This is a genomic window from uncultured Microbulbifer sp., assembly GCF_947498635.1.
GTDB classification, from domain to species: Bacteria; Pseudomonadota; Gammaproteobacteria; order Pseudomonadales; family Cellvibrionaceae; genus Microbulbifer; species Microbulbifer echini.
Window position 1 is genome coordinate 1 of sequence record NZ_CANMKV010000014.1, and the last position, 57,671, is coordinate 57,671.

Genomic DNA, 57,671 nt, shown 5'->3' on the forward strand with positions numbered 1-57,671 from the left:
TGTGGAAGCTTACTAGCCTACAGCCAGCTGACCTCTCTCGCTATTGCCAAGTGTGTCGGTTGTTATGGGAATCTAGGATGAAACACAACCTTAGAACCAAATAGAACAATACTGATCACTAAAACCATCACGCACTCTCGTCAAATTACTAACTTATTGATTTTTTAATATCTTTATCCCGTTACTCTCGCCTCTTTCATAAATATTGGCCACCATGATCGAAACCTCCAGTGGGCATTAGTCACCAATAAGGAGCATCTATAAAGGAAAGCCCAAACCAAGAACTGCTCAGAAACGAAAAAAATATTTTTTTACCAGCGCCAAGTCACTGCTAAATAGGGCCCATGCTCAGTAATATCATAAGCAAAGCGCCCATCAGAGAGACGGCCGGAATAATCGATGCTGTAATACTGGTAGCCCAAGCGCAGTGAGGTGGTTTTCCAGGCGCGCCAGTCTAACCCTGCTAATACATTCCACTGCAAATCATCACCACCAGCTCCGAAACCGCCGATTTCGGTACGCGCTCCCAGTGTCAGGCAGTCATTCAAGGCAAAACCCACACGGGTGCCAATAGTGGGTTCCCACCAGCTTTTGCGGCCGCCCAGGCGATTTTGTACTTCCGGCATTCTGCCAATATCAATACCCACGCGGGCTTTCACTTCCTGCCTGAGGCGATTCCAGCGTACTCCCGCACCTATATCCCAAAAATAGCGACGGTCGCTTTCATTAAAATGCCCTTGCAGTACTCGGTAAACACCAAAGGCAGCAATCCACCCCTGGTGAACATCCACATTAACATCGATATCAATATTTATATCCAACTGGGGATTTCTGGGGGGGGCAACAGTCGTCCCCTCATTTAAATTCAAGTGTACATAGTAGAGGTCGGAAACCAAGCCAAAACGCCCTTTCCAGGCCTCCAGGCGAACAGAAAAAGCCGTATTAAGAAGCTCCAAGGTTTTCTTTAAATTCAGATCCACATCCACAGTGGTATCCGCCACTGTGGCCTGCCCTTCGGTACGCAAGGGCAGGAAAATATAGGGGGTGGCCACAAAGCGCCAAACATCTGGCTGTGAAACAACCGCTGTATTTGCGAAGTTGTGTTCCGGTGTCGTTTGAGCCTCGGCCACACAGCCAATTAGTAGCGCTGCGAGTCCATTAAAGATTACTGCCGCTTTATTTGCCGCCAAGACCATCTCCATGTAATGGTTTTACCGAGGTTCAATCTCGATAAGCATCCATTAAGGATAGATAGCGCTCGCCTGAGGGAATTTACCGAAGGGAAACCGCCGCGCCGGATGTGGCGCGGTGGCAGTGCGCACTGGGGACAGTGCGCAGGGCTTACTTTGTCGCCCTATTTATCGTTCGCCTAGTCATTTGCTTCCGGGCGCATATGCGGGAACAGCAACACGTCGCGAATCGATGGGGAGTTGGTAAACAACATTACCAGACGGTCGATACCGATACCTTCACCGGCGGTGGGCGGTAGGCCGTACTCCAGCGCACGGATGTAGTCGGCATCAAAGTGCATGGCTTCATCATCACCCGCGTCTTTCTCGGCTACCTGAGCCTGGAAGCGCTCGGCCTGGTCTTCGGCGTCGTTCAGCTCGGAGAAGCCATTGGCAATCTCGCGGCCACCAACGAAGAACTCGAAGCGGTCGGTGACAAACGGATTGTTATCGTTGCGACGCGCCAGCGGAGACACCTCGGTGGGGTATTCCGTGATAAAGGTCGGCTGGTCGAGGCGGTGCTCTACGGTCTTCTCGAAAATCTCGATCTGAACCTTGCCCAGGCCCCAGCTTTCCTTCAGCGGGATATCCAGTTTTTCTGCCACGGCGCGAGCAGATTCGATCGTGTCAATATCGGCCGCAGTCAATTCCGGGTTGTAGTGCAGGATGGAGTCGAACACGGATAGGCGCGCGAACGGCTTGGAGAAGTCGTAACTGCTGTCCTGGTATTCCACAGTGGTGGAGCCTAGTACATCCTCACAGATACCGCGCAGCATCTTCTCGGTGAGATCCATCAGGTCGTTGTAGTCCGCGTACGCCTGGTAGAACTCGAGCATGGTGAACTCGGGGTTGTGGCGTGTGGACAAACCTTCGTTGCGGAAGTTGCGGTTGATCTCGTAAACCCGCTCAAAACCGCCGACCACCAGGCGCTTCAGGTACAGCTCGGGGGCGATGCGCAGATACATATCAATATCCAGCGCATTGTGGTGTGTCACAAAGGGACGTGCGCTGGCGCCGCCGGGAATCACCTGCAACATAGGCGTTTCCACTTCCATAAACTGCTGGCCATTCAGGAACTGACGGATGTACTCGACAATTTTGGAGCGCACGCGAAACACTTCACGCGCTTCCGGCGTTGCGATCAGATCTACGTAGCGTTGGCGGTAGCGCAGTTCCTGGTCGGCGATGCCATGGAATTTCTCTGGCAGCGGGCGCAGCGCTTTGGTCAGCAGGCTGTACTCTTCACAGTTGACGTAGAGATCACCCTTGCCAGACTTGTGCAGGGTGCCTTTTACGCCGACGATATCGCCAATATCCCAGGTGCCGAAGCGCTCTTTAATATCTTTTTGCGCAGCTTTGTCGGCGTAGAGCTGAATGCGATCCGAGACATCCTGAATCACCATGAAGGGGCCGCGTTTCGCCAGGATACGTCCCGCTACGCACGCCCGTTTACCCAGTTCTTCCAGCTCCTCTTTCTGTTTATCGCCGAACTCCGCTTGCAGGTCGGCAGCGAGGTTCTCGCGGCGAAAACTGTTGGGGAAAGCATTGCCCTTCTCGCGCAGAGCGGAAAGCTTGGTGCGGCGCTCGGCGATCAGTTTGTTTTCGTCTTGCTGGATATCAGTCATGGTGATCTATCAGTTTTGTGAGTGATATTGCCCCCCTCCCGTTGGTGAGAGGCGAGGGACGCGGTGAGGGTGGAGCCCCCGAATCAGAGACCGGCTTTCAGGCTGGCTTCGATAAACTGGTCCAGGTCTCCATCCAGTACTGCCTGGCAGTTGCTGGTCTGGACATTGGTGCGCAGGTCCTTAATACGCTGGTCGTCCAACACGTAGGAGCGGATCTGGCTGCCCCAACCGATGTCAGCCTTGCTGTCTTCCATGGCCTGCTTTTCTGCATTGCGCTTGAGCATTTCCTGCTCGTACATTTTTGCACGCAGCATTTTCCAAGCTTTATCGCGGTTTTGGTGCTGGGAGCGCTCACTCTGGCACTGCACCACAATATTGGTTTCCAAGTGGGTCAAGCGCACCGCAGAGTCGGTTTTGTTTACGTGCTGACCACCGGCGCCAGAAGCGCGGTAGGTATCTTCACGCACCTGGGATTTGTCGATATCAATTTCAATATTGTCATCGATTTCCGGCGAAACAAATATCGAGCTGAAAGAGGTATGACGGCGGTTGCCGGAATCAAAGGGCGATTTGCGCACTAGGCGATGTACACCGGTCTCGGTGCGCAACCAGCCAAAAGCGTGGTCTCCAGCAAAATGTACGGTGGCACTCTTGATACCCGCGACTTCCCCGGCGGAAACCTCTTCCAGGGTTGTCTTAAAACCGTGGGCCTCACCCCAGCGCAGATACATGCGCAATATCATTTCCGCCCAGTCCTGAGCCTCGGTGCCACCAGAGCCCGCCTGGATATCCAGGTAGGCGTTATTCTCGTCATTTTCACCAGAGAACATACGACGGAATTCCAGCACGCCCAGCTGCTGTTGCAGGTTTTCGATCTCGGCGGAAACCTCTTCCACAGAGTCCTCGTCGTTCTCCTCTACCGCCATCTCCAGCAGCTCGCGGCAATCGGCAATACCCGAGTCGAGGTTTTCGATGGTGGTGACAACAGTTTCCAGGGAGGCGCGCTCGCGCCCTAATTCCTGCGCGCGATTGGGATCGTCCCAAACGCTCGGCTCAGCCAGTTCCAGTTCGACCTCTGTTAGGCGTTCTTTCTTGTTGGCATAGTCAAAGATACCCCCTAAGAACGTCGGTGCGCTCTGCGAGGTCTTTTAATTGATTGAGGAGGGGATTGATTTCCATGAATTCTCAGTCTTCCGACAAAAATAAAGCGGCGCGTATTCTACCGCAGCGCGCAGGGGTACTGCCAGTCGGCCAACCAGCAGAAACCGGCGAAATTCTTATTCGCAAGGCTGGCCGGAAAGCTGCTCTAAAATCGCGCAGCGCGGGGAATCATCACCGGCACAGCTGTCTACAAAGGACGCCAGGGAAGCACGCATTTCCAGCATATCGCGCAACTGGGCTTCCAGCCTTGAGAGTTTTTCACGCACCAGCTGTTGGGTTACTCTACTGCGCCGACCGGGGTTGTCGCGCAGCTCTAACAGGCTGCGCACCTCATCGACAGAGAAACCACTGGCACGGGCGCGCTGGATAAAGCGCAGAGCCTCTAGGTTCGCCTCGCTGTAATCGCGATAACCATTCGCCCGCCGCGCAGGAACCAGAAGCCCTGTCGATTCATAGTGGCGCAGCGCTTTGCTACTGAGGCCCGACTGCTGCGCCGCCTGGGAAATATTCATTGCCAATACTCACCCCATTTACTGCTTTTAGTGCCCGGCGGCCTCTCTTTAGGCGCTATTGTCCCGGCACTCGGAAAACTGATACTGCATCTGCTCCGCAGGGTCGTAACCCAGTTCCAATGCCGCATCCAGTGCATCCATGCTGACCAGGTGCAGCAGTATATCTCCAGTGGGAGCGCCGCATACCGCTGGATACATTCGGTCTGTGCGCACCCCGCAGCGAGATTCCTGCACCATTACGCCGTTCTCACGTAATTTAGCCAAGCTCTGTTGCAGGGTCACACCACCACCCTCGCACTGCTTGCGGCCGCTCTTGCGGTAAACCCAAACCAGCTCGCCCGGCCTGGGTGCTGGAGGACTCGATGCCACTTCAGGCTGGTTGGCACCCCGAGTATTTTCGGCCTGATTTTCCACTGCCTTTTCCTCCCTGGCTCCACCACAAGCCGCCATGGCCACTGCCAGAGTCAGCGTAAGCAGAGTGGACAACATCGTTTTCACCATCAAACGTCCTCCATAAAGCGATGGCCACCCAGCTCAGGACAAAGCCAACCAGGCTCCCACCAATAGCATCAATGTACCGGAAATACGGTTTATCAGACGCACATTCTCCGCGCGCTCCAACAGGCGGCTGAGAGCCTGACCACCCCCAGCGTAAATCAGCAAACACAGGGTTTCCAGCAACAGTATGGTGACAATCAGCACCGAAAGTTGCGGTGCCAGTGGCTTGCCCTGGTTGATAAAGGGCGGTAATAGCGCAATGAAAAACGCCCACCCCTTGGGATTGGCCACAGCGGTAATAAATCCCTGCGCCACAAGCGCCTTTGCCGAGGGCCGGCCACGCCCTTTAGCCTCATCGAGTACTGCCAACTGACCCTGCGCGCGCCACATCTGTAAGCCAATCCAGATAAGGTAGGCCCCGCCGCAGTATTTGAACACCTGAAACACAGAGGGGTACTGCGACATCAGTACGGCGGCTCCAAGCACTGAAGCCAGTGCCACCAGGGCAACACCAGCCAGCTCACCGATCATCATCCACAATGTGTGGCGCACCCCCACAGTGATCCCCAAGCTAAGTGCCAACATCATGCACAGCCCCGGCGTGACCGAGGCAAAGAAACTGGCCGGGACAAAAAGCGCGAGTACCGATAAATCCATAAGCTTTCCTAGTGGTGTGTACCGCTGTGATTTCCAAAGTGGCTGACCAGCATTCCAGCCAGCATCAGCCCACAGCCGACCAACTCGCGGGTATTCAATATTTCATTGAGAAACAACCAGCCCGCCGCCAGCGCAAACACCGCCTCCAGGCTCATAATTACAGTGGCATGGGAGGGTGCCGCATAGCGCTGAGCCAGTAACTGGAACGTAAACGCCAGCGCCGTAGAAAAAATCATCATGTAGGCAATGGGCCAAGCCGCATCTACAGCCGACTGAATTGTGGCCTGCTCAGTAAAGAGTGAGGCGAGGGCCGATAGCAGGCCGCACATCAGAAACTGTATACAGGCGAGGCGCAGCGCATCGTAACGCTTGACTAGGCGATCGGCGGAGAGCACCTGAATGGCGAACACAAAGGCACTGGCAAACACCATCAGATCGCCTATTAGCTGTGACTCCTCACTAAAATCTGCGAGCGAATAGAGGCCAAATAAAGCCAGGCCAATACCCGCCCATGTCCAGCGGTTGGTTTTATGACCGAGGGACAACCCGATGACCGGTACCAATAACAGGTAAAAACCGGTAATAAATCCGGCGCGACCGGCAGTGGTATAAAGCAGACTCACCTGCTGCAGTGCCGCGCCGAGAAACAACCAAAAACCGAGCAGGGCTCCGCCAGGCAAACAGGCTTTCCAACGGTGATTGACGTGCCCGCCATCCACCTCAACGGGCTGAGCATCCCGCCGCGATGAGAGCCAGTAAACAATCGGCACCAAAATCAGACCACCGAGAATAAAGCGCCAGGCATTGAACGCCAGCGGCTCTATATCCGCCATGGCAATCTTTTGCGGTACGAAGGCGACACCCCAAAACAGCGCCGCCAATAACAGTAGGGTTTCCGCCTGTACTTGTTTGCGTTTCACGTCTTCAACTTCCAACCACTTTTTAAAAACCGGTGTACACAGGCTCCATGCGCTGCACAGCGGCCAACAAAGGTGTCCTTATACGGCTTCCAACAGGCTCACCATTAACTGCAGGGACTCGCGCCCACGAAACTCATTCACGTCCAGTTTAAAAGCCAGCCGCACTTTCTCGGCGGCCTGCGGCCACTGATCGGTGTCCACATTAAAGGCGATGGCATCGAGTGCCAGCTGGGGCGCCTGTGGTGGGGCCACTACCATTTTCAAATGGCGCTCGCCGACAATGCGCTGCTGCAGTAGCAGGAACTCCCCGTCGAAAATAGGCTCAGGAAACGCCTGCCCCCAGGGGGCGCAGGTGCGCAGCAGGGTAGCGGTGTGCAGGGTGTAATCCTGTACCTCCAGCTCGCCATCGGAATCGATCACCGCCTGCAGCTGGTTTTCATCGAGACGGCTGCGCACTACCCGCTCAAACTCGGCGCGGAAGGCATCGAGGTGTTGTGCGGGCAGGCTCAAGCCCGCCGCCATGGCGTGACCACCATACTTACTGATCAATTCGGGATTGGCCGCGGCCACATCGCTCAGTGCGTCGCGGATATGCAGGCCGGGTATGGAACGCGCGGAACCCTTTACCAGCCCGTTATCTCCCTCGGCAAAAGCAATCACCGGGCGGTGGAATTTTTCCTTGATGCGGCTGGCCAAGATACCCACCACGCCCTGGTGCCAATTGGCATCGTAGAGACACAGGCCCCAGGGAATCTCCCCTTCGAGACTCAGGGTTTCCAGCGCCGCCAGTGCCTCCCGCTGCATGCCCTGCTCAATCGCCTTGCGATCCCGGTTGAGCATATCCAGCTCCCCCGCCAGTTCGCGAGCCTCGCCCGGGTCACGTGTCAGAAGGCAGCGAATACCGGTGCCAATATCGTCCAGGCGCCCGGCCGCATTGATACGCGGTCCCAGGATAAAGCCGATGTCGGTGGTGGACAGTCGGCGCTGGTCGCGCCCGGCCACTTCAAGCAGCGCGGAGATGCCGGGGCGGCAGCGGCCGGAGCGAATGCGGGCGATCCCCTGATGCACCAGAATACGATTGTTGTGATCCAGGGGAACCAGGTCCGCCACAGTGCCGAGGGCGACCAAATCGAGGTACTCGGCCATATTCGGTGGGGATATCCCACTTTGCTCAAACCAGCCACACTCCAGCAAGGCGCTGCGCAAGCGGCTGAGCAGATAGAAGATCACCCCGACACCGGCGAGATTCTTACTGGGAAAATCGCAGTTCGGCTGATTCGGATTGACGATCGCATCGGCATCCGGCAGCTCACTACCCGGTAGGTGGTGATCCGTCACTACCACGGTCATACCCGCCGTCTTGGCCGCGGTCACCCCGTCGATACTACTGATGCCGTTATCCACGGTGATCAGCACATCCGGGCCACAGCCTTTGGCTACCTCGACAATTTCCGGTGTCAGGCCGTAGCCAAAATCAAAGCGATTGGGCACCAGGAAATCCACTCCCGGCGCCCCCATGGCCCCCAGCGCCAGCACGGCGAGGGTGCTGCTGGTGGCGCCGTCGGCATCGAAGTCGCCGACAATCAAAATTTTCTGCTGCGCCCGGATGGCCTCCACCAGCAGAGCCACGGCCGTTTCCAAACCGCGCATAAGCTGGGGTTTCTGCAACTTGACGAGGCTGTGGTCCAGGGCCTCCTCGCTGACGATGCCACGCCCGAGTAACACTCTCTGCAAAATCTGTGGGGTTTCAGAAGTAAAACGGCCAGTGGAAAAATCCACTGGCCGTCGCTGAATTCTTGTAGTCATGCTCTCTCAGCTATTTTTTATCCGGTGATCCAAGCCCCATCGGCGACTAGCAGCCACCGGACAACATGGTCACCATATAGTCATGCACCTGGGACAGGTCGTTGGGCAGCACCTTGAGCCGCTCTTCGCGCTCCCAGAGGTTCTGCATATGGGCCGGCAGGGGAATTTTAGTTTGTGGCAGCGCCCGCGCCACAGCGTCGGGGAATTTTGCCGGGTGCGCGGTAGATAAGCAAACCATGGGCTGCTCGGCGGAGCGGCGCACTCGTCGCGCGGCCTCGACGCCGATGGCGGTGTGAGGGTCGAGCAGATAGCCAGTTGCCGCAAACTGCTCGCGAACCACCTCCACAGTGCGCGCATCATCGACCCGATAACTGGAAAACACGTCCTGCGCACGCTCCAGGGCCCGCTCGCTCAGATGCATAGGCGCACCCCGGTCCGCCAGTAACTCCGCCACTGCAGCACCGTCGCGCCCGTACAAATCGAACAGCAGGCGCTCGAAATTACTCGACACCATAATGTCCATGCTCGGCGAAAGGCTGTGAACTAACGGTTGGGGCCTATGGTCGTTGGCGCTGATACAGCGGTGCAAAATATCGTTGGCGTTGGTGGCGATCACCAACTGGTCAATCGGCAGACCCATTTGCCGCGCCAGGTAGCCGGCAAAAATATCACCAAAATTGCCGGTAGGTACCGAGAAATTTACCGTTTTGTCGGGCGCACCCAAGCGCACTGCGGCGTAGAAGTAGTAAACAATCTGCGCCATGATACGCGCCCAGTTGATGGAGTTGACCGCAACCAGGCGGCGCCCATCGGGCAGAAAGGATTGGTTGGCGAAACTGGCCTTCACCATATTCTGGCAATCATCGAAATTGCCATCCATAGCGATATTAAACACATTGTCCGATAGCACCGTGGTCATCTGCCGGCGCTGCACCTCTGAGACTCGGTTGTGGGGGTGCAGGATAAAAATATCGATATTGTCACAGTGGCGGCAGCCTTCAATCGCCGCCGAGCCGGTATCCCCGGAAGTAGCCCCCATCACCACTACGCGTTCCCCGCGCTTTTTTAGCAGATGATCGAACAGCTGACCGAGGAACTGCAGGGCAAAGTCCTTAAAAGCCAAGGTTGGGCCATGAAATAGCTCCAGTATCCACTCGTTGGTATCCGTCTGCACCAGTGGTGCCACCGCTCTGTGACGAAATTGGCTCTGATTCCGGTTATAGGCGCGCCCAATAATATCCCGCAGCTCACGCTCACTGAGGTCCTCACCTACAAAAGGCTGGATAATCGTGAAAGCCAGTTGTTCGTAATCCATGCCCGCCATCGCGGCGATATCGCCGCGGGAAAACTGCGGTAGTGATTCGGGTACATAGAGGCCGCCATCGTTGGCGAGGCCGGTGAGTACGGTATCGGCAAAAGAGAGTGACGGCGCGCGGCCGCGAGTGCTGATAAATTTCACGGTATTATTTCGCTCTTGAATCTAGCGGGGCTTAAAGAATATTGGCGCCCCAACATGAGAGCGCCATACAGCAATAGCGGCGGTGATTAGCCGAGGCTTTCCACACGGATTCGCACCACATTCCCCTCGACAGTATCCAGGGCTTCAATCTGGGCAACCGCCTCGCGCAAGCATGCTTCCCTGGCACGGCTGGTAAGAATGACTACTGGCACCAGCTCCTCACCTTCCATCGGCTCGTGCTGAATCAGGGCCTCAATACTAATACCCCGATCGCTGCAAATGGTGGCCACCCTGGACATAACACCGGGCTTGTCGTGAGCAGAGATTCGCAGGTAGTAGCTGGTGACCACGTCTTCTTCAGGCAGAACCTGTGTATCACCCTGCTCCGCCAGCGCCACGCCTGCGGCGGGCACGCGCTGGTCCGGTTTGGCATTGAGGGTGCGCGCCACATCCACAATATCGGCAATCACTGCGGAAGCGGTGGCCTCGGCACCGGCACCGGCACCGTAGTAAAGCGTCGGCCCCACCGCATCGCCATTCACCAATACCGCATTCATTACGCCATTCACATTGGCAATTAAGCGGCGCTGTGGAATCAGGGTTGGGTGTACACGCAGTTCCACCCCCTGATCCGTGCGGCGGGCGATGCCCAGGTGCTTGATGCGGTAACCGAGTTCATCTGCATAGCGAATATCCTCCGGGCAAACCCGGCTGATACCCTCGGTATACACCTTGTCAAAGGCGAGCGGTATAGTGAACGCTAGCGAGGCCATAATGACCAATTTATGGGCGGCATCGATCCCCTCTACATCGAAAGTGGGGTCTGCCTCGGCATACCCCAGGGCCTGGGCCTGGGACAGGGCGTCATCAAAGCTCCGGCCCTTCTCTCGCATTTGTGTGAGGATATAGTTGCCAGTGCCGTTGATAATACCGGCGAGCCACTCGATGCGGTTGCCCACCAACCCCTCTCGCAGGGATTTGATGATAGGAATTCCTCCAGCGACAGCGGCCTCATAGGCAATACTCACTCCCTTATTCGCTGCCTGCTCAAACAGCTCATTGCCGTGCTCGGCGATCAGCGCTTTGTTGGCAGTGACCACGTGTTTGCCATTTTCAATCGCCGCCAATACCAGCTCGCGAGCCACGGTGGTTCCGCCGATCAGCTCAACCAAGATATCGACATTGGGATTATTAGCGACTTCAAAAATGTCGCGGGTCACACTCAATGCACTGGTATCGCAATCGGGATTGTCACGGCGGGCTCCAACCTGTTCTATCACCACCGCTCGACCACAGCGCGCAGCCACCTCTTCCCCATTGCGCGCCAGGACATTGATCGTACCGCTGCCCACAGTCCCCAAACCGCAAACGCCGATACGCACGGCGCGCTGCGACTTTTCGGCAACCGTTTGGTCCGCCGCCTCTGCAACTTCATCAATTGTTGCGCTCACAAATTCCCTCCGCGCGCTGGCTCCCGGCAATGCACCGCCAATTTTCAAGGTGCCGCGCCAGAAGAAGGCGCAATAAAAGCAAACAAAAACTATAAAAGATCGACAACCTTACCGAGCAGAAAGTAAAAAAGTCAATAAAATTGCGCAACCCCGCCATACCCCTCGACACAAGCGCAGCTGAAACTTCTGTCACCAAAAAGCACCCTTGGAAATAGGATCCATCCTCAGTAGATGCTATAAAAGCATCTACTAGCATCAGGTACCGACAACCTGCGAAATTGCATCCACCGCGCCTTTTCCAAAAAATGGGCGCACTGAAAAACGAACTCAGATAGCGGTCGAGTGATGAAAAAAACCCTAATCCTTTATACCGGCGGAACCTTGGGAATGCGCCGCAGCGAATCCGGCTATGTGCCGGATGCCGATCTCGAAGGTGCACTAGGGCGCCTCCTACAAGATGTGATTGGCCAGCTGCCGAGCTATGACTTCCAGGCCCTCGACCCACTTCTCGACAGTGCCAACATGCAACCGCAGGACTGGTACCGCATCGCTTCCCTGATACGCGACAACTATAGCCACTACTCGGGCTTTGTTGTGCTGCACGGCACCGATACCATGGCCTATACGGCCTCCGCCCTGTCTTTTGCCCTGCAGGGGTTGGCCAAACCGATAGTAGTCACTGGCTCACAAATCCCACTGCGGGAAATGCGTAGCGATGCCTACAATAATCTGATTGCCGCCTTACTGCTCAGTGGTTCCGACAGTATTGGCGAGGTCTGCCTCTACTTTAACGGCAAACTGCTGCGCGGCAACCGAGCCGTAAAAGTCAGCTCCGGCTCTCTGAATGCCTTTACCAGCCCCAACTATCCAAGCCTCGGCGAGGTGGGTATCCAGGTCAACATCGATTCCAACGCCTTATTAATGCACGGCGACACCCCGCAGTTCGAGATTCCCGAGCGCGCCGATGGCAATGTTGTACTGGTAAAATTATTCCCCGGAATCACCTCGCTATTTCTCAGTAAAATTATCGAATCCCGCCCGCGCGGCATAGTGATTGAAACCTACGGTACCGGCAACGCGCCGACCGACAATGCAGCATTTACCGCCCAACTGAAAAGGGCTGCGGAACTGGAGATCATTTGTGTGGCGGTTTCCCAGTGCCTGGAAAACCATGTGGATCTCGGAAAATATGCTGCGGGCTCAGCGCTATTGCACGCCGGTGTAATTGGTGGTTTGGATATGACCAGCGAAGCGTGCTATGCGAAATTAAATCATTTACTGGCCATGAATTATTCAACCAGTAAAGTTAAAACGCTGATGGAAATCCCCCTTTGTGGAGAGTGTACGCCCTCATAGCACCAGCCGGAATGGATTGAGAAACGCAGAGGGAACCTGCTCGAAAATTCCGCTGTAAATATTCATTTCGCCCGCTCCATATGGGGTGAAATAAACCGGGTCCACGACTAGTTTCAAGGGGACTCTCAGGGCACTGGTAACAGACATTCCTCAATGAGCAATAATTTTTCGCAAAACTTGCGCCTACTGTGCAGCTTTTATCGCTCGATCGCTGAGGTGTGCCGGCGCATGGGTGTCAACCGGGCACAATTTAATAAATACCTGAACGGCAACACCCAACCTTCACAATATACACTCAATAAGATCTGCCACTTCTTCGGTGTCGAACCCCATGAAATCCTGATGCCACAGGAACGCTTCGAACAGATTATTCGTGTTCGCAGCGCCTCTAGCACAATAGAGCCCGCACGCCCCTACACTCCAGGTATCGATCTGCTGATCCGGGAGTCTCAGGGGCGCGCGGACAAGTACTTGGGTTTTTACTTCGAGTATCACTATTCAATGACATTTCCAGACCACATTATTCGCAGTTTGCTGCATATCGAGTCAGATGGTGAAGGGTATTATTTTCAGCGTTTTGAGCGAATGCGTTATCCAGACCGTGAGGAATGGTATAAGTCCCGCTACAAGGGCATGCTGCTCTTTCTCTCCGAGCGAATTTTTCTAATTGGCTACGAGGCTCTGACACACAACGAAATCGCCCAGACGATTCTCTACCCTACCTACAAAAGCCGGGTAAGTTATTTATCTGGGCTCAAGCTGGGCGCCTCCGCCAGTGACCGGCGCGAGCCCGTGTGCACAAAAGTGTTATTGGAATCCCTCGGGCGAAAAATCAGCATTAAAAATGCGTTAAAACTATGCGGGGTCTTCGGCCCAGATTCCGATGAAATTAACCGCAGTATCCGCGAAAACATCCGGGCTACAAATACCGAAGGTCCCCAGAGTTTTTTTGCCACGCCACTTTAACAATTAATTCCTATAACGGGCCCAAATAATGGGCCCGAGCAATAACAACAATGGGCAACCCCGAACCCAGGCTAATCTCTGTTCCCGGTGTATTTGCCCCGCAAAGATGAAGAGAAAACAAAAACATTATGACGAACGATTTCCACACCCTAAAACCCATGCCCGTATTCAGCGCCGGCGGTATATCTCGCACAGAGAAAGACCTACTTGGAGAGCGGGAGGTGCCGGCAGATGTTTATTTTGGTATCCAGACATTGCGCGCCCTGGAAAACTTCCAGATTACCGGCATCACCCTCAACCACTTCCCCAACCTGGTCAAAGCCCTGGCTATGGTCAAGAAGGCGGCAGCACGCGCTAACCGCGAACTCGGCTACCTGGAGGAGGATTTGGAGACGGCCATTGCCGATGCCTGTAGTGAGATTATCGATGGCAAATTACACGATCAATTTCTGGTGGATATGATTCAGGGCGGTGCTGGCACCTCGACCAATATGAATGCCAACGAGGTAATCGCCAACCGCGCTTTGGAGTTATTGGGACACAACAAGGGCGAATACAAAAAGGTTCACCCTAACAACCATGTCAATCTGTCGCAGTCCACCAACGATGTGTACCCCTCCTCTATCAATCTGGCGGTACTACTCAGTTACAACGATCTTGTGCAATCCATGGAGGCGCTTTGTATTGAGTTTGACAGCAAAGCAAAAGAGTTTGCCCACGTAATTAAAATGGGGCGCACTCAGTTACAGGATGCGGTGCCCATGACCCTGGGCCAGGAATTTGCCGCTTTTGCCGCAACTATTCGCGAGGATGTGGCCCGGGTTAAAGAACTGGTTGCTTTATTTAATGAAATCAATATGGGCGGCACCGCAATTGGCACCGGCATTAACACCGACCCGCAATATCGCCAGCTGGTTGTTTCGGCCCTCTCAGAAATTTCTGGAATCGATTTTGTCTGCGCGGAAAACCTGGTTGAGGCCACCTCGGATATGGGCGCCTTCGTGATGTTTTCCGGTGTAATGAAACGCATCGCCGTAAAAATTTCAAAGATTTGTAGCGACCTACGCCTACTCTCCAGCGGCCCGCGAGCAGGGCTCAACGAAATCAACCTACCGCCGATGCAACCGGGTTCTTCGATTATGCCCGGCAAGGTGAATCCGGTGATCCCCGAGGTGGTCAATCAGGTGGCCTATCAGGTCATCGGCAACGACCTGACGATTACCCTGGCGGCCGAGTCTGGTCAGCTGCAGCTGAATGTTATGGAGCCAGTCATCGCCTTTAACCTGCTGCAATCCATGCGCCTAATGACCCAGGCTATGAATACGCTCGCCCAGCGCTGCGTCAATGGCATCAGTGCGAACGAAGAGCATTGTCGACAAATGGTGGAGAACAGCATTGGCCTGATTACCGCAGTTAACCCGTTTATCGGCTATGAAAATGCGACTCGTATCGCCCAGCAGGCACTGCTGACTGGTGCCAGCGTCAAGCAATTGATTCTCGAGGAGGGATTGCTGAGTGAGGAAGAGTTGAATGACATTCTCGCACCGGAGAATATGACGCAGCCACGCAAGGTGGCCCTTAAGAGCCCGGCCTGAGTATCAATAGCGGCCCGCCAAAGTGGGGCCGCTATTTCCACGAAACGATTAGATACCCAGTTCTTTAACCAGGGAAGCTGGCGGCAGATAGCCGGGCACGACCCTGCCATCCTCCATAACAATGGTGGGAGTACCGCGCACATCAATCTCCTCGTTGCCCAACTTATATTGCGCGGCAACCGGATTGCTGTCACAGACCTTCAAGGGCACATTTTCACGGTTTTTCAGCGCCGTCAGGGTTTTGTTACTGTCATCGGCACACCAGGCTGTTGCGAGCTTGCGGTAACCCAGAGATTGCAGGCCGCCGCGCGGGAAAGCCAGATATCTGACTTCGATTCCGCGTTTATTTAACTCGGGAACATCCTGGTGCAGTTTGCGGCAGTAGCCACAGTCCACATCGGTAAAGACATAAATACGCGCCTTGGTTTCCCCTTTTGGTGAGAAGACGATCATATCGTCGACACTCTGGGTCCCCATCACTTGGGCGCGACGGCCAGCCCTGCGCCCTTCCGAGAGATTGGCAAAGCCACCACCACTCTTCACCTGAAATAGGTCTCCAAGGATAAAGTGGTTGCCGTCGCCAGAGACAAACAGGGTACTGCTGCCTCCATCAAGCTCCACTTCGTAGAGCCCTGCAATGGGGGTTTCGCGCACTTCACCATACTCTGGCTTGGGATTACTAGCCTCAAGACGGGCCTTGATTGTCTTCGCAATGTTCGCGTCGACCTCCGCAAGGGCCGCTGGCCCAAACAAACCGAGCAGCACTCCAGCGAGTGCCAGCGGCTTCTTGAAAAGCATCATTAGCGATTGCTCCTTAAATTCTCAATGAGATTCGACTCGAACGTCGCCCTTCAGTTCCAGCCAGTATGGCAGCTGCTCACCATATCAGGCTTATATGGCGCGTTTTAACATATTTGGGCACCCGGAACTACGAACAAATAGCCAAGTTGTGCGCTGATAAACCAATACCGAGAAATGATGTTCCCGGGGAGTACATACGGGAGGGTTTTGTGACCCAAAATTCAGAAAAAGGGGAAATACGATAAGGTAACAACGGCAGGCGTAGTTTTGAGCCGCTAGCTGACAATTTGAACTGAAAGGTAAATTTAGCGCAAAGGGCAGATTTTTGGCATAAAAAAGCCGGGGCTGTAACCCCGGCATTTTTGTGAGCTGTAAGAGAGGTGCCTAGTTAAGCTTCTCTTTAATACGTGCGGCTTTACCAGTTAGGCTGCGCAAGTAGTACAGCTTGGCCTGGCGCACGTCACCGCGACGCTTAACCTTGATGCTGTCAACCATGGGGCTGTGGGTCTGAAAAGTACGCTCTACACCAACACCGTGGGAAATCTTGCGCACAGTGAAGGAGGAATTCAGGCCGCGGTTACGCTTGCCGATCACCACACCTTCGAACGCCTGCAGACGCTCGCGGTTACCTTCTTTTACTTTTACTTGAACGATGACAGTGTCGCCCGGCGCGAAGGGAGGTACTTCGCTCTTCAGCTGTTCCTGCTCCAGCTGCTGGATAATCTTATTAGTCATTTGGATTTGCTCCCAAATAGAGTTTATGTAGCTTCTCAGCTAGTTCACCGAACTACTCTCGCCTCCCGGCGAATCCGGCATCAAGTTTTGTCGGGCTTCCGCTCCTGCTGGATTTCCTCCAACAGCTGCTTCTGCTCCTTATTCAGCTCCAGCCCCTCCAGAAGATCGGGCCGACGCTGCTGTGTGCGCGCCAGTGCCTGCTTCAGGCGCCAGCGGCGTATTCTTTCGTGATTGCCCGAGAGCAACACTTCCGGTACCGCTACTCCCCGGTACTGTTCGGGCCGGGTGTAGTGGGGACAGTCGAGCAGACCAGAGGAAAAAGAGTCCTCAACCGCCGACTGATCGTGTCCGAGAGCACCGGGAATCAGGCGGGTAATCGCATCCACCATTACCATAGCAGCCAACTCACCACCACTTAGGACATAGTCACCAATAGACCACTCTTCATCGATCATAGATTCGACGATACGCTCATCTACGCCTTCATAGCGCCCGGCCAACAAAACTAGGTTGCCAGCATTAGAGAGGTCTTCGACCCCGCGCTGATCCAGCTGCTGTCCTTGCGGTGACAGGTAGATACTGCGTACAGCCTCGCCCTCTTCCCCAGCCCAGGCGCGTGCCGCCTCCAGGGACTGATAAAGGGGTTCAGCCATCATCACCATTCCAGGGCCACCGCCATACGGGCGGTCATCCACTGTGCGGTGTTTGTCACTGGTGAACTCCCGAGGGTTCCAGCAGCGTACTTCCAGCAGACCATCTTTGACGGCCCGCCCGCTGACACCATACTCGGTCAGTGCGGCAAACATCTCCGGAAAAATGCTTACCAGAGCGATTCTTTTTACCATCGCTCAGCGCCTTAAAAAGCCGGGTCCCAGTCGACGGTAATTATACCGGCTTCCAGGTCTATATCTGCAATAAACTGGCCCGGCAGATAGGGAATCAAGCGCTCGCGCTTGTCCACTCCTCCACGCACCACCAATACATCGTTGGCGCCAGTTTCCATCATGCGAGCGACATTGCCAAAATCGTGCTCCTCGCCGCCAAAACGGCTGATAACCCGCAAACCCACTAGCTGGTGCCAGTAATACTCACCCTGCTCGAGTTCAGGCATCAGGTCACGTGCTATAGCAATATCACGCTGGCAAAGTTGAGCCGCCAGATCGCGGTCATCCATGCCTTTCACATGTATGATCAACCCTTTGCCATGACGCTTGCCAGCGTCAATATCCAAGGGCTCCCAGCCTTTCGGCCCCCGCAACCACCACTTGGGGAATTGCAGGATGTTGTCCATCGGCTCGGTATAGGAGTGAACCTTAACCCAGCCGCGCACACCATAAACGGTCGTTACGCGCCCAACTGTGACCAGCTGCTCGGAAGGTTTTCCGTTATCTGTCACAGACGCACCACTTACACGCAAATTAAGCGGTTTCTTTCAGAAGCTTGCTGACGCGGTCAGAAACCTGTGCGCCGTGACCCAGCCAGTAGTCAACGCGCTCACGATCAACGCGCAGACGCTCTTCCTGACCACGGGCAACCGGGTTGAAGAAGCCAACACGCTCAATGAAACGACCGTCGCGAGATTTGCGGCTATCGGTCACGGTCAGGTGATAAAACGGGCGTTTCTTAGCACCGCCACGAGCCAAACGAATGGTTACCATGTAACTTTCCTGTAATTTTAAACACTTGGCGACAGCATTAAGCCATCACCCAAACAACTTTGCCGGCAGCTCACCCCCGGCTGAAAGGCGGCGTATTCTAATGTACCGCCAGAGATTTGTATAGCGCCTCATTGGGCGCCAAAGGGCCTACTTTTTCTTGAGTCCAGGCGGGAGCCCGCCGGGCATACCACCCATTCCACCGAGCCCTCCGGGCATGCCCCCACCGGCCCCTGACATCCCGCCAAGGCCGCGCATCATCTTGCTCATCCCCCCGCCTTTGAGTTTTTTCATCATCTTGCCCATCTGCTTATGCTGCTTGAGCAGGCGGTTGAGATCCTGCAGCTGGGTACCGGAACCGGCGACGATACGGCGCTTGCGAGAGCCGTTCAGCAGGTCCGGATTGCGCCGTTCTGCAGGGGTCATAGAGGAGATAATCGCATCCATACGCTTGAATTCTTTGCCCATATCCGCCTGCTGGGCAGCTTGCGCAACACCGCCCATACCGGGCATTTTTTCCAGCAAAGAGCCGAAGCCGCCCATATTTTGCATCTGTTGCAGCTGGTCGCGCAGATCTTCCAGATCGAAGCCTTTCCCCTTTTGTACCTTTTTGACCAGCTTCTCGGCCTTCTCCCGATCGATCTTCTGCTCTGCCTCTTCGATCAGAGACAGGATGTCGCCCATGCCCAGGATACGAGAGGCAATACGGTCCGGGTGGAAAGTCTCCAGGGCATCGGTCTTCTCACCAACACCGATAAACTTAATTGGCTTGCCAGTCACATGCCGCACTGAAAGCGCCGCACCGCCGCGGGCATCGCCGTCCGCCTTGGTGAGAATAACGCCAGTGAGTGGCAGGGCCGCATTAAAGGCACTGGCGGTATTTACCGCATCCTGGCCGATCATGGCATCGATAACGAACAGAGTCTCCGCCGGGTCCAGTTCGCTGTGCAGGTCCCGAATCTCATCCATCAGCTGGCCGTCAATATGCAGGCGACCCGCGGTATCCACGATCAATACATCGGCAAACTGTCTGCGCGCGGCGTCCACAGCACCCCTGGCGATATCCAGAGGTTTTTGATCTGAAGTAGAGCCGTGGAACAGGGCGCCCACTTCTCCAGCCAGAGTTTCCAGCTGCTTGATGGCCGCGGGGCGATATACGTCCGCACTCACCACCATGACCTTTTTCTTTTCCCGTTCCTGCAGGTATTTGGCCAGTTTGGCAACACTGGTGGTTTTACCAGCGCCCTGCAGACCCGCCATCAAAATAACTGCCGGGGGCTGAACCGCAAGATTGAGAGGCTCTGCCGCCGCACCCATGACCTTGACCAGCTCATCCTGAACAATCTTGACGAACTGCTGGCCCGGATTCAGGGCCTTGCTAACCTTCTGCCCCACAGCAGCTGCGCGCACTTGCTGTACAAAGGCCTTCACCACAGGTAGGGCGACATCCGCCTCAAGCAGGGCTTTGCGCACTTCGCGCAGGGTATCGCGGATATTGTCATCGGTCAGGCGCGCCTTGCCGGTGACTTTTTTTAGGGCCGCCGATAAGCGGTCACTCAGGTTATCGAACATAAATTCGTCTCGATTTCTCCGATTGCGGACAGGACCCCGGTGCGGAGGGCCGCGAAATTTTGGGGGGAGCTATCTCCAACTCCCACTCTGAGGCGCGGCAGTATAGCCCAGGTCCTGTCACAGCCGAAATATCACCAGATCTTCCCTGTTAAACCGGGCTGTGACACACTCATCCTCCTCTGCTTAGAAGATACGGATCTAATCAATGGCGGCATTCGCCCACTGGACGGCCATCGCGCTATATATAGCCACTACTATTGTCGCAGCCAGAGCACTCGCCCGGGAAGAACAGCCTAATCGAAAACTACTATTGGGACTGCTCGCCGCCGCTCTGGCTACCCATGGAGCCTCCCTGGTATATACACTGTACTCCCCCGATGGCTATCGCTTTGACCTGCTGGCAATGCTGTCGCTCATCGCCTGGGTAGTAAACCTGTTACTGCTAATCTTGGCCGCTGGCCGCCCGCTTACTCTGCTGATACTCATTTTTGCCCCGGTTGGAGCGCTGACTGAGTTTGCAGCTTCGCATACCTGGGGGCCCGTAGCACCGCACCAGCAGCTATCCTCGGGTATCGCCGTGCACGCCCTATTATCAATCTCTGCTTACTCCCTACTGACCCTGGCCACCCTGCAAGCCATTTACCTCTATTACCTGAACCAGCAGCTGCACAATCACAGGCCCGTGGGGGCAATGCGCCTGCTCCCCCCCCTGCAGAGCATGGAGTCATTACTGTTTGGCCTAATCACTTTCGGTCAACTGCTGCTAACCGCCTCTCTGATTACCGGCTTTGTGTTTGTCGGCAACCTGTTTGAACAGGGCCCTCTCCACAAAACAGCACTCTCTCTCATCGCCTGGGTGCTTTACAGCATTCTTCTCTGGGGACACTGGCAATGGGGCTGGCGCGGCAACACCGCGGTTCGCTGGACCCTGTGCGCTTTCATCGCTTTGATGCTGGCATACTTTGGCAGCAAGCTGGTTATTGAAGTGATTCTCCAGCGCGGCTAAAACGAGGCAAAAAGTAGATAACGACCGGAAAACTTGCGGAGGTTGCCGTTCTGTTCCAATATCTCCGCTTAGAAATAAAAAGAGTTCTCCCTTGAACGAGATGCCCCCGGGCCTGCTGTTTAGCCTGCTGGCCCTGCTGATTGTAATATCGGCTTTTTTTTCCAGCTCCGAAACCAGCATGATGGCGCTGAACCGCTATCGCCTGCGCCACCAAGCCAAAAATGGCCATCGCGGAGCGAAACGGGCAATGGAGCTGCTCGCCCGCCCGGACAAGCTGATCGGCGTTATCCTGATCGGCAATAACCTGGTCAACATTCTCGCATCGGTTATTGCCGGTGCTGTTTTCACTCAGCTTTATGGTGATGCCGGTCTTCTTTATGCTACCGGTGCACTTACCATCGTCATTCTCATTTTTGCCGAAGTTACCCCCAAAACAATCGCCGCACTGCACCCGGAGCGCATCGCATTCCCTGCATCCTTGGTTTTGCGCCCACTGCAATGGCTTCTGACCCCTTTTGTACTGCTAGTGGGCAGCATCTCAAATGGCCTTGCGCGGCTAGTCGGCGTGGAAACAACCTCAGGCGGCGAAGCGGAACACCTGGCCCCAGAAGAGCTCAGAAGCGTTGTATTTGAGTCGGGCGCGCTGATACCCAGCAAGCACAAAGGCATGCTTCTAAATGTCCTTGACCTGGACCAGGCCACCGTTGAGGACATTATGATTCCGCGCAACGAGGTGATGGGCTTAGACCTGGAAAACAGCGCCGATCAAATTCTCCAGCAGCTGGCCGAGAGCACCTATACCCGCTTGCCAGTTTATCGAAGCGACATCAATCAGGTCGTGGGTATACTACATTTGCGCCGCGCCGCACAGATTTTGCGCGATGGCCCAGACAAACTCACCGCCGAGCGCCTCAAGTCCTTTACCGATGAACCCTATTTTGTACCAGAGGCCACTCCACTCCCCACTCTGCTAATGAACTTCCAAAAAACCAAGCGCCGCATGGGGTTGGTGGTGGATGAATACGGCGAAGTCATGGGGATCGTAACCCTAGAGGATCTACTGGAGGAAATCGTCGGAGACTTTACCGCGAGCCCAGTGCCGAGTGACGATGAAGAAATTGTCGCTGTTGATGGGGGCTGGTATATGATTGAGGGCGGCACCTCCATCCGCGATATCAACCGCACCTTAGGTTGGGACCTCCCCACCGACGGCCCCAAGACCTTTAACGGTCTCGCCATGGAACACCTGGAAAGCATCCCGGATGGCAATATTAGCTTGTATATCTTCAATTACCTGGTAGAAATTGAAGCAGTATCGGACAAGATGATCACCAAGGCCCGAATTAAAAAAATTGACCGCTAACTGAAAGGTCTGCTATTCGGCAAAGTCTGCCAGTAACTTTCTTACCGGAGCGAAACTTACCCTATGCAGAGGGCTCGGCCCTAACTGCTGCAGAGCTTGGATATGCGCCTTGGTCGGATAACCTTTATGGCCGGCCAGCCCATAACCCGGAAACTTTGTATCCATCGCCACCATCTCCCGATCCCGGGTAACTTTTGCCAAAATCGAGGCGGCAGCGATCGCGGCAACACGTCCATCCCCCTTAATAACGGTATCGCAGGGGTATGACCAGTCTGGCTTTTTATTGCCGTCCACCAAAACAAATTCCGGCTGAACTGGCAACTGCCCAACCGCACGGTGCATAGCCAACAAACTCGCCTGCAAAATATTCATCTGGTCGATTTCCGCCACTGTCGCACGAGCAACAGCAAAGCTCAGTGCTCGCGCACAGATTTCATCAAAAAGTAATTCGCGCTTTTTTTCACTGAGTTTTTTGGAGTCAGCCAGGCCTGTAATTGGCTTGGCAGGATCGAGAATAACCGCTGCTGCCACTACATCACCCGCCAGCGGACCGCGGCCAACCTCATCAACCCCAGCGAGCAATTCACCTTTGTACGAACAAATATACGGGGGCAATTCTTTTTTAACGCTCATAAATCCAACAACCCCATCACTTTAAAAGGGAACAGACAGCATCCGCCGCCCGCTCAGACGCATTGCGGCGCAGTTGCTGATGAAGATCATCAAACTCCCGCTGTAGCTGATCGCTGAGCAACGGGTCCTCAAAATAACGCATCAGGGCAGCGCCGAGGTTTTCAGGGGTAGCATCGCTTTGCAAAATTTCTGGCACTAGCTCTCTTTGTGCCAATAAATTCGGCAGTGAGACCCAGGGCGTATGCAACATGCGCGAGACAATGGCATAGGTAATTCTACCCAGCTTGTAGGCAACCACCATGGGCTTCTTCAGCAGCATTGTTTCCAGGGTCGCTGTTCCCGAGGCGATCAGCACACAATCTGACACACCAAGCGCCTTTTGTGAATCTCCCAGAAGTAGTGTTACTGGAAGCCCGGGGTACCCCTCTAACTGCTCCTGCAGTTCGGCGAGGCGCTGCTCATTGGCCGCAGGCAAAACAAATTTGAGGTCGGGGTTGCGCTGGTGGCACCAGCGGGCCGTTTGCAAAAATAGCGGGCCAAGTAAGCGCACCTCTCCTCCCCGACTCCCCGGCAACAGAGCGATCACCCTGTCATCAACCTTAAATCCCAGCTCTGTGCGCGCTGCAGAATTATTGACCTGTAAGGGAATATCATCGGCAAGGGGATGCCCAACAAAAGTGACGGGCACCTGATTTTCCCGGTAAAAAGCCGCCTCAAAGGGCAGCAACGTGAGCATATGGTTAATCGCACGCGCAATCTTCTTGATGCGTCCTCGCCGCCATGCCCATACTGAAGGGCTGACATAATGCACCGTACAAATACCCTCAGCCTTTAGGGACTCCTCCAGGGATAAATTAAAGTCCGGAGCATCGATTCCGATAAACAGGTCTGGAGGGTTTTCTAAGAAATGCTCCCGCAGGGTGCGGCGAATTTTTAATAATTCCGGCAACCGCTTTAAAGGCTCGACCAGCCCCATAACTGAGAGGCGCTCCATGGGAAATAGAGACTCGGCTCCCAAGGCTTGCATACGCGGACCGGCAATTCCCTCAAACCGGACTTCAGGCAAACGCTTTTGCAGAGCCTGAATCAGTCCCGCACCCAGAATATCTCCAGAGGCCTCGCCAACAACAACCCCTATACGAACCGGCCTATTATTTTCTGACACGCCTAAAAACCCCTCCAGAGCGGAAGCGACTCTGCTCTCGTATACACCGAGTAAAATGCGAAAAGGCTATTCCGGGAAGCGCTAAACACTCGCACTTCCCGGCAGCCGCTGTGACTAGCGGATAATGCCGCGAGAAGAGGACTGCAAAGAGTCGATCCAAGGCTGGATTACAGGAGACTGCTCACGCAGCTCCGTTAGGGCCTGTAAGGCCTCCTGTAAGGTGAGCCCACGGCGATAGACCGTTTTGTAAGCCTTGTTAATCAGAGAGACATCCTCGCGGGAAAAACCACGGCGACGCAATCCCTCAGCGTTGATGGTTTTGGCTTCCGCAGGATTCCCTGCAACCATTACATAAGCGGGAACATCTTTGCCAATTGCCGCCCCCATTCCCAAAAAGGCATGTTCACCAATAGTGCAATGCTGATGCACAAGGCTATAGCCGCTGAGAATGGCCCAATCCTTAACAATCACATGACCGGCAAGGCCCACATTATTGACCAATATGGTGTGGTCACCGACCACACAATCGTGGCCGATATGCGCATAGGCCATAATCAGATTGTCACATCCTATAGTGGTTTCGCCGCGGTCCTGCACAGTGCCACGGTGAATGGTGACCCCCTCGCGAATCACATTATTGTCGCCAATAACGAGAGTGGTCTCCTCCCCTTGATACTTTTTATCTGGCGTATCCTGGCCCACCGAGGCAAATTGGTAAATCCGGTTATTCTTTCCAAGCTTGGTCGGCCCACTCAACACGACATGTGATGCAATATCACACCCATCGCCAAGTTCCACGCCGGCACCAATAATGGAATAGGCCCCGATACTCACCCCGGAACCGATAACCGCTGTCGGATCGACAATAGCGGTGGGGTGGATATTTGTCTGCATTCTGGAATCTACTCCTCAGGTAGTGACATATCGGGCACTACAACATCAAATAAATAACAACGATGAAAGTTATTAACAGCGCAGATACTCAGGCCAATGACCAACAGAGGCCTACAGCTTCTCAACCTGCTTCACAGCGCACAAAAGATCTGCGGACGCTGCCAGCTCACCATCGACACTGGCTTTGGTGGAAAACTTCCAGATATTCCGACGCACCAGCACGGCCTCGGACTCCAAATCCAACCGATCACCCGGAACCACCTGCCGCTTAAAACGGGCCTTATCGACACCGCCGAATAAGTAGAGATAGCCGTCCTCAGGCTTTTTGCCAAATGTTTTAAAGCCCAGAATCCCAGAAACCTGGGCTAGAGCTTCAACGATCATGACACCGGGAAAAATCGGCATTTGCGGAAAGTGACCGTTAAACAACTCTTCATTGACAGAGATATTTTTATACCCCTTAATAAATTTTCCTTCCTCAAGCTCCACAACACGATCCACCAATAAAAATGGATAGCGATGTGGCAGGTACTCACGAATCTCAGTTACATCCATCATTCCAAATGCCCCCAGAAACCACTTCGGGGCGTTAAACGCCCCGAAAACAGCAACACAAAATTGTTTCTCGTAATAACAGCCGAGTTATTCGTCCTTAGTGCAGGACAACATCGCCAGCTGCTTCTCTAAATCTTTCAGCCTTCGCGCCATCTTATCCAGCTGGCCAAAGCGCACTGCGTTTCGACGCCAAGACTGGCTGTCGGCAAAAGGCAAGCCACCGGAGTAAACCCCCGGACTATCGATGGATTTGGTCACAAAAGTATTGGCGGTAACCTGACAGCCATCGGCAATTGTCACATGCCCGGCTATACGGGAGCTTCCGCCCAGAGCGCAGTGCTTTCCTACGATTGCGCTGCCGGCAATTCCAGTACATGCGGCAATGGCTGAGTAGTCACCAATCTGCACATTGTGCGCGATTTGGACCAGATTGTCGATCTTGACTCCACGCCCAATCACGGTATCGCCAAGCGCTCCACGATCCACGCAAGTATTGGCACCTACCTCAACTTCATCGCCGACCTGAACACCACCGAGCTGATAAATTTTGATCCACTCCCGCTGATGAAGCGCAAAGCCAAAACCATCGGCGCCAATAACGGCATGGCTATGAATAATGGCATCCCGTCCGACCTGGCAACCGTGATGCAGAATTGCACCGGCATAGAGGCAGCTCCCCTCACCGAGAGTACTACCCTCTCCAACAAAGCAGTTAGCACCAACCGATGCTCTGGGACCAATTTTTGCAAAGGCCTCCACCACCGCACCGGCGGCAATACTCGCACTGGGGTCCACTTCAGCATCCGGATGGATTACGGCACTCGGATGAACACCCACCTCGACTAGCGGAGCCGTGTTAAACAGAGCGCTAGCCTTAGCAAAAGCCAAATAGGGGTTGTCTACACACAGAGCGCTGACAGGACACCCATCCGCAAACTCAGCTGTCACCAATACCGCACCAGCGGAGGTGGTCTTAAGAAAGCGACGATAATTAGGGTTTGCCAGGAAGGTTAGCTGGTCCGGTTTACCATCTTGCAGAGTGCAAAGACCTGAAATCTCGTGAGCCGCGTCGACCCCAGGAGCCAGACGCAACTCGGCGCCCAGCTCTAGTGCAAGCTGGGCCAACGACAAATTGTCTCTCATAAAAAGCTATCGATTACTTATCAGCGTTCATACGCTTTACAACAGCCTCGGTCAGGTTGACCGAAGGATTGGCAAAGTAAGCAGAGGAGGCATCCAATACCAAGTCCAGATTCTGCTCCTTAATAATAGCTTCCAACGCCGTTTTGGCCTTAGGTCCCAAAGAACCCTGAATTTCCTGACCCACTTGCGCTTCCATCGCGCGCAGTTTCTTGACTGTGGTTTCGAAATCGGAACGCTTGAAGTTCATCTTGCGCTGATATTCAGTCTTTTGTTCATCGGACCAGGTTACGCTATTTTTCTGCGCGTCTTCGGCCATTTTTTGTAACTCGGAGCGAATAGATTCGGCACTGCTTTGCAACTTGGAATATTCGGAACTGGTCTTCAATGAATTGACCTTGGTTTTGGCCACATCGGTGCTCATAATCGCGGCCTGCAGGTTAAATACTGCAACCTTGGTCTGCGCCAGAGTGGCGCCAGATAGAGTTATGCCAGCCAGCAGAACGGCGATAATTTTTACATTCTTAAGCACTTTGGTCTCTCCAATTGATTTTATTTTTTATGCGCAGCAGATGCGCTCAATCTATTTACGTCCGATCAACTTAGAAGCTATTGCCCAAAGTAAACTGGAACACTTCGGTTTCATCGTCATCGTTCTTTTTTAAGGCCTTAGCCAGGCTGAAGGTCAGTGGGCCAAAACCGGTAACCCAAGTCAAGCCAATACCCGCGGAAACATTCATATTACCGAAATCCACGTTGTAACAATTGATCTGGGTTTCATCACAACTGGTATCGAAAACATTACCCGCATCGATAAAAAAGGCCGACTGCAGGGAGCGCTGATCCTTAATAAAAGGCAGCGGGAAGATAACTTCCGCGCTACCTTCAACTAGGATATTGCCACCGAAGGGGTCGGGAGAACTACTGGGATCTGTCGTTACTAAATTACCATTATCATCCACTAGATAACACGCTTCAGTAACACTGCCATTTGCAGTTGCACATGGAGGGAACCCAGAGACTATGACATCATCAACTTCATATCCATAGGTCTGATAAGACGCAGCTGGAGTAGAACGTGGCCCTAAGGTATTTCGCTTGAAGCCGCGTACAGAACCAAAACCACCCGCATAAAAATTCTCAAAGAATGGCAGCTGATTGAGATCACCATAGCCGTCACCGTATCCCAATCTTGTCCGCAGGCGCAGGGTCAAACTTTTAGTCAACGGACGGAAGTACTGGCCAGTGTAAATAAACTTGTAGTACTCAAGGTCACTACCCGGTACGGTAAATTCCGCAGAGAAATTCTGGGATGCCCCTCGGGTTGCCAATATGCCTCGATTCAACGTTGAACGTGCATAAGACGCAGTCAGGCTTAAGTTGTTGAAGGCGTCTCCATATTGATCAATAAAGCCATCCGCACTAAACAAACCATCAGTTAACGGCATAGCGAGGCTTAAAGTTTGATCGTCCTTCAACGCTGCAACAATTTCATCAGCTTGAGCCTCAGTAATAGTGCCCGTTAAGCCCACTGGCTCAGGGGTAGATTTGATTTCCTGCACAGAACCACTCGAAGCCGAAAGCTCCAAATGACTAAAATTAATATTCAAACCAACACGGGAGATTTCTGACATCGGATAGCCGAAGCTGACACCACCGCCATAGCTTGTAGTGTTGTAATCCGACAGGTTGACTTCAGAGTAATCGTTTTCCCTGTAGAAAACGTTGAAACCGCGGCTCACGCCATCCGGAGTGAAGTAAGGATCGAGATAAGAGAAATTCAAAGCTGTCTGGTAAGTAGAAACATTAACGCCAATACCTACCGACTTGCCGGTGCCGAGCCAGTTGTTCTCCTGGATATTACCACCTAGCACTAGGCCGCTGCTCTGGGCCCAACCGATGGTTCCGCCGATAGAACCCGAGGGCTGCTCTTCAACATTGTACTCCACATCGATCTGGTCCGAAGTACCCGGCACCTCGGAGGTTTCAACTTCGACGCCTTTAAAGTAGCCAAGGCGCTCCAGGCGCACCTTGGATTGCTCGATACGCGCGGAGGAAGCGGAGGCCGATTCCATTTGACGCATCTCGCGGCGCAGGACCTCATCGGAGGTACGAGTGTTTCCGCGGAAATTGATTCGGCGCACATAGGCGCGCTTACCCGGATTGATAAAGAAGGTAATTTTTACCGTTTTCTCTTCTTTATTAGCCTCTGGGATACCGTTCACCTCGGCAAAGGTATAACCCTCGTTACCCAGGCGTTTGGTAATATAATCGGAAGTTGTGGTCATTCGGATTTGGGAGAAGGTCTGCCCTTCGCGCACCAGTAATAACCGTTTAATTTCCTCTTCCGATACGACGGGGTCACCGGCGAGATCTACCTCGTTAACGGTGTAAACATCCCCCTCCCTAACATTGACAGTGATAAAAACACTCTGTTTATCGGGGCTTAGGGAAACCTGGGTGGACTCGATCTGGAAATCCAGGTAACCGCGGTCGAGATAGTAGGACTCCAAACGCTCCAGATCGCCGGTGAGCTTTTCACGGGAATACTTGTCGTCGCTGCGCAGCCAGGACAACCAGCCAGTCGTCTGCAATTCGAAGATTTCCGCCAGTTCCTCATCGGAAAATGCCCGGTTACCAACAACATTGATGTGCTTAATAGCGGCGACTGAGCCCTCATCCACGATAACCCGCAGCTCGACCTGGTTGCGCGGCAGCTCTTTCACTTCCGTCTTAACGCTGGCGCCATATCGCCCCTGGGCCACATACTGGCGCTCAAGCTCCTGGGCCAGACCTTCGAGGGTCGCACGCTTGAAAATCTGCCCCTCAGACAGACCGTTATCCTGCATACCCTTCATCAGGTCTTCAGTGGCAATGGCTTTGTTGCCAGTAATTTCGATCTTGGAAATGGCGGGACGCTCTCGCACCGTGACCACTAGCACGCCATTTTCGCGACCAATCTGAATATCCTCAAAATATCCAGTTCGGAACAGGGCCCGGGTGGCACTCTGAATTTCCACAGATTCAATTTCATCGCCTACGCGCACGGGAAGCGCAGAGAAAACTGTGCCGGCAGAGACGCGTTGCAATCCTTCCACGCGAATATCATTGACCACGAACGACTGGGCTATTGCACTTAAAGGCAGCATCAGGCCGAGGGAGGCCGCTTTTAGGAAATCTTTCATCTACTAATTCCGAGTCTTTTTATTCGCAACCCGGGATTCCAAGCACCCTGTGAGCGCCCAGATCCCCAGCACAATTTTCCGTTCACATTCCATGGAACAGGAGCATTTCATCAAATTACAAACGCAAAATATCGTTATACAGGGCCAGCCCCATAATGCAGAGCACCAGGGCCATCCCCACCTGCAGACCAATCACCTGCACCCGCTCCGACACAGGGGATCCCTTGATCGCCTCAATACCGTAGTAGAGAAGGTGACCACCATCGAGTACCGGAATGGGCAACAGGTTGAGTACACCGAGACTGATACTGAGCAGCGCCAATAGCGAAAGAAAGGACTGCCATCCCCTCTCTGCAGAAGTACCCGCCACTTTAGCAATGGTGATTGGGCCACTCAAGTTTTTGGTTGAAAGTTGACCAAATATCAACTTTTTTAAGCTATTTAGTGTAAACAGCGTCTTATCCCAGGTTTCCTGCACCCCCTGTGAAAAGGCACCCGCCACTCCGTAGTGAAAAACTCTTACACGCTCTTCAGGCCAGGACTCAGTCACTGGCTGTACTCCAATCCGGCCGACACGCTCACCGCTATCGAGCGTCACTTCCGCCGGGGTCACCGGCAGAGCCAAACGCTGCCCCTCTCGCTCAATAGCCACCCGCAGGGGCTCTCCTGCGCGCGCGCGTACATACCTGCTCCACTCTTCCCAACCGGAGAAGCTGCGACCATCAGTCCCCACAATCTTATCGCCCGCTCGCAGCCCTGCGGCGCTGGCAGCACTGCCCTCCTGAACATGGTGTAGCGTCATACTGATCGGCGGGGTCCAGAGACCAAGGCCCACTTCACCGAGGGGGTCAGGCACTTCGCGCCCGGAGAGCCAGCGATTGATATCCGCGACCATATGATATTCGAGATTCGAGTCCGGGTAGCGCACGGAGAACTCTATCGCTCCACTCTCCCCCAAACGATTGGCCAGGCGCCAATTGAGCGCCTGCCAGGTTGGCGTGGGCTCTCCATCCACCGCGATAATTTCCTGCCCGCTCTCCAGCCCCGCCGCTTCGGCGATACTATCCGGCTTGACGCTATCCACTATGGGTACGGGCCCCGCCGTACCGCCCATGAAAACCACCCAAAACAGAACAATTGCCAGGAGAAAGTTGGCCGCAGGCCCCGCTGCAGCAATCGCCATGCGCGCCCACACGCTCTTGCGATTAAAGGCCTGATCCAGCTCATGAGCGGCGACAGGACCCTCCCGCTCATCCAACATTTTTACGTAGCCGCCGAGGGGGATTGCGGAGATCGCAAATTCGGTACCGTGGCGGTCATAGCGGGAAAATAGGCGGCGGCCAAAGCCCACAGAAAAGCGCAGCACCCTGACTCCACAGAGCCGCGCTACGAGGAAGTGTCCAAACTCGTGGAAGGATACCAGTATGCCGAGAGCCACCAGGGCCCAGATTACCGTCTGAATCAGATCCATACTCAGTTACAGTCTCTTTTCATGCGCAAACCCCGGCATTATATGCCCAGCAGCGTGATTAAAGGGCTCCAACAACCTGCTGGGCCAACTCCCGCGCATTGAGATCAATGGCTTCGACTACATCCAGCCCTGTCAGTTCAACAGGGGGTGCGCTATTCATTACTTTTTCTATAGCCGCTGCAATACTAGTAAATGCCAGCCGGCCCTGTAAAAACGCCTCGACGGCCACTTCATTGGCCGCATTCAGCACCGTCGGCGCCCCGCCTCCCGCATCCATAGCCTCACGTGCCAAACGCAGGCAGGGAAAGCGCCGATAATTCGGCGCCTCAAAGTCTAAGCGACCCTGACCTATCAGGTCGAGAGCGGAAACCCCTGCGTCAATCCGCGCTGGAAACGCCAGTGCATGGGCGATAGGTGTGCGCATATCGGGATTGCCCATTTGCGCCAGTAGTGAGCCATCCCGATACTGCACCATCGAATGCACGATACTCTGAGGGTGAACGACCACCTCTATTTGCTCGGGGTGCGCATTGAACAGGTAACAGGCCTCAATAAACTCCAGCCCTTTGTTCATCATGGTGGCAGAGTCGACGGAAATCTTCCGTCCCATCGACCAGTTCGGATGTGCACAGGCCTCCTCCGGTGTTACTCGGTGCAGATCTTTCGCCTCGCGTGTGCGAAATGGCCCTCCGGAACCGGTCAGCAATATCTTATCGACGCCCGCCTCTTCCAGGCTCTCGCACGGGTATGGCAGGCACTGGAAAATTGCATTGTGCTCACTGTCGACCGGCAGCAACTGGGATCCGCCAGCCCGCAGCGCTCGTAGAAACACCGGGCCAGCCATCACCAGCGCCTCTTTGTTGGCGAGTAACACCTTTTTGCCTGCCTCGACTGCCGCGAGGGTTGGCCGCAAACCCGCAGCGCCGACAATCGCCGCCATCACGGTATCCACCTCATCGGCAGAGGCCACATGCGAAAGCCCATCCGCTCCCCACAATACTTCCGTAGAGACCTCTCCGCCCAGCAGGCTACGCAACTCCTCCGCACGATCCTCTCTGGTCACCACCGCATAGCGCGGATTCAATTTCCTGCACTGCTGGGCCAGTTCAGCCACTCGATCGCGAGCAGTAAGGGCGTAAATGGAGTAGCGCAGAGGGTGGCGCGCGAGTACATCCAGAGTACTCACACCAATAGAACCTGTGGAGCCAAGAACAGTGACAACTTGTGGAGATTGGCTTTGCATAAGCGTTCGAAATACCTACGAAACCTCTTGCACCCCAGACCGGAGTACCGACAGAAAGCGCCGATACCCCTCGGGGTACTAGATACAATATATAGGGCGGCCTAGCCGTTAAAGATACTTGGGCAGCTCGCTAGCCAGTGCTGCCATAGTGAAAACGGGCAGTGCCGCAGTCAGGCTATCCAGGCGATCCATGACGCCGCCGTGCCCCGGCAGTATATGGCTACTGTCCTTAATGCCCCGGTGCCGCTTGAACATACTTTCCAGCAGATCCCCAATCACTGAAGCGAGCGCAGTCACCAGAACACCAAACGAAAACAGCAGGGTGTTTTTGAGCGGGAGTTCAAACAGATAAGAGGTGATAAGGGCGAGAATCAGGCAGGCGCCGAGACCGCCAAAAAAGCCCTCCCAGGATTTTCCCGGGCTCACTTCGCGAGCCAACTTTCGCTTTCCAAACTTACGCCCAACGAAGTAAGCGCCCACATCTGCTGCGACAACAATAGCAACGACATAGAGTACCAGCCAAGCCCCGTGATCGAGCCCCCTCAAAATAACCAGCGACAGCCAGCTAGGTACCAACACCACCAACCCAACCAGGCCGCGCACCCAGCGATTCCCCCAGAGCACGGCACTCGCGGGGTAGCTCTGCACCCAAAGGAAAGCGAGCGCCCACCAACCACAGGCTATCGCCAATATCTGGCGTGCCCGGTCGATATCCGGCGAACTAAAGTCCATCGCAAACACGTATTCAGCAGTGGCTACTAACGTCGTACCCAACGCCGCGAGAAACACAAAGCGCAGTGCGCGATTGAGATTGGAGAGATTGGCCCACTCCCAACCGCCGAGCAGTATCACCGCGACAAAAACCAGCGTGTACCATTGCATTGGCAGCAGGAACAAAACTCCAGCGAAAAGTACCAGCAATACCAGCGCAGTAATTATTCTTTGTTTCAGCACCGAAAACCCCTTTCATCTGGACCCGTACTCCGCCTGCTTTTACTTAGCGGCCTCGAGTACCCCGGTGTAATATTCCTAAAATTATTCGCGGACAAAAAAATAGCCGCGCATCTGGCCCGATTTCAATCAAGCCTGCACAGCCGTGCCGTCATCCTCAGCCCGCCCGCCAAAACGCCGGTCGCGCTGCTGAAATACTTCTATCGCCTCATCAAGGGCGGCCTCATCAAAGTCTGGCCATAGCGTATCGGTAAAAAACAACTCGCTATAAGCCACCTGCCAGAGGATAAAGTTACTGATACGCTGCTCGCCGCTGGATCTTATCAGTAGATCCACTGGTGGCAAATCGGCGAGCTGAATATGGCTGTCGACTGCGTCTTCATCGATAGCGTCGAGGGAGCGCTCACCGCGGGTCACTTCCTCAGCAAGCCGCCTCGCGGCCTGAGTGATATCCCAGCGGCCACCATAGTCGGCTGCAATGACCAGATCACCCTGATCACAATCGTGGGTAATCTCTTCCGCTTCCTCGATAGCGCGCTGCAGACGCGACGAAAAACGGTCTCTGCGGCCAATTACCCGCAATCGCACACCCTCATCGCGCATACGTCGGGCTTCCTTACGCAGATAGGAGTGGAACAAACTCATCAAGAGTTCCACCTCCTTGGGAGGCCGCTGCCAGTTTTCACTGGAAAAAGCGAACAATGTTAGCGCCTCAACACCTCGGCTCCTGCACGCAGTCAAGAGATCCCGTATACGTTCAACCCCAGCCTTATGCCCCGCCGAGGGGGAAAGCCCACGGCGGGCGGCCCAGCGCCCGTTGCCATCCATAATAATGGCAATATGCCGGGGGCCGGGACAATTCAGCTCGGTACCTCTGCTACCCATTAAATTTCCATCAGATCTTTTTCTTTGGCTGCGAGTGCTTTATCTACATCCGCAACGAACTGATCGGTGATTTTCTGGATATCGTCACCTGCGCGGCGCTCGTCGTCCTCGGAAATTTCCTTATCCTTGAGCAGAGATTTCACCTCGGCCAGTGCATCGCGGCGGATATTGCGAATGGAAACACGCGCAGTTTCCGCTTCCCCTCGAGCCTGGCGAATAAAATTCTTGCGGGTTTCCTCCGTCAGAGCCGGCATCGGAATACGGATAACCGCGCCCGCAGTACTGGGATTCAGGCCCAGATCAGATTTCATGATTGCCTTTTCGATATCCGGAACCAGGTTTTTTTCCCAGGGGGTTACCGATAGTGTTCGCGCATCCTCAACATTGACATTGGCCACCTGCGATAAAGGAGCATCGGAGCCGTAATAGGAAACCTGGATACCGTCGAGAATACTCGGGTGCGCACGGCCGGTACGGATTTTATTGAAATTTCCTGCCAGTGCGTCGAGCGCTTTACTCATACGAGTCTTAGCGTCTTTTTTGATACCTTCAATCACGATTTCACTTCCTCTTCGATTAGCGTGCCTTCCTCGCCGCCCACGACAATATTGAGCAGCGCACCGGCTTTATCCATACGGAACACCCGCACGGGCATATTGTGCTCACGGCAGAGACAGATGGCGGTCAGGTCCATCACCCCGAGCTTTTTATCGAGCACTTCATCATAAGTCAGCTGGTCATAGCGGGTGGCGGTGGGATCCAGCACCGGATCTGCCGAGTAAACACCATCCACTTTGGTGGCTTTTAGCACCAACTCCGCCTCGATTTCAATCCCGCGCAAACAGGCCGCCGAGTCGGTAGTAAAAAACGGGTTGCCGGTACCCGCGGCAAAAATCAACACTTCGCCGCGTTCCAGGTAGCGGATCGCCGCGCGCCGATCATAGTGATCCACGATTCCACTCATCTGGATAGAGGACATTACCCTCGATGAAATATTGGACCTTTCCAGCGCATCGCGCATGGCCAGGGCATTCATTACGGTGGCCAGCATCCCCATGTGATCGCCGGTAACACGATCGAGTCCAGCCGCACTCAGAGCCGCGCCGCGGAACAGATTACCACCACCCACAACCAGACCAACCTGAACACCAATGCCCACCAACTGGCCAATTTCCAAGGCCATTTTATCCAGCACTTTTGGGCTGATACCAAAACCCTGGTCACCCATCAGCTCTTCGCCGCTGAGCTTTAACAGAATTCTTTTATATTTGCGGTCTTTAATACCGGGCATTCGCTGGTCCTCTCAAATGTACCTGTTTAGTGGCCAAGTATTGCCGCCGAACATTACAACACTTTCACTCATTTACACAGAGGGGTGCCCCGCTGCAACCAAAAAGGTCACAGCGGAAGCACCCCTCGGCGAGTGAGTGCGCTGGGCACCCACTAATACCAATTAAGAAGAGGACTTAACCTGTGCAGCTACTTCTGCAGCGAAGTCCACCTCTTCTTTCTCGATACCTTCGCCCACTTCATAGCGCACGAAAGAAACCACATCGGCACCGGCGTCTTTAACCAGTTTACCAATGCTCACATCCGGATTCTTAACGAAAGGCTGCTCTACCAAGCTGTTCTCTTTCAGGAACTTCTTGATTCGGCCGCCCATCATTTTTTCAACGATTTCCGCTGGCTTGCCTTCCATATCCGGCTGCGCCTTGATGATCTCTTTCTCTTTCTCCAGGACCTCAGCAGGCATATCTTCCGGTTTGTTCACCTGAGGATTCACCGCGGTTACGTGCATAGCAACGTCTTTCGCCAGCTCCACCTCGCCACCGCTCAGGGCTACCAGAGCAGCAATGCGGTTGTTGGAGTGTACGTAAGCACCGACGACTGGGGCTTCAACCAGTTCAACACGGCGCACACCGATGTTCTCACCGATTTTCTGTACCAGCGCTTCGCGGGCAGTCTCCAGCTCACCTTCCATCAGGGCGGCAATATCCTGCTGACGATCAGCAAAGGCTTTTTCCACTACCTTGGCAACAAAAGCTTGGAAGTTTTCATCGCGAGCAACAAAGTCGGTCTCAGAATTCACTTCAACCAATACACCGAAGCTACCGTCTTCAGCGACTTTTGCAGCGACAACGCCGTCTGCCGCGGTGCGGCCAGCTTTCTTGGCAGCCTTGAGGCCAGAGGCCTTACGCAGGTCTTCGATCGCCTTTTCGATATCGCCATCTGCTGCTGAAAGTGCTTTCTTACACTCCATCATCGGCAGGCCGGTACGCTCGCGCAATTCTTTTACCATAGACGCGGTAATCGCCATGATTCTTTCCTCGGGGTTCTGTCACTTAAAAGTTAGAAAAAAGGGGCCGAATCTCGGGCCCCTTTTTAAGTTCGCAGCGCAACGCTTAAGTGTTACACCACTACGCCCTGCAAATTACTCTGCAGCAGCTTCGTCATCGCTAGCTTCAACGTACTCGTCTTTAGCCACCGCATTGCCAGCCTCAGCTGCACCGGCGAGCACTGCATCAGCCACAACAGTGGTATACAGCTTGATTGCGCGAATAGCGTCGTCGTTACCGGGAATTACGTAGTCAACGCCAGCGGGATCGCTGTTGGTGTCGACAACACCGATTACTGGGATGCCCAGTTTGTTAGCTTCCTGAATGGCGATGCGCTCGTGCTCAACGTCGATTACGAAGATCGCGTCAGGCAGGCCGCCCATGTCTTTAATACCACCGATGGAGCGGTCGAGTTTTTCCATCGTGCGGGTGCGCATCAGGGCTTCTTTCTTGGTCAGCTTCTCGAAAGTACCGTCCTGAGACTGAACCTGCAGCTCACGGAAACGCTTGATGGATGCGCGAATGGTTTTGTAGTTGGTGAGCATACCACCCAGCCAGCGGTTGCTGACGAAAGGCTGGCCACAGCGCTCAGCCTGCTCTTTGATGGACTTCTGTGCGGCGCGCTTGGTGCCAACAAACAGAATCTTTTTCTTCTGAGCAGCCATCCCCTTGACCACCTGCAGGGCTTCATTGAAAGCCGGTACAGTGTGCTCCAGGTTGATGATGTGAATCTTGTTGCGAGCGCCAAAGATGAATTGACCCATCTTCGGATTCCAGTAGCGAGTCTGGTGACCAAAGTGAACACCAGCCTGCAGCATATCGCGCATACTTACTTGCGGCATAATAAACCTCTAAATGTACGGGTTAGTCCTCCACCCATCCCATGCGTCAACCCTGCGAGGGGCACCCAGACACATGTGTCGATGCGTGTGCGGCATTTTCACCCCGGAAGCATTCCGGAGCGGCGCGCTTTATACCACAATCCCCGAGCCGAGTGAAGGACGGGGACCGATATCGAGCAGATGGCGACGCCTAACGCCCGCCCGACTGCGCGGGCGTTAGGCGCTATGCCCCGCCACCGGCAATCCGCTACAATGGCCCGCCTTCACAGACAGATCTCCATCACAGAAAGACTTAAGGACACGCATGACCTCAGCCATTAAGACGCCAGAACAAATTGCCAAAATGCGTATCGCGGGCCGCCTCGCCGCAGAGGTCCTGGAAATGATTGGCGAGTATGTAGTTCCCAGTGTCACTACGGAAGAACTGGATCGCCGCTGCCACGATCATATCGTTAACGTGCAGAAGGCCATTCCCGCCTGCCTCGGCTATCGGGGCTTCCCAAAGTCCATTTGCACCTCGGTCAATGAAGTCGTCTGCCACGGTATACCGTCCGAGAGCAAAGTGCTGAAAAAGGGCGACATCATCAATATTGATGTCACCGTGATCAAAGATGGCTGGTTCGGGGATACCAGCAAGATGTTCTTCGTCGGCAAGCCCGCCGCCCACGCCGAGCGCCTGGTGAGCATCACTCAGGAGTGCTTGTACAAAGCCATTGAAATTGTGCGGCCCGGCACCAGCCTTGGCGATATTGGTCACGTAATCCAGCAGCACGCCGAGAAAAACTACTACACCGTGGTACGCGACTTTTGTGGCCACGGTATTGGCGATGTATTCCACGAAGAACCCCAGGTACTGCATTACGGCCAGCCTGGAACCGGCGAAATCCTGCAAGAGGGCATGACCTTCACGATTGAGCCGATGATCAATGCCGGCAAGGCCGCCACCCGCGTTCTTGGCGATGGCTGGACAGCCATTACCAAGGACCGCCGCCTGTCGGCGCAGTGGGAACACACCATGGTTGTCACCAGCAGCGGGGTCGAAGTGCTGACCGCGCGCGGCGAGGAGAAGTTTTAGCACCCTCCGCGCAAACCAGGAAAGATGCAAAGACCCGCCATCGCGCGGGTCACAGTCAAACGGACCCCACCCATGCAGCCGGCCAATACACCCTATTTTGAGCACCCTCCGTTCTTCTTCGATCAAACCCGTTTTCGCCGGGACCTCGCTGCCAACGAAAAGCTTCCCTTACAGATTTTTAAGGACGCAGTGGGCGCGGCAGAACACCAGATGGCCGAACGCTTTCGCGAGGGAGAGGATGTCGCCACCCTGGTGCGGGAGCGCGCACTCTTTATAGACTGCCTGCTGCATTACGCCTGGCACCAGTACCACTGGAAGCCCGGCGCCAGCCTCCTCGCCGTGGGCGGCTATGGCCGCGGAGAACTGCACCCGCACTCGGACATCGACCTGCTGATCCTCACCGAGGATCGCGCCGATAGCGACACGGTCGACAGCATCGAGCGCTTTGTCACTTTTCTCTGGGATTTGGGCCTGGATATTGGCCACTCGGTGCGCACCGTGGAAGAGTGTCTGGCACTTGCCGCAGAGGACATCACTGTAATTACCAACCTGACCGAATCTCGCACAGTGGTGGGTGACAGCCAACCCGGGGAGCAATTGGCCGCGCGGATGGAGGCGGGTAAACTCTGGTCCACCGGGGCCTTTTACGACGCCAAACTCGCCGAGCAGGATGAGCGTCACAATCGCCAGCAGGCTGCGGAATATATCCTCGAACCCAATATCAAGAACTCTCCCGGCGGATTGCGCGATATTCAAACCATCGCCTGGGTCGCCAAATATTATTTCCGCGTACGCACCCTCAGGCAGTTACAAGGCAAGGCCTTTTTCACCGAGGAGGAGTTCGCCATACTCCAATCCGGCGAGAGTTTCCTGTGGCGCGTGCGCTACGGCCTGCACCTGCTCGCCGGGCGCGCCGAAGAGCGACTGCTATTCGACTACCAGAGAGAGCTAGCCAAACAGTTTGGCTATGAGGACAGCGACACCCAGCTGGCTGTTGAACAGTTTATGCACAACTATTACCGCATCGTGATGGCCCTGCGCGAACTCAACGATGTGTTGCTGCAATTTTTAGGGGAAGCGATCCGGCAGGGCAGCGAGCAAACGGTAGCCCCTATCAACGAGCGTTTTCAGCTGCGTGGCGGCGCCATCGAAGCCGCTTACCCACAGGTGTTCAACCAGCACCCCTCAGCGCTGCTGGAGATTTTTGTACTGATGGCCAGACACCCGCAGATTACCCGGGTGCGCGCCTCCACTATTCGCCTGATTCGCGAACACCGACTTCTCATCAATGAACAATTTCGCGAAGACCCAGCCAACAGCGAATTGTTTATGGAATTGCTGCGCTCCGCGCGCGGGCTCTCCACACAGCTGTCGCGCATGACCCGCTACGGCATCCTCGGGCGCTATTTACCGGAGTTTGGCCGGGTCACAGGGCAGATGCAGCACGACCTCTTTCACATATATACCGTGGATGCTCACACACTGCAGGTGGTGCGTAACATGCGCAGTTTTCGCAGCCCCGAGGCGCGAGAAAAATTCCCTATCGCTGCAGAGATCCTTGAGCGACTGCGCCAGCCGGAACTGCTGTATATCGCCGGCCTCTACCACGATATCGCCAAGGGGCGCGGCGGCGATCACTCGAAGCTTGGCGTGGTAGATGCCGGTGAATTCTGCCTGCGCCACCAATTACCGGCGCGGGACCGCCGCCTGGTGTGCTGGCTGGTGGAGAAACACCTGTTGATGAGTCAAGTCTCGCAGAAACAGGACATCAGCGACCCGGAAGTGGTGCACGCCTTCGCCCGCGAGGTGGGGGATCGCGAACACCTGGATTACCTCTACGCTCTGACCGTGGCGGACATCAACGCCACCAATCCGGAGCTCTGGAATAGCTGGCGCGCCAGCCTAATGCGCCAACTTTATCAGGCCACCCAACACGCCCTGCGCCGCGGTCTGGAGAACCCCATCGACCGCGAGGAAATTATCGTGGAAACCCGCAGCCTAGCACTGGAAAAACTGTGCGCCCTCGGGCTGCCGGAAGCTTCGATGGAGAATATCTGGGCTCAGATGGGCGACGATTACTTCGTGCGCGAGAGCGCCGATAACATCGTCTGGCACACCGCAGCCATTCACGAGCTGCACAGCAACAGCCCCCTGATGCCCAGCGACACTCTGGTACTGACACGCAACTCAGGCCCCGGTGAGCACGACGGCGCCACCCAGGTTTTCGTCTACACCCCCGACCGCGCCAATGTATTCGCCGCCGTAGTTACCGGGCTCGATATGCTCAACCTGAGCGTGCACGATGCGCGCCTGTACAACTCGGCCTCGGGCTACACCCTGGATACTTTTTATGTGCTCGACGAGTCCGGCCAACCCCTGCTCGACGAACCTCAGCGCCTACAGCAAATTCGCGATACGCTGCAGCAGGAGTTGGCGCTGGTCGAGGACTACTCCAAAATTATTCAGCGGCGCACACCGCGGCGCCTGAAGATGTTTGAACTGGAGAGCCGTGCGCACCTGTCTACGGAACCCGGCGATCACTACAGCACGCTGGAAATTACCAGCGCCGACAGGCCCGGTCTGCTCGCGCTGATTGCGCGCACCTTTGTCACTCACGACCTGCGCCTGCACAACGCCAAGATCTCCACTCTCGGAGAGCGGGTTGAAGATATTTTCCATATCACCGATGCCGGGGGGCACGCCCTCTGTGACGCCGACACCAACCGCGAACTGGAAGAGGCCATTTGTCGGGAGCTGGACGATCACACGGCACCGCAATAGCACCATTGACGAGCAGATCAAACCGCCATGAATCCAAACCTGGACAAGTTGCAGCCCTACCCCTTTACCAAGCTGCAGGCCTTGAAAGCGGGTCTACAGCCCGCGCGCAACCCCCATATCGCCCTCTCTATCGGCGAACCAAAACACGCACCACCGCAATTTGTGCACAGCGAGCTGCTCGCACACCTCGACAAAATCGCCGCCTACCCGCTCACCAAAGGCCTGGAACTGCTGCGCCAGACCATCGCCGACTGGCTGAGTGTGCGCTTTCAGCTCACGGGGGTATGTGCCGACACCCAGGTATTGCCCGTGAACGGCACCCGCGAAGCGTTGTTTGCCTTCGCCCAGGCCACCGTATCGCCGCGCAGCAAGGTCCTGATACCCAACCCGTTCTACCAAATTTACGAAGGCGCGGCCTTGCTCGCCGGCGCCGAGCCACACTTTATCAACTGCCTCGCCAGTGCAAACTTCAAACCGGATTTCAACGCCATTCCCGAGTCGGCCTGGCAACAGTGTGAACTGCTGTATCTCTGCTCACCGGGCAACCCCACCGGCGCGCTGTTAGAACTCGATGATTTCCAACAACTGATCGAACTGGCGGATCGCTACGATTTCACCATTGCCTCGGACGAGTGTTACTCAGAGCTCTACTTCGACGAAAACACGCCCCCTGCGGGGCTATTGCAAGCCTGCGAACAGATGGGTCGTGGGGACTACCGCCGCTGCGTGGTGTTTCACAGTTTGTCGAAGCGCTCCAACCTGCCGGGGCTACGCTCCGGATTTGTCGCCGGTGACGCGCAGCTACTGGAAAAATTTCTGCTCTACCGCACTTATCATGGCTGCGCTATGCCGCTGCCAAACCAATACGCCTCCATCGCCGCCTGGCGCGATGAGGAGCATGTGCGGGAAAACCGCGCACTCTACCGGCAGAAGTTTGCCGCGGTACTCGACGTTCTCGATGGCTGCCTCGAAGTGCAGAAGCCACAGGCCAGTTTTTATCTGTGGCCGCGCGTCGGCGACGGCGAACAGTTCGCCCGCGAGCTGTACCGCCAGCAAAATATCTCCGTACTGCCGGGGGCCTTTCTCGCCCGGGAAAGCGACGGAGTGAACCCCGGGCAGGAGTATGTACGCATAGCCCTGGTGGCAACGCTAGAGGAGTGCGTAGATGCTGCCCAGCGCATCGGGGAATTTTGCCGGCAAAACTAAAGCCCCAAAACTACAACCAACGACTTCGACACCGCAACCCAGGAGCCCCCAGGCACAAATAAGAATGGCAGTAAAAAATTTACTCAAACAAGAGCGCGTGGACTTTATCTTGCAGCGCCTGGAAGAACTCTACCCGCAAACCCCGGTTCCTCTCGATCACAAAGATCCCTACACACTGCTGGTGGCCGTGCTGCTGTCAGCGCAGTGTACCGATGAGCGCGTCAACCAGGTTACCCCCGCCCTCTGGCAGCTGGCCGACAACCCGGAGGCTATGGCCCAGGTACCCGTGGAGGACATCCAGGCGGCCATCCGCCCCTGCGGCCTATCTCCGCAGAAATCCAAAGCCATCAGCAAGCTGTCACAAATTCTGATCAATGAATACCACAGCAAGGTTCCAGAAAATATGGCCGCCCTGGAAACCCTGCCCGGTGTGGGCCACAAGACCGCCAGTGTGGTGATGTCCCAGGCTTTTGGTCACCCCGCGTTTCCCGTAGACACCCACATTCACCGCCTGGCCCAACGCTGGGGGCTCACCAGCGGCAAGAATGTCACCCAGACCGAGAAAGATTTAAAGCGGCTATTTCCCAGAGAAAAGTGGAATAAATTGCACTTGCAGATTATTTTCTACGGCCGCGAGTTCTGCTCCGCGCGCGGTTGTGACGGCACCGTTTGTGAAATCTGCACCACCTGCTATCCCAACCGCAAAAACCCCAAGAAAACCAAGAAGGCGTAACTGTGATTACTCTGTACGGCATTAAAAATTGCGACACCGTAAAAAAGGCCCGCAAATGGCTGGAAAACAATGGGGTCGATTACCAGTTTCACGATTTCCGTGAAGATGGCATGGGCGATGTCCCCCTTAAAGTTTGGCTGGACGCATTCGGATGGCAGGAGGTGCTGAACCGCCGCTCCACCAGTTGGCGGGCACTGAGCGACAAACAAAAAGACGCTATGGATAACAATAGCGCTCTGACACTTGCCCTCGAGACGCCCACCCTGATCAAACGACCAGTAACCACCGCAGGCGATACCACCCGTTTCGGATTTAAAGAAAAAGAATTTGCCGAACTCACCGGCCAGCCCAACTAGGAGAGAAAGAATGCGCGATATCTACGGCATTGGATTTGGTGTTGGCACCTGTAATAGCAAGGGCGACTGGCTGGAAGTTTTCTACCCAAAGCCACTGTTTAAACCCAGTGCGGAAATAGCTAAAGCAGTCACTGAAACCCTACATATTAACGGCGGCAATCACAGCCTGCCCCTGGATGCGACTCAGCTGCACGGCCTCGCGGAAAAGCTGCACAGCGCCGGAGCCACGGAACAGGCAGAAATCCTGCGGCAATTTGCCAACTCCCAGCGACCACTGGTGGTGGTCGTACTGTCCAGCGATGAAGCCCCGCAGTCGGTGCCAGAGGCCTACCTGAAACTGCACTTGCTCTCCCATCGCCTGGTGAAACCTCACGAAACCAAGCTCGACGGCATTTTCGGCAAACTGATCAATGTGGCCTGGACTAATCAGGGCGCGATCGACCTGGAAGAACTGCCACAGCGCCAACTGGAAGCGCGCCTGAACGGGGAGCACCTGGAAGTTGCCTGCGTCGACAAATTTCCCAAGATGACCAACTATGTGGTGCCCACGGGCGTGCGCATCGCCCACACCGCACGCGTGCGTCTCGGCGCCTATCTTGGCGAGGGCACCACCATCATGCACGAGGGTTTCGTCAACTTTAATGCTGGCACCAAGGGCCCCGGCATGATCGAGGGGCGTATTTCTGCTGGTGTGTTTGTCGGCGCGGGCTCCGACTTGGGCGGCAGCAGTTCCACCATGGGCACGCTCTCCGGCGGCGGTAACATCGTCATCTCCGTGGGCGACAACTGCCTGCTCGGCGCCAACGCCGGCATCGGTATTCCCCTCGGCGACCGCTGCACTGTAGAGGCCGGCCTCTATATCACCGCCGGCACCAAGGTAGCCTTACTCGATGATAGCGGCCGACTCGTCGAACATATCAAGGCGCGCGACCTGGCCGGTAAATCCGACCTGCTGTTCCGCAGGAACTCTACCAATGGCGCGGTAGAATGCCTGACTAACAAGAGTGCAATCGAACTGAACGAAGCGCTGCACAGCAATTAAAGTTGAGCGCGGCGGGGCTATGGCCCCGCCAACTTCCCCGCGAACCGCCCATGCACCTACTCGACCAAACACAAGGAACACTCCGTGACCCCCACTCTGCAACTGGCTTTCGACCTGATCCGCCGCCGCTCCATAACACCTGAAGATGCAGGCTGCATGGACCTGATGATCCAGCGTCTGGAAAAAATCGGTTTTCAGGCAACCAGGCTGCGCCGCGGAGACACCGACAATTTTTGGGCAGTGCGCAATGGGCAAGGTAAAGGGCCGCTACTCGCCTTTGCCGGCCACACCGATGTAGTGCCCACCGGACCAGAGGACAACTGGAGCAGCCCCCCCTTCGACCCCAAAATTCACGATGGTTTTCTCTATGGTCGTGGCGCCGCGGATATGAAGGGCTCCCTCGCCGCCATGGTCGTAGCCTGTGAAGAGTTTATCGCCGCACATCCGGGTCACTGCGGGCGCATCGCTTTCCTGATCACCAGTGATGAAGAGGGACCGGCAACCAACGGCACTGTCAAAGTGGTTGAATGGCTCGAGGCGCGGGGAGAAAAAATAGACGGCTGCATTGTGGGTGAGCCCTCCAGCAGCGAACGCGTCGGCGACGTGATCAAAAACGGACGGCGCGGCTCACTGGGCCTGGAATTAAAAGTATTTGGTACACAGGGGCACGTCGCCTACCCTCACCTGGCCGAAAACCCGATTCACAGCCTGGCCCCTGCACTCACCGAACTAACCAACGAGGAGTGGGATCAAGGCAACCAATTTTTCCCCGCCACCAGCTTCCAGGTTTCCAATATCAATGGGGGTACCGGCGCAACCAATGTGATTCCCGGTGAAGTGGATTTACTCTGCAATTGGCGCTTCTCTACGGAGTCTACCGCCGAAGGACTGGAGGCCCGTGCCAGGGCAATCCTGGATAAGCACTACCTAAAATATGAAGCGAACTTTAATGTATCTGGGCATCCCTTCCTCACGGCCGAGGGGCCACTGGTACATGCGGTGGAACAGGCTATCCAGAAAACCACCGGAAAGGAAACGGAATTATCGACTGCCGGGGGCACTTCCGACGGCCGTTTTATCGCCCCAACAGGCACGCAAGTGGTGGAACTGGGACCAGTTAATGCCACTATCCACAAGGTGGATGAGAGGGTTGAAGCCGAACATTTGGACATACTTAAGGAAATCTATCGGGAAGTACTTAGGGAGCTGCTAATCTGAATTTACTGCCCCGGACGATAATTATTTATTAATTGCACGGACTGTCCCACTAAATACACCGACCGGCTTATTCGCCTCCTGCCCAACTGTCTCTGCGGTATGCTCTTCCCGAAAACAAAATGGAGGAGCCCTCAGATAATGAACAGACTATTGAAAATAGCCGCGGCGATATTTATCGCCAGTCCTGCCCTCGCTGAAGAGCAACCCACTAACTTCAGCTATGAGGATGTATTTAATCTCGAGTATGTCAGCGACCCTCAGTTCAGTAATGACGGGAAAAATATTTACTACGTTCGCAACTCCATGAATAAGATGGCGGACAACAAACGGGCAAACCTGTGGCGTATCAGTGCCGACGGCAAGGACCACCGCCCACTGACCTCGGGGGACTACTCTGATTATTCGCCGCGCCTATCCCCGGACGGTAAGACAATTGCCTTTATCAGTTCCCGCAGTGGCAGCCCCCAGATCCACCTATTGTGGCTCGACAACGGCCAAAATCTGCAGATCTCCCACCTGCCAAAATCCCCTTCCAATATTCAGTGGTCACGAGACGGCAAACAAATTGCCTTCACCATGTTTGTGCCCGAGAGCAAACCTCTGCCTGTTGAACTACCCGGTGCCCCCGAGGGCGCCAAGTGGGCAAAACCACCCCAGTTTATCGACCGCAGTATTTATCGTGCGGACGGCATGGGTTATCTCAAGCAGGGGTACACCCAGGTATTTGTCATCCCCCGTGAGGGCGGTACACCGCGTCAGCTCACTAGTGGTCCATTCGATCACAACAGCAGTCTCGCCTGGAGTAAAAATAACGAGGCGATTTATTTCTCCGCAAACCGCCACCCCGATCACGAGATCGAGTTGATGAACTCTGAAATCTATAGAGTGGATCTCAAGGATGGCGGCATTGAGCAGATCACCGAAAGGTTTGGACCCGATCATCACCCGCAGATTTCTCCCGATGGTAAAAAACTTGCCTACCTGGGATTCGAGGATCAACGGCTCGGATACCAGCAACACAGCCTGCGTATCATCAACCTCGACAGTGGCGAGTCCCGCAAAGTACAAACCGCTAAAGACCGCAGTATCTCCAGCTACCACTGGCTTGGCGATAGTAAGCGCATCGCTTACAGCTATGACGATCAGGGCTCCACAAAAATTGCCATTAAAAAAATGGGTGGCAGTGACACTGTAGTCGCCAGTGATGCCGGCGGTCTATCGCTAGGGCGGCCCTACTCCGGCACGCACTTTGCCACATCCAAACGCGGGGATATTGCCTACACACAAACCAATCCACAACACCCCGCAGAATTGGCTCTGGCCCGAGGCGGTAAAGTAAAAACACTAACCAGTCTCAACCATGACTTGATACCACTGCGCAACATGGCCCAAGTGGAAGAGATCAATTACAAGTCCACTTTTGATGGCCGCAATATACAGGGCTGGGTCGCTTACCCACCCAACTTCGACCCGAAGAAAAAGTATCCCCTGCTGTTGGAAATTCACGGCGGCCCCTTCTCCAATTATGGCCCGCGATTTGCTACTGAAGTACAGTTATTCGCCGCTGCCGGCTATGTGGTCCTCTATACCAATCCAAGAGGTTCCACCAGCTACGGACATGAATTTGCCAACCTGATTCACCACAATTACCCGAGCCAGGATTACGATGACTTGATGGCTGGTGTTGATACAGTAATTGATCAGGGGTTTATCAATGAAGAACAACTATTTGTGACCGGCGGTAGCGGAGGCGGCACCCTCACAGCCTGGATCATTGGCAAGACTGATCGATTCCGGGCAGCGGTGGTCGCCAAACCTGTAATTAATTGGGAGAGCTTTGTGCTTACCGCAGATTACTCCAGATTCTTTACGAAATACTGGTTCTCAGGTATGCCCTGGGAAAAACCGGAGGAATATCGCCGCCGCTCACCCCTCACTTATGTGGGCAATGTCACTACACCAACCATGCTGCTTACCGGAGAGGAGGATTACCGCACACCCATGTCTGAAACAGAGCAGTTTTACCAGGCACTGAAGTTGAACGATGTGGAAGCCGCGATGGTGCGTATCCCTGGCGCCTCTCATAGTATTGCCGCGAGGCCCAGCCAGATGATTGCGAAAGTGGCTTCTATTTTGTACTGGTTTGATCAGTATAAGCCGGATAGAGAGACTGAAGACTTAGTAAGCAAATAATTTATCTTTACTGACCTTTTAATTGATGGGCGCCCCCACTAGGCGTCCACACTATTTTATTCATTTCCATTGTCATTCATAATAGAAAAATCAATGACAAGGATTCTAGTGATGCGCAAGCTGTTATTTCTTTTTTTCCTGTGGCCCTCTCTCGCACTTTCTGGGCAAGTTAGCTTGTCCGACTTAGTACGGCATACAGATATACAAGAAGTAAAAATTTCTCCAACTGGTACCCATTTAGCCATTAAAAAATTATACGAGGGAGAGAAAATACTGGTTTTTATGTCGATCACCCCTCTGAAGATCACTGGCCTTCTGCGCTTTAGAGGCAAAGAGGAAGTCGGCGATTTCTACTGGGCTAACAATGAAAGGATTGTTACTGAAGTCGTATCAAGGAAAGCGGCTTTAGAGACACCAATATTTTATGGCTCACTATTTGCCATCAACTATGATGGCACTAAAGGCAAGAATATATTCGGGCACTTAGCGGGAGAGCGCCAAGTCGGATCTCGCTTAAAAAGGGCTGAGTCCACATATGCCCACCCAACAATCATTGACACCCTCCCTAAAGAAAAAAATAAAATTTTGATCTCCACCTCTCCCTGGGCTAGGGACTGGGAAACAAGAGGAGAAATCCTCGAAGTAAACATTTATAATGGCGTACAAAAAAGAATAACAGGACTTCCGCAGGTAGGACGCGCCCACACTGACAGAAATGGAAATTTAATCTTCGCCACCGGTAGCAACAAAAATGGTGAACGCGAGCTTTACAAGAAATCTAAAATGGGATGGGAAAAACTTGAGAACTCCATTTTAAATCGTAGCTGGCCAAGGGGAGGCAATCTAGAAACAGGAGATTTCTATTTTGAAATAGACCGCACTAACGATACGGAGCAACTAGTTAAATTTAACACCAAAACAAACGAATTAACTCAAATATTTTCCCACGACATTTCCGACATTACCGCGGTGATTTACCACCCCAAAAGTGATAAACCCATCGGAGTTTACCTGCACCCCGACTACCCTGAGGAGTACTTTTTTGATGAGGGCGATGGGTTTGCAGCTTATTTCCGTGGTTTAAAAAAGGCTTTTGAGGGCTACAGAATCAACTTTACCAGCTTCACCAATGATGGCTCTTTAGGAATATTAAAAGTTTATGGAGACCGACTCCCAGGGGATTATTTCTTAGCAAATTTGAAGACTAAGAAAGTAGACTTTCTATTATCATCATCAGAATGGCTTGCCCCTGAAACTCTAAACTCAATGCGAGCTGAGTCATTCGTCACCACGGGCAACATGAGAATAGGCACCTATCTGACTTTCCCGAAAGAACAAACTAAAAATCTGCCTATGGTAGTAGTACCACATGGAGGCCCCCATGCCCGTGACTACTGGGGATATGACCAAGAAGCACAAATACTTTCCCAAAATGGCTACTTGGTTCTCCAGGTAAACTTTCGTGGCTCAACAGGATACGGCGACCACTTTTACACTGCCGGAGAGCAAGAGTGGGGAGGAAAAATTCAAAAGGATATAGCCGACGCCGTTCATTGGGCAGTAGAAAAAGGCTATGCAGATCCAAGAAAAGTTTGTATTTACGGTGCCAGCTTTGGGGGCTACTCTGCCCTAATGAACCCGATCAGATATCCAGACCTGTATAAATGTGCGGCTGGCTATGTGGGTGTTTATGACTTGGAGATGATGTACAAGAAAGGGGATATCAAGCGTCGTGATAGAGGGTTAGCCTACCTTAATAGGGAACTGAGTAAAGATAAGAACTTCTTAAAGGAAAACTCTCCAATCCACAACACCGATAAACTCAACATTCCCTTGTTTATTATTCACGGTGAGAAAGATGAGCGTGTACCTGTTGAACATGCTGAGGAGCTACTGAAAAAACTTGAAAAAGAAGGGAAGCCTGCAAAAAGCCTTATTGTTGCCAACGAAGGGCACGGATTTTATAGCGAGGAGAACAAGATGAAGCTTTATACCGAACTGCTAGCTTTTCTTGATAAGCACATCGGTATTGGGTCAGTAGAAAAACAGCCAGCTGTGAACGAGTAATAAGCTAATACCACCCCGGACTTTCCAGCACCAGTTGAGCTACCAACTGGTGCTTTCACAAAGAAACGACCTTTTAGTGGAGCTGTCCTGAAGCCTGGGAGGGCTCCTCAACTGAACTCACTGGCTCATCTAAGCCATGTGACAGTACAAAATAATAAATCACCTGCAGCTGCCCGTGGATTTCTGTCATCAGATCGAAGTTATACTCCCCCCTTTCCCCTGGGCCCACTTGTACAGACACAATATGTGAGGGTTCAATAAAGAACTCCGCTACCGGGCGTTTGCCGCGCATCACCTGTACTAGCAATGTACGGGTATCCTCCTCTGCAAAGCGCCAATAATAGTCATCATCATCATAAACGACGCTCTCCGGGGTGCCGGCCCGGAGTATGCAATTGGGATGTTCAGTCAGCCAGGGCCAAAATTCTTTGAAAGGAATAGTCTGCTGCATGAAGCGTTAGTCATCCAGCTCGGTTACACTGCCGGCACCACCATCGATGGCAAACTCCTCGGCTATCTGTTGACACCAGCGATTGAGGCGTTCAGCCGTCAACTCTTCCTGCTGGTCTTCATCGATTGCGAGGCCCATAAATTTGCCCTCCCCCGCAATCTCCGCTTTGGAGGCCTCAAATTCATAGCCTTCCGTGGACCACAAGCCGACAATGGTCGCCCCTTGCTCGACAATCACATCGTGCAACATACCCATGGCGTCGAGGAAATAATCGCCGTAGCCGAACTGGTCGCCCAGACCAAACAGAGCCACAGTCTTACCGCTGAAGTCGATTTCCCGCACATCCTCCCAGAACTCTTCCCAGTCGGATTGAATCTGGCCAAAGTCCCAAGTCGGGATACCAAAAATCAAATTTTGATAGTTGGCGATCTCCAATTGGGTCACATCGGCTACATCAAACAGATCTACCCGATCTTCCCCCAGGCGGGTGCGGATGCGCAGGGCTACAGATTCGGTGTTGCCTTCGTCGCTGCCATAAAACAAGCCGATTTTGCTCACAGTTATTCCTCTTCGCCCAAATCGGGCCACACTAGATACCTATTGGCGGGGCGGCGTATTCTCCCAGCAAAGGCGGGGCGCGGCAAGCTGGCTCGGGTGGACTGGGAACATAAAAAAGCCCCCGACTAGCGGGGGCAAAGGGTTATGAGCCGAGCGGACCTCTGGGGAAGGGTACGCCCGACAGATCGCACAAGGAGTCTGCGATAGTGGGGATCAGGAATCGGATGTGCGTCGCTCAAGACGCTCCTCACGCCATTTCATGTGGCGCTCTTTGCGCTTCTCTTTCAACGTTTCAAATTTGGCTTTCTGTTCATCGGTAAGAATCGCCTCGAACTGCTGGCGTATCTGGAAGTGGTTTTGCATTTTCTGTACTTCCAGCTTGCCCAACTCAGTACCAAGCTGGTCTAGTGTGGCCTGGTCGGCGCCACTCTCCATCGCGGCGCGGATTTGCTTACGCAACGCACGTAACTGCTCGCGCTGGGCAATTTTGCTGTCGCTGTTACTCTCCCGGTTGGCTTTCAACTGCGCCTTTTGCCCCTCGGTCAAGCCCAGTTCACGCGCCATATGCTCAAAACCGCGCTTGTGGTGCCCTTCGCCCCCCCCAAATGCCATGGATGCTGCAGGGACCGCCATCACCCCGGCCAAAGCCAAGCTACCTAGTACTACTTTCCAGTTCTTCATCACTCCATCCTCTCGTTTGCATTCAGTGAATTCATAGTAAGTCTGGCCAGTGTAAACAGGGGCAAACCCCGGTAAACATTTGTTAAGAACAGTAAAAAGCCCAAGAGGCTGCGATAACTAGCGCCAATGCTTTGCATATAATGGCCTCACAGCAACTGAGAGAACGCCATGAGCCGCATCCTCCTGATCGACGACGACACAGAATTGACCGACCTATTGAAAGAGTATCTAACCGGGGAAGGTTTTGATGTGACCGCGGCCAACGATGGTGGGCGCGGATTGGCACTGGCGCAGAGCCAGAATTTTGACGCCCTGGTACTGGATGTCATGCTGCCGGTGCACAACGGTTTTGACGTGCTGCGAAAACTGCGCGAGGAGGCCTCACCCACTGGCCGCTCCCTGCCCGTGATCATGCTCACTGCTAAGGGCGATACCGTAGACCGTATCGTAGGTCTGGAAATGGGTGCCGACGACTATCTCCCCAAGCCCTGTAACCCACGTGAACTGGCCGCGCGACTGCGCGCGATATTGCGCCGCGGTCGGGTCGAAGTGGAGGACAGCGACGACAGCCTCACCAGTGGCCAGCTGCGCCTGCTGCCGGCCGAATATCAGGCCTATTGGGCCGACCAGGCCCTATCCCTCACTGGCGCCGAATTTTCAGTTCTCAAAGTGCTGATTCAAAACGCCGGCGATGTGGTCGGTAAAGAGGTACTAACCGAGAGCGCACTGGGACGCAAGTTGATGCCCTACGACCGCTCCATCGATGTTCACGTCAGCAATATTCGCAAAAAGCTCGCGGATAAAGGCGCCAGCCGCGACTTGATTATCAATATTCGCGGCGCCGGCTATATGCTCACCCAGGCCAAGCAGTAGGTAGTTTCAAAATGCGCAGCCTCTTCTGGAAGATGTTTTTTGGCGCGTGGATTACCGCCATGGTGATGGTGGTCGCCGCCATTTACATTACCCACTTTGGCGAATTCGGCGATCCCCGCCAGGAGGAGCGCTGGGAGGGACCCGCATTATTTCGTGAAGTGATGCGCAATATGCGCATCGCCCGCCGCCACGGGCCCGAGCAGTTTCAGCACTGGCTAGAACGCGCGCCAAAGAAAGTCAAACGAAGGGTCTACGCCGTGGACAGTGAAGGCAATGACCTGCTCAGGCGGTCACTGCCAGAAAATATGATGCCGCTGATCAACAGCCTCGACTACCGAAACCGTGAGGCTCACATGCTGGTAGACAACAAGCCCACGGTAGGTTTCTTCCTCCCAATGCGCACCGGGGATCCCCTGCGTATCACCCTGGTTGCCGGGGATAGTAAGGAGGGCCTGTTACTGCGATTTTTATGGCGCAACTTCTGGCCCATGCTATTGCTCTCCATGATTACCTCCGGGATCGCCTGCTACTGGCTCGCCAGCTATTTGAGCCGCCCCCTTGAGCAGCTCCGCGCCGCCACAAAACGGGTCGCAGCCGGCGAGCTGGACTATCGAGTTGCCCCCAGCCTGCACACCCGCAACGATGAGCTCACTGATCTGGCCCTGGATTTCGACTCCATGACTGCTCAACTACAGGAATCGATGTCCGAACAGCGCCGTCTGATCAAGGATGTCTCTCACGAGCTTCGCTCACCCCTGGCGCGACTGCAGGTAGCGCTCGCCATCGCTCGTCAGAAACAAGTCATGGGACTGGACAAGGAGCTGGATAAAATCGGTAAAGCGGCGGACTACCTGGAAGACATTATCGCCGATGTGCTGTCCTTGCCGGTTAGCAGCCAGGAGCAGCGCCCACTGGACGATGTAGTAGAGCTGAACAGTCTGCTTAACGCACTGCTCGACGATCTCCACATCGAAGCTGCGGAAAAACATTTGGGGTTCGATATGAGTGGCAGCGCCCAGGAACTGCTGATCGCCACCCGCGGCAGCTCCCTCACCGCAGCACTGGAGAACATCCTGCGCAACGCTATCAAGTACAGCCCGGCCAATGGATTGGTGCGACTACTGGTGCAGGAATTCACCGACACCTGCACCATCTCTGTCATCGACTCGGGTTCCGGTGTAGATGAGTCCGATCTCGAAGCCATTTTCCGCCCCTTCTACCGCACCGATAACGCCCGCACCCGCGAAAGCGGTGGCTTTGGCCTGGGACTGGCCATCGCTCAGCGGACCATACTGCACCACGGCGGCAGTATTACAGCACGTAATAGCGTCGGCGCCGGCCTTTGTGTCGAGATCAAGTTGCCGCTGATCCACCTCAGCGACGATTGAACCGCAGAGGAGCTGCTATAACCTTGACTAAAGCCAGCAATTCGCTGGCCATCGAGGTTTATGACCCCAAATTTAACAAAGGGCATGGCTATGCGCTGGATACTCTACATCCTGATTTTCCTGGTCCTATTACTCATGGCCGGGTATTTATTCCCCAGGGAGGTTTCTCTGGAGCGCAGTATTTATATCGACAGACCTCCCCAGACGGTATTTCCCTACGTTAACAACTTTCGCAAGTTTAATAGTTGGTCCCCCTGGCGGAATATCGACCCAGCCATGGAATACAAATACAGTGGCCCGGAAGCGGGCGTCGGCGCCTCCATGAGCTGGCACGGGGAAAATTCTAAAGAGGGCGGCGGGACCCAAACCATAACCGCCAGTACACCGAACTCGCTGGTGCAAACCGATTTGGATTTTGGCGACGGCAGTGAGGCCACCGCAGAATTTAAACTGCAAGAGCAAAATGGCGGCACCCAGGTAAGTTGGAGCTTCAATACCGATACCGGGGGTGGCCCGAGGGAGCGCTGGATGGGCTTGGCGATAAAAAAAATGGTGGGTGAGTCCTACGAGCAAGGACTCACAAAACTCAAGCAGCTGATGGAATCCAGTGCCAAAACCAACGAGATAAACGAGCGAAAAAATAGCGACACTACGGACTCCGTCTCCGATATTCCCTCCGATGTCGACGATGCCATGGGAGGTGGCCCCCAGGGAGTACAGTCTGAAATGCGCAACCAACAGCAGGAGGAGGCTGGAGAAACCGAGGAGAACGAAACAGGGGATCAGAAGGAAAACGAGCAGCCCTAGCGCCAAAAAAACGAGCCCTGATAAATAAAGAGGCCCGCATTACGCGGGCCTAATTTAAGACACAATGCCGTGTGGTTCACACCTCAGGATTTATTGCGTCGCTGCGCCGGTACCGGCGACTTACGCAGCTTGCGCCGCTGGCGCTCCAGGATCTGTTTTTCCCCCTGCGTCAGTGGACGCTGCCCCAGCTTGGGCAGACCGGCGGTGATGCACAGGTCATCAATCTCCCTAGGTTCCATCTCGATCCACTGGCCCACGCGTACGTGGGAGGGAATAAACACGCTGCCATAGCGCACACGCTTGAGGCGGCTCACCCGAACCCCCTGGGACTCCCACAGTCGGCGAACCTCACGGTTGCGCCCCTCCATCACCACACAGTAGAACCAGCGGTTTCTGCCCTCTCCCCCACTCTCGACAATATCGGTAAAGCGCGCGGAGCCGTCATCTAAAAGCACACCCTTAACGAGGCGCCTCTTCATCTCGTCGTCCACATCCCCCTGGATGCGCACCAAATATTCACGATCAATCACCGATGAAGGGTGCATCAGCTTGTTGGCCAGCTCGCCACTATTGGTAAATAGCAGCAGGCCGCTGGTATTGAAGTCCAGCCGGCCTACGGAAATCCAGCGGCCAGTTTTCAGCCTCGGCAGACGGTCGTAAACGGTGGGGCGCCCTTCAGGGTCGTGGCGGGAACAAATCTCCCCGACCGGCTTGTTGTAGAGAATGACCCGACAGCGATTTTCCCCTGTAGAGGGCAGGCTCTGACCGTCAAATTCAATTTGGTCCGCATCGGTAACCCGCTCGCCGAGTTCCGCTACTTTACCGTTAATCGTCACGCGGCCCGCATCGATTGCGCGCTCCATTTCACGCCGTGACCCGAGGCCGCTGCGCGCTAGTACTTTTTGCAATTTTTCGCCTGCTGGCGAGGTGCCATCACTCATGGGGTGGTGTTTTCCGCTTGCACTACATCTTGGGAATCGTCATCGACACCACTGCTTTCCCGGTCCCGCTCCTCTCGGCCGGACGCAGTCTCCGTGTCGATATCACCAAACAGGCTGCTCTTGGGCAATGCTGCCGCAATAGGGGGCGCTGGCTCCCCATCTTCGGCTTCCTGTTCAATTTCGCTTTCATTTTCTGTTTCTAGAGCTGGTTCTTCCCCGGTGACAATGACCCGAGGCTCCGTGGCAGGCAAATTTTCACCCGCCACCTGTGCCAACTCCCACGTATCTTCCAAGGCCTCTGAAGGCGCTGCATCCAATACAACGTCATCGACAGCCTGTGCTTCCATCTCAGCTTGTACCGGCCCCGCCGCTTCGAGATTATCCGCGGTCTCTGCCGCGATATCCTCGAGGGCTGCTGCAACCAGAGCATCCTCGGCCGCATCGATACTCTCTTCAGAGGAAACAACCTCTTCAGCTTCTGCTGTACTCTGATCTCCACCCGCTAGCCCGGTATCCCCCGGCGGATCTTCGCCCTCCTCGGTGAGTGCAGCGGGGACCTCCTCTGGAGAAAGGCCTTCGGCTTCGAGGATCTTATTCAGACTTTCAATATCGCGGACTTCGGCCAAAGTGGGCAGTTCATCCAGGGAAGCGAGATTAAAATAATCGAGAAAGTCCCGGGTAGTTGCATAGAGCGATGGTTTGCCCGGCACATCGCGGTGACCCACCACCTTGATCCATCCTCTATCCAGCAAGGTTCTTACGATCTGTGAGCTGACCGCTACTCCGCGAATTTCCTCGATATCACCGCGGGTCACCGGCTGGCGATAGGCGACAATCGCCAATGTTTCCAGGGTAGCGCGGGAATACCTCTGCGCTTTTTCCTCCCAAAGGCGGTTCACCCAGGGGGCTAGGTCCTCAGGCACCTGAAAGCGCCAACCACTCGCCACTTTTTTGAGCTCAAAGCCGCGCCCGTCACAACTTTGAGCAATTTCTCCGAGCGTATCGCGAAGCGTTGAGATGGAAGGGCGGTCCTCCTCATCCAGCAAGGAGAGGAGTTTATCTTCACTGAGGGGTTGTGCGGAAGCCAGCAGAGCACCTTCGAGGAGCCTGCGCAGTAATTCCGGAGCGATTGTCATCTTCTCGTTTCCAACTCTTCTTCTCTGGACGGCGCCTGCTCCACAGTGAGCGAGGCTTCATCAACCGAGGCGCTTTCAGCGACAGCGGCCCGGGCCAAATCATCCCCCTCTTCGCTACCGAAGTCACTTTCGCTATCCTCAAATTCCTCATCAACAGAATCACTGCTGTGGCTGGCCGCACGCACGTGAATAGGCCCGAAGGACTCGTTCTGTACCAGCTCCACCAGAGATTCCTTGACCAGTTCCATCACCGCAAGGAATGTCACCACGACGCCGAGACGACCCTCCTCCGCACTAAACAGGCTCACAAATGGCACAAACTGCCCGTGGCGGATACGGTCGAGCACCTGGGTCATGCGCTCGCGGGTGGAGAGCCGTTCACGTTCTACCTGGTGACTCTCAAACATATCAGCACGGCGCAATACATCCGCCAGCGCCACCAGAACCTCTTTTAGGTCCACCTCTGGGTCCGGTCGGGTGATATTGCGATCCGGCCCC

At 54.6% G+C, this 57,671-nt stretch carries 53 protein-coding genes and 1 pseudogene (1 of these 54 running past the window's edge); 17 read left to right on the forward strand and 37 right to left on the reverse strand.

What is annotated here, in order from left to right; all coding sequences use genetic code 11:
• Positions 1–311 precede the first annotated feature (311 nt).
• The 10 genes from Q1A69_RS09135 to Q1A69_RS09180 form a co-directional block, all read right to left on the reverse strand.
• Positions 312–1,190 carry a hypothetical protein gene (locus Q1A69_RS09135; protein WP_299584313.1) on the reverse strand — a complete coding sequence of 293 codons (879 nt, stop codon included), beginning with the start codon at positions 1,188–1,190 and terminating at the stop codon, positions 312–314.
• Positions 1,191–1,369: 179 nt separating this feature from the next.
• Complete coding sequence (gene lysS, locus Q1A69_RS09140) at positions 1,370–2,854, reverse strand: lysine--tRNA ligase (protein ID WP_299584316.1); 1,485 nt, start codon at positions 2,852–2,854, stop codon at positions 1,370–1,372.
• An 83-nt stretch (positions 2,855–2,937) separates the two neighbouring features.
• Positions 2,938–4,033 (reverse strand): peptide chain release factor 2 gene (gene prfB, locus Q1A69_RS09145; protein WP_299584319.1). Its coding sequence is split into 2 segments (ribosomal slippage): positions 2,938–3,960 and positions 3,962–4,033, totalling 1,095 coding nucleotides; the frame shifts between segments, so codons are not numbered across the junction.
• A gap of 98 nt (positions 4,034–4,131) precedes the next feature.
• The gene (locus Q1A69_RS09150; RefSeq protein ID WP_299584322.1) at positions 4,132–4,527 is read right to left on the reverse strand and encodes a MerR family transcriptional regulator; all 396 of its coding nucleotides are present in this window, start codon (positions 4,525–4,527) and stop codon (positions 4,132–4,134) included.
• Positions 4,528–4,575: 48 nt separating this feature from the next.
• On the reverse strand, positions 4,576–5,028 hold the full coding sequence (locus Q1A69_RS09155; RefSeq protein WP_299584325.1) for a hypothetical protein: 453 nt from the start codon (positions 5,026–5,028) through the stop codon (positions 4,576–4,578).
• Between the two features lie 33 nt (positions 5,029–5,061).
• Positions 5,062–5,682 (reverse strand): LysE family translocator, encoded by a 621-nt coding sequence (locus Q1A69_RS09160; RefSeq protein WP_299584328.1) that lies wholly within the window; start codon positions 5,680–5,682, stop codon positions 5,062–5,064.
• Positions 5,683–5,690: 8 nt separating this feature from the next.
• The gene (locus Q1A69_RS09165) at positions 5,691–6,602 is read right to left on the reverse strand and encodes a DMT family transporter (protein ID WP_299584331.1); all 912 of its coding nucleotides are present in this window, start codon (positions 6,600–6,602) and stop codon (positions 5,691–5,693) included.
• 78 nt (positions 6,603–6,680) lie between these two features.
• Positions 6,681–8,408, reverse strand: coding sequence for a single-stranded-DNA-specific exonuclease RecJ (gene recJ / locus Q1A69_RS09170; RefSeq protein ID WP_299584334.1), 1,728 nt, complete (start codon positions 8,406–8,408; stop codon positions 6,681–6,683).
• A 46-nt stretch (positions 8,409–8,454) separates the two neighbouring features.
• Positions 8,455–9,867, reverse strand: coding sequence for a threonine synthase (gene thrC, locus Q1A69_RS09175; protein ID WP_299584337.1), 1,413 nt, complete (start codon positions 9,865–9,867; stop codon positions 8,455–8,457).
• 86 nt (positions 9,868–9,953) lie between these two features.
• Complete coding sequence (locus Q1A69_RS09180; RefSeq protein ID WP_299584539.1) at positions 9,954–11,306, reverse strand: homoserine dehydrogenase; 1,353 nt, start codon at positions 11,304–11,306, stop codon at positions 9,954–9,956.
• Positions 11,307–11,663: 357 nt separating this feature from the next.
• On the opposite strand from Q1A69_RS09180, the gene Q1A69_RS09185 reads away from it, so the two are divergent.
• The 3 genes from Q1A69_RS09185 to aspA all read left to right on the forward strand — a co-directional run bounded on the left by Q1A69_RS09185 (position 11,664) and on the right by aspA (position 15,235).
• A complete protein-coding gene (locus Q1A69_RS09185; RefSeq protein ID WP_299584341.1) occupies positions 11,664–12,674 on the forward strand; it encodes an asparaginase in 1,011 nt (336 codons plus the stop codon).
• A gap of 153 nt (positions 12,675–12,827) precedes the next feature.
• Positions 12,828–13,640, forward strand: a complete 813-nt coding sequence (locus tag Q1A69_RS09190; protein WP_299584344.1) for a helix-turn-helix transcriptional regulator — start codon at positions 12,828–12,830, stop codon at positions 13,638–13,640.
• 128 nt (positions 13,641–13,768) lie between these two features.
• Positions 13,769–15,235: an aspartate ammonia-lyase gene (gene aspA / locus Q1A69_RS09195; protein WP_366525566.1), complete on the forward strand. Its 1,467-nt coding sequence runs from the start codon at positions 13,769–13,771 to the stop codon at positions 15,233–15,235.
• A gap of 48 nt (positions 15,236–15,283) precedes the next feature.
• On the opposite strand, the gene Q1A69_RS09200 is transcribed toward aspA, so the two are convergent.
• The 6 genes from Q1A69_RS09200 to ffh all read right to left on the reverse strand — a co-directional run bounded on the left by Q1A69_RS09200 (position 15,284) and on the right by ffh (position 19,998).
• Positions 15,284–16,036 carry a DsbC family protein gene (locus Q1A69_RS09200; protein WP_299584347.1) on the reverse strand — a complete coding sequence of 251 codons (753 nt, stop codon included), beginning with the start codon at positions 16,034–16,036 and terminating at the stop codon, positions 15,284–15,286.
• A 384-nt stretch (positions 16,037–16,420) separates the two neighbouring features.
• Positions 16,421–16,771 (reverse strand): 50S ribosomal protein L19, encoded by a 351-nt coding sequence (gene rplS / locus Q1A69_RS09205; protein ID WP_299584350.1) that lies wholly within the window; start codon positions 16,769–16,771, stop codon positions 16,421–16,423.
• A gap of 80 nt (positions 16,772–16,851) precedes the next feature.
• Complete coding sequence (gene trmD / locus Q1A69_RS09210) at positions 16,852–17,616, reverse strand: tRNA (guanosine(37)-N1)-methyltransferase TrmD (protein WP_299584353.1); 765 nt, start codon at positions 17,614–17,616, stop codon at positions 16,852–16,854.
• Positions 17,617–17,627: 11 nt separating this feature from the next.
• Complete coding sequence (gene rimM, locus Q1A69_RS09215) at positions 17,628–18,167, reverse strand: ribosome maturation factor RimM (protein WP_299584356.1); 540 nt, start codon at positions 18,165–18,167, stop codon at positions 17,628–17,630.
• Between the two features lie 22 nt (positions 18,168–18,189).
• Positions 18,190–18,429: a 30S ribosomal protein S16 gene (gene rpsP / locus Q1A69_RS09220; RefSeq protein ID WP_299584359.1), complete on the reverse strand. Its 240-nt coding sequence runs from the start codon at positions 18,427–18,429 to the stop codon at positions 18,190–18,192.
• A gap of 147 nt (positions 18,430–18,576) precedes the next feature.
• Positions 18,577–19,998 (reverse strand): signal recognition particle protein, encoded by a 1,422-nt coding sequence (gene ffh, locus Q1A69_RS09225; protein ID WP_299584362.1) that lies wholly within the window; start codon positions 19,996–19,998, stop codon positions 18,577–18,579.
• Between the two features lie 205 nt (positions 19,999–20,203).
• Here ffh and ccsA point away from each other — a divergent pair, with 205 nt between their 5' ends.
• Positions 20,204–21,004 (forward strand): cytochrome c biogenesis protein CcsA, encoded by an 801-nt coding sequence (gene ccsA, locus Q1A69_RS09230; RefSeq protein WP_299584365.1) that lies wholly within the window; start codon positions 20,204–20,206, stop codon positions 21,002–21,004.
• 100 nt (positions 21,005–21,104) lie between these two features.
• Entirely contained in the window at positions 21,105–22,367 is a 1,263-nt protein-coding gene (locus Q1A69_RS09235; RefSeq protein ID WP_299584547.1) for an HlyC/CorC family transporter, read from the forward strand.
• A gap of 12 nt (positions 22,368–22,379) precedes the next feature.
• Here the strand turns inward: Q1A69_RS09235 and rnhB are convergent, their stop codons facing one another.
• The 15 genes from rnhB to rpsB all read right to left on the reverse strand — a co-directional run bounded on the left by rnhB (position 22,380) and on the right by rpsB (position 37,667).
• On the reverse strand, positions 22,380–23,000 hold the full coding sequence (rnhB, locus tag Q1A69_RS09240) for a ribonuclease HII (protein WP_299584368.1): 621 nt from the start codon (positions 22,998–23,000) through the stop codon (positions 22,380–22,382).
• Positions 23,001–23,016: 16 nt separating this feature from the next.
• Complete coding sequence (lpxB, locus tag Q1A69_RS09245) at positions 23,017–24,165, reverse strand: lipid-A-disaccharide synthase (RefSeq protein ID WP_299584371.1); 1,149 nt, start codon at positions 24,163–24,165, stop codon at positions 23,017–23,019.
• A 114-nt stretch (positions 24,166–24,279) separates the two neighbouring features.
• Positions 24,280–25,059 carry an acyl-ACP--UDP-N-acetylglucosamine O-acyltransferase gene (gene lpxA, locus Q1A69_RS09250; RefSeq protein ID WP_299584373.1) on the reverse strand — a complete coding sequence of 260 codons (780 nt, stop codon included), beginning with the start codon at positions 25,057–25,059 and terminating at the stop codon, positions 24,280–24,282.
• A 111-nt stretch (positions 25,060–25,170) separates the two neighbouring features.
• On the reverse strand, positions 25,171–25,617 hold the full coding sequence (gene fabZ / locus Q1A69_RS09255; protein WP_299584376.1) for a 3-hydroxyacyl-ACP dehydratase FabZ: 447 nt from the start codon (positions 25,615–25,617) through the stop codon (positions 25,171–25,173).
• 84 nt (positions 25,618–25,701) lie between these two features.
• The gene (gene lpxD / locus Q1A69_RS09260; RefSeq protein ID WP_299584379.1) at positions 25,702–26,745 is read right to left on the reverse strand and encodes a UDP-3-O-(3-hydroxymyristoyl)glucosamine N-acyltransferase; all 1,044 of its coding nucleotides are present in this window, start codon (positions 26,743–26,745) and stop codon (positions 25,702–25,704) included.
• Positions 26,746–26,770: 25 nt separating this feature from the next.
• A complete protein-coding gene (locus Q1A69_RS09265; protein WP_299584382.1) occupies positions 26,771–27,286 on the reverse strand; it encodes an OmpH family outer membrane protein in 516 nt (171 codons plus the stop codon).
• A gap of 70 nt (positions 27,287–27,356) precedes the next feature.
• A complete protein-coding gene (gene bamA, locus Q1A69_RS09270) occupies positions 27,357–29,939 on the reverse strand; it encodes an outer membrane protein assembly factor BamA (protein WP_299584386.1) in 2,583 nt (860 codons plus the stop codon).
• Between the two features lie 115 nt (positions 29,940–30,054).
• Positions 30,055–31,410: an RIP metalloprotease RseP gene (gene rseP, locus Q1A69_RS09275; protein ID WP_299584389.1), complete on the reverse strand. Its 1,356-nt coding sequence runs from the start codon at positions 31,408–31,410 to the stop codon at positions 30,055–30,057.
• Between the two features lie 58 nt (positions 31,411–31,468).
• A complete protein-coding gene (gene ispC / locus Q1A69_RS09280; protein WP_299584392.1) occupies positions 31,469–32,653 on the reverse strand; it encodes a 1-deoxy-D-xylulose-5-phosphate reductoisomerase in 1,185 nt (394 codons plus the stop codon).
• 108 nt (positions 32,654–32,761) lie between these two features.
• Complete coding sequence (locus tag Q1A69_RS09285; protein WP_299584395.1) at positions 32,762–33,607, reverse strand: phosphatidate cytidylyltransferase; 846 nt, start codon at positions 33,605–33,607, stop codon at positions 32,762–32,764.
• Between the two features lie 126 nt (positions 33,608–33,733).
• Positions 33,734–34,489 carry a polyprenyl diphosphate synthase gene (gene uppS, locus Q1A69_RS09290; protein WP_299584398.1) on the reverse strand — a complete coding sequence of 252 codons (756 nt, stop codon included), beginning with the start codon at positions 34,487–34,489 and terminating at the stop codon, positions 33,734–33,736.
• Positions 34,489–35,046, reverse strand: coding sequence for a ribosome recycling factor (gene frr / locus Q1A69_RS09295; protein ID WP_299584401.1), 558 nt, complete (start codon positions 35,044–35,046; stop codon positions 34,489–34,491). The genes uppS and frr overlap by 1 nt, the downstream gene beginning before the upstream one ends.
• Positions 35,043–35,780 (reverse strand): UMP kinase, encoded by a 738-nt coding sequence (gene pyrH / locus Q1A69_RS09300; RefSeq protein WP_299584404.1) that lies wholly within the window; start codon positions 35,778–35,780, stop codon positions 35,043–35,045. Before pyrH ends, frr begins: the two co-directional genes overlap by 4 nt.
• 162 nt (positions 35,781–35,942) lie before the next feature.
• Positions 35,943–36,806 carry a translation elongation factor Ts gene (tsf, locus tag Q1A69_RS09305; protein ID WP_299584407.1) on the reverse strand — a complete coding sequence of 288 codons (864 nt, stop codon included), beginning with the start codon at positions 36,804–36,806 and terminating at the stop codon, positions 35,943–35,945.
• A gap of 114 nt (positions 36,807–36,920) precedes the next feature.
• The gene (rpsB, locus tag Q1A69_RS09310) at positions 36,921–37,667 is read right to left on the reverse strand and encodes a 30S ribosomal protein S2 (RefSeq protein ID WP_299584410.1); all 747 of its coding nucleotides are present in this window, start codon (positions 37,665–37,667) and stop codon (positions 36,921–36,923) included.
• 304 nt (positions 37,668–37,971) lie between these two features.
• Between rpsB and map the strand changes: the two genes are divergently transcribed.
• The 9 genes from map to Q1A69_RS09355 all read left to right on the forward strand — a co-directional run bounded on the left by map (position 37,972) and on the right by Q1A69_RS09355 (position 50,338).
• Positions 37,972–38,742 carry a type I methionyl aminopeptidase gene (gene map / locus Q1A69_RS09315; RefSeq protein ID WP_299584413.1) on the forward strand — a complete coding sequence of 257 codons (771 nt, stop codon included), beginning with the start codon at positions 37,972–37,974 and terminating at the stop codon, positions 38,740–38,742.
• Between the two features lie 24 nt (positions 38,743–38,766).
• Complete coding sequence (locus Q1A69_RS09320) at positions 38,767–41,523, forward strand: [protein-PII] uridylyltransferase (protein WP_366525567.1); 2,757 nt, start codon at positions 38,767–38,769, stop codon at positions 41,521–41,523.
• Positions 41,524–41,550: 27 nt separating this feature from the next.
• Entirely contained in the window at positions 41,551–42,729 is a 1,179-nt protein-coding gene (gene dapC, locus Q1A69_RS09325; RefSeq protein WP_299584416.1) for a succinyldiaminopimelate transaminase, read from the forward strand.
• Between the two features lie 64 nt (positions 42,730–42,793).
• Positions 42,794–43,462, forward strand: coding sequence for an endonuclease III (nth, locus tag Q1A69_RS09330; RefSeq protein ID WP_299584419.1), 669 nt, complete (start codon positions 42,794–42,796; stop codon positions 43,460–43,462).
• A 2-nt stretch (positions 43,463–43,464) separates the two neighbouring features.
• Positions 43,465–43,818, forward strand: a complete 354-nt coding sequence (locus Q1A69_RS09335; RefSeq protein WP_299584422.1) for an ArsC family reductase — start codon at positions 43,465–43,467, stop codon at positions 43,816–43,818.
• 10 nt (positions 43,819–43,828) lie between these two features.
• The gene (gene dapD / locus Q1A69_RS09340) at positions 43,829–44,860 is read left to right on the forward strand and encodes a 2,3,4,5-tetrahydropyridine-2,6-dicarboxylate N-succinyltransferase (protein WP_299584424.1); all 1,032 of its coding nucleotides are present in this window, start codon (positions 43,829–43,831) and stop codon (positions 44,858–44,860) included.
• Positions 44,861–44,944: 84 nt separating this feature from the next.
• On the forward strand, positions 44,945–46,078 hold the full coding sequence (gene dapE / locus Q1A69_RS09345; protein WP_299584426.1) for a succinyl-diaminopimelate desuccinylase: 1,134 nt from the start codon (positions 44,945–44,947) through the stop codon (positions 46,076–46,078).
• Positions 46,079–46,216: 138 nt separating this feature from the next.
• Positions 46,217–48,271, forward strand: a complete 2,055-nt coding sequence (locus Q1A69_RS09350; RefSeq protein ID WP_299584428.1) for a S9 family peptidase — start codon at positions 46,217–46,219, stop codon at positions 48,269–48,271.
• 111 nt (positions 48,272–48,382) lie between these two features.
• Positions 48,383–50,338 carry a prolyl oligopeptidase family serine peptidase gene (locus tag Q1A69_RS09355; RefSeq protein WP_299584430.1) on the forward strand — a complete coding sequence of 652 codons (1,956 nt, stop codon included), beginning with the start codon at positions 48,383–48,385 and terminating at the stop codon, positions 50,336–50,338.
• 73 nt (positions 50,339–50,411) lie between these two features.
• Here the strand turns inward: Q1A69_RS09355 and Q1A69_RS09360 are convergent, their stop codons facing one another.
• The 3 genes from Q1A69_RS09360 to Q1A69_RS09370 form a co-directional block, all read right to left on the reverse strand.
• Positions 50,412–50,789 carry a hypothetical protein gene (locus Q1A69_RS09360; protein WP_299584432.1) on the reverse strand — a complete coding sequence of 126 codons (378 nt, stop codon included), beginning with the start codon at positions 50,787–50,789 and terminating at the stop codon, positions 50,412–50,414.
• A gap of 6 nt (positions 50,790–50,795) precedes the next feature.
• Positions 50,796–51,347 carry a flavodoxin gene (locus Q1A69_RS09365; RefSeq protein WP_299584434.1) on the reverse strand — a complete coding sequence of 184 codons (552 nt, stop codon included), beginning with the start codon at positions 51,345–51,347 and terminating at the stop codon, positions 50,796–50,798.
• Positions 51,348–51,560: 213 nt separating this feature from the next.
• Positions 51,561–52,028, reverse strand: a complete 468-nt coding sequence (locus tag Q1A69_RS09370) for a Spy/CpxP family protein refolding chaperone (RefSeq protein ID WP_299584436.1) — start codon at positions 52,026–52,028, stop codon at positions 51,561–51,563.
• Positions 52,029–52,196: 168 nt separating this feature from the next.
• Here Q1A69_RS09370 and Q1A69_RS09375 point away from each other — a divergent pair, with 168 nt between their 5' ends.
• The 3 genes from Q1A69_RS09375 (at position 52,197) to Q1A69_RS09385 (ending at position 55,096) form a co-directional block, all read left to right on the forward strand.
• Positions 52,197–52,901, forward strand: coding sequence for a response regulator transcription factor (locus Q1A69_RS09375; RefSeq protein ID WP_299584438.1), 705 nt, complete (start codon positions 52,197–52,199; stop codon positions 52,899–52,901).
• 11 nt (positions 52,902–52,912) lie between these two features.
• On the forward strand, positions 52,913–54,289 hold the full coding sequence (locus tag Q1A69_RS09380) for an ATP-binding protein (RefSeq protein WP_299584440.1): 1,377 nt from the start codon (positions 52,913–52,915) through the stop codon (positions 54,287–54,289).
• A 90-nt stretch (positions 54,290–54,379) separates the two neighbouring features.
• Positions 54,380–55,096, forward strand: a complete 717-nt coding sequence (locus Q1A69_RS09385) for an SRPBCC family protein (RefSeq protein ID WP_299584442.1) — start codon at positions 54,380–54,382, stop codon at positions 55,094–55,096.
• 83 nt (positions 55,097–55,179) lie between these two features.
• Here the strand turns inward: Q1A69_RS09385 and rluB are convergent, their stop codons facing one another.
• The 3 genes and pseudogenes from rluB to Q1A69_RS09400 all read right to left on the reverse strand — a co-directional run.
• On the reverse strand, positions 55,180–56,037 hold the full coding sequence (gene rluB, locus Q1A69_RS09390) for a 23S rRNA pseudouridine(2605) synthase RluB (protein ID WP_299584444.1): 858 nt from the start codon (positions 56,035–56,037) through the stop codon (positions 55,180–55,182).
• Positions 56,034–57,173 carry an SMC-Scp complex subunit ScpB gene (scpB, locus tag Q1A69_RS09395; RefSeq protein ID WP_299584446.1) on the reverse strand — a complete coding sequence of 380 codons (1,140 nt, stop codon included), beginning with the start codon at positions 57,171–57,173 and terminating at the stop codon, positions 56,034–56,036. The genes rluB and scpB overlap by 4 nt, the downstream gene beginning before the upstream one ends.
• Positions 57,174–57,349: 176 nt before the next feature.
• Positions 57,350–57,671 (reverse strand): annotated as a pseudogene (locus Q1A69_RS09400) (ScpA family protein) (its annotated part continues 455 nt past the right edge of the window); the annotation flags it as partial.

What these genes read in the sequence shown, in the direction of transcription:
- pyrH (WP_299584404.1), bottom strand. Translation starts at nt 35,780, where the DNA reads ATGCCCGGTATTAAAGACCGCAAATATAAAAGAATTCTGTTAAAGCTC.
- lysS (WP_299584316.1), bottom strand. Translation starts at nt 2,854, where the DNA reads ATGACTGATATCCAGCAAGACGAAAACAAACTGATCGCCGAGCGCCGC.
- nth (WP_299584419.1), top strand. Translation starts at nt 42,794, where the DNA reads ATGGCAGTAAAAAATTTACTCAAACAAGAGCGCGTGGACTTTATCTTG.
- rpsP (WP_299584359.1), bottom strand. Translation starts at nt 18,429, where the DNA reads ATGGTAACCATTCGTTTGGCTCGTGGCGGTGCTAAGAAACGCCCGTTT.
- ffh (WP_299584362.1), bottom strand. Translation starts at nt 19,998, where the DNA reads ATGTTCGATAACCTGAGTGACCGCTTATCGGCGGCCCTAAAAAAAGTC.
- Q1A69_RS09370 (WP_299584436.1), bottom strand. Translation starts at nt 52,028, where the DNA reads ATGAAGAACTGGAAAGTAGTACTAGGTAGCTTGGCTTTGGCCGGGGTG.
- Q1A69_RS09320 (WP_366525567.1), top strand. Translation starts at nt 38,767, where the DNA reads ATGCAAAGACCCGCCATCGCGCGGGTCACAGTCAAACGGACCCCACCC.
- lpxA (WP_299584373.1), bottom strand. Translation starts at nt 25,059, where the DNA reads ATGCAGACAAATATCCACCCCACCGCTATTGTCGATCCGACAGCGGTT.
- Q1A69_RS09160 (WP_299584328.1), bottom strand. Translation starts at nt 5,682, where the DNA reads ATGGATTTATCGGTACTCGCGCTTTTTGTCCCGGCCAGTTTCTTTGCC.
- rplS (WP_299584350.1), bottom strand. Translation starts at nt 16,771, where the DNA reads ATGACTAATAAGATTATCCAGCAGCTGGAGCAGGAACAGCTGAAGAGC.
- Q1A69_RS09380 (WP_299584440.1), top strand. Translation starts at nt 52,913, where the DNA reads ATGCGCAGCCTCTTCTGGAAGATGTTTTTTGGCGCGTGGATTACCGCC.
- uppS (WP_299584398.1), bottom strand. Translation starts at nt 34,489, where the DNA reads ATGGGTAGCAGAGGTACCGAGCTGAATTGTCCCGGCCCCCGGCATATT.
- tsf (WP_299584407.1), bottom strand. Translation starts at nt 36,806, where the DNA reads ATGGCGATTACCGCGTCTATGGTAAAAGAATTGCGCGAGCGTACCGGC.
- rnhB (WP_299584368.1), bottom strand. Translation starts at nt 23,000, where the DNA reads ATGAGCGTTAAAAAAGAATTGCCCCCGTATATTTGTTCGTACAAAGGT.
- Q1A69_RS09235 (WP_299584547.1), top strand. Translation starts at nt 21,105, where the DNA reads ATGCCCCCGGGCCTGCTGTTTAGCCTGCTGGCCCTGCTGATTGTAATA.
- Q1A69_RS09350 (WP_299584428.1), top strand. Translation starts at nt 46,217, where the DNA reads ATGAACAGACTATTGAAAATAGCCGCGGCGATATTTATCGCCAGTCCT.
- Q1A69_RS09375 (WP_299584438.1), top strand. Translation starts at nt 52,197, where the DNA reads ATGAGCCGCATCCTCCTGATCGACGACGACACAGAATTGACCGACCTA.
- Q1A69_RS09385 (WP_299584442.1), top strand. Translation starts at nt 54,380, where the DNA reads ATGCGCTGGATACTCTACATCCTGATTTTCCTGGTCCTATTACTCATG.
- scpB (WP_299584446.1), bottom strand. Translation starts at nt 57,173, where the DNA reads ATGACAATCGCTCCGGAATTACTGCGCAGGCTCCTCGAAGGTGCTCTG.
- ccsA (WP_299584365.1), top strand. Translation starts at nt 20,204, where the DNA reads ATGGCGGCATTCGCCCACTGGACGGCCATCGCGCTATATATAGCCACT.
- rseP (WP_299584389.1), bottom strand. Translation starts at nt 31,410, where the DNA reads ATGGATCTGATTCAGACGGTAATCTGGGCCCTGGTGGCTCTCGGCATA.
- fabZ (WP_299584376.1), bottom strand. Translation starts at nt 25,617, where the DNA reads ATGATGGATGTAACTGAGATTCGTGAGTACCTGCCACATCGCTATCCA.
- trmD (WP_299584353.1), bottom strand. Translation starts at nt 17,616, where the DNA reads ATGGTAAAAAGAATCGCTCTGGTAAGCATTTTTCCGGAGATGTTTGCC.
- dapD (WP_299584424.1), top strand. Translation starts at nt 43,829, where the DNA reads ATGCGCGATATCTACGGCATTGGATTTGGTGTTGGCACCTGTAATAGC.
- Q1A69_RS09155 (WP_299584325.1), bottom strand. Translation starts at nt 5,028, where the DNA reads ATGGTGAAAACGATGTTGTCCACTCTGCTTACGCTGACTCTGGCAGTG.
- Q1A69_RS09200 (WP_299584347.1), bottom strand. Translation starts at nt 16,036, where the DNA reads ATGATGCTTTTCAAGAAGCCGCTGGCACTCGCTGGAGTGCTGCTCGGT.
- recJ (WP_299584334.1), bottom strand. Translation starts at nt 8,408, where the DNA reads ATGACTACAAGAATTCAGCGACGGCCAGTGGATTTTTCCACTGGCCGT.
- aspA (WP_366525566.1), top strand. Translation starts at nt 13,769, where the DNA reads ATGACGAACGATTTCCACACCCTAAAACCCATGCCCGTATTCAGCGCC.
- Q1A69_RS09185 (WP_299584341.1), top strand. Translation starts at nt 11,664, where the DNA reads ATGAAAAAAACCCTAATCCTTTATACCGGCGGAACCTTGGGAATGCGC.
- bamA (WP_299584386.1), bottom strand. Translation starts at nt 29,939, where the DNA reads ATGAAAGATTTCCTAAAAGCGGCCTCCCTCGGCCTGATGCTGCCTTTA.
- map (WP_299584413.1), top strand. Translation starts at nt 37,972, where the DNA reads ATGACCTCAGCCATTAAGACGCCAGAACAAATTGCCAAAATGCGTATC.
- Q1A69_RS09150 (WP_299584322.1), bottom strand. Translation starts at nt 4,527, where the DNA reads ATGAATATTTCCCAGGCGGCGCAGCAGTCGGGCCTCAGTAGCAAAGCG.
- Q1A69_RS09360 (WP_299584432.1), bottom strand. Translation starts at nt 50,789, where the DNA reads ATGCAGCAGACTATTCCTTTCAAAGAATTTTGGCCCTGGCTGACTGAA.
- dapC (WP_299584416.1), top strand. Translation starts at nt 41,551, where the DNA reads ATGAATCCAAACCTGGACAAGTTGCAGCCCTACCCCTTTACCAAGCTG.
- ispC (WP_299584392.1), bottom strand. Translation starts at nt 32,653, where the DNA reads ATGCAAAGCCAATCTCCACAAGTTGTCACTGTTCTTGGCTCCACAGGT.
- rpsB (WP_299584410.1), bottom strand. Translation starts at nt 37,667, where the DNA reads ATGCCGCAAGTAAGTATGCGCGATATGCTGCAGGCTGGTGTTCACTTT.
- Q1A69_RS09355 (WP_299584430.1), top strand. Translation starts at nt 48,383, where the DNA reads ATGCGCAAGCTGTTATTTCTTTTTTTCCTGTGGCCCTCTCTCGCACTT.
- rluB (WP_299584444.1), bottom strand. Translation starts at nt 56,037, where the DNA reads ATGAGTGATGGCACCTCGCCAGCAGGCGAAAAATTGCAAAAAGTACTA.
- Q1A69_RS09190 (WP_299584344.1), top strand. Translation starts at nt 12,828, where the DNA reads ATGAGCAATAATTTTTCGCAAAACTTGCGCCTACTGTGCAGCTTTTAT.